Below are 55733 nucleotides of genomic sequence, written 5' to 3'. Positions count from 1 at the left end.
CCGGCTTTGCCGATGCCGGCCACCCGGCGGTCATCGGCCTCTGCGCCCAGGTCTGCCGCGATGCCGGCACGGCTCCGGTCTCGGTCTGCGGCGAAGCCGCTGGCGATCCGGCGACCGCCCGCCTCCTGGTCGCGGCCGGCATCCGCAAGCTCTCGATGGGCGCCGCCCGGCTGGGCACCCTCCGCGCGGCGTTTTTAGCCAGCGCATCCTGACACCCGCACACCCGGACCACGGCGCCGCCACTCGGCCCGCCTCTCACCCCGTTTTTTAGAGCATCACCCGATCAGATGGAGTCATCTGATCGGGTGATGCTCTATTTATCAATATTATAGAGCACTACATCCGATCCGGATGGATCGGAGAGTGCTCTAGTGTCCCGAATCTGAAATCCATCGGATTTCAGATTCAAAGTGGACACTGGAAAAAACAATAGTTTAGTGGCCTGCTTGTCCCTGAAATTCACCCACGAATTTCAGGGGCAGGACACTAGGTTCTGTACCTATTGCCATGACTACGGAGCGTCTGATTCAAGTCTGTTTGGAGGACTTGGAACATGGCGGAACTTTTCTGGCTGAACGACACGCAATGGGCTGCGATCGAACCATTGCTGCCGAAGCTTGGCGGCAAGCCTCGGGTTGATGACCGCCGGGTGCTGAGCGGCATCCTGCATCGCTTTCGCGAGGGCTTGCGATGGCGAGCGCTTCCTGAGGCCTATGGCCACGAACCACGGTGTTCAACCGGTTCAACCGCTGGAGCCAGCGTGGCCTCTGGCAGGAGATCTTTGCGGCCCTGGTCGCCTGCGCGTATCCGCCGCGCATCGCCATGGTGGACAGCACCTCGGTTCGGGCACATCGCGCGGCCGCGGGCGGTAAAGGGGGGCGCAAAGCCAGGCTATCGGCCGGTCGAGGGGTGGACGGACGACCAAGATCCACGCCGTCGCGGATGAGCAGGGACGCATCGCCGCACTCCTCCTGACGCCGGGACAGGCCTCCGACATCAGCGGCGCCAGGGCGCTTCTGCCCACAATACCGCCACCAGAAGAGCTGATCGCCGACAAAGCCTACGACGCCGATGACCTGCGCGCCTTCCTCACCCGCCAAGGCACCAGGCCCGTGATCTCGCCCATGCCCAACCGCCGCGCCATTCCGCCCTTCGACCCCGTCGCCTACAGAAAGCGCAATCTCATCGAACGCGCCTTCTGCAGGCTCAAGGACTGGCGCGCCATCGCCACACGCTACGACAAAACCGCACGAAATTTCCTCGCAGGTATCTGCCTCGTCCTCGCCGTCACATCTTGGATCAGTTGAGTCCAGAACCTAGGGCGAGGGGACGGGATGTGGTCAGGCCGTCAGCCTGGTCTCCTCCGCCCGCTGCATCACCGGATAGCGCAGACCGGCTTTCAGCGGCGTCACGGTCAGAACGCGGCTCTTGAGCAGGCTCGCCGGCACCACCGCCGCGCCATCGGTCCAGCGGCCATCGGCTTCCACGCCGTGCCACCCTTCGGCCAGTGCCGGGTGATCGAGCGCCACCGGTTCGTCGCCCGCCATCAAGGCGCCGATCTTGACGCCGAGCCGGCGGCGGTCGCGCGGATCGGGCGTCACCTCGGCGGGAACCGCGCTGCGCGACGTGATGATCGCCGCGCCATCGGCGCGGTACTCGACCCGAAGCTGCGCGTCTTCCGTCGTCTCGAGTCCTGCGCGCCTGAGGATCTGCATCCGGACCTGCTCAACGAACGCGCCATGCTCGGCGAAGGGGGCGCAGCTTGCCGCCTCGCGCAGCGGCTGCGCGAACTCTGGATGCAGGGCGATGGCGGCACCGCCATTTTCGAAGGCCTGGCGGTTGCCGGTATCGAGGTAGCTTTCCGCCGGCATGTTCTCGGCCAGCAGGATCGCGTGCGCCGGTAGTTCGACATGGTAATAGGTGACGCTGCGCCGCTCGACCTGCCGGATCGTCGTGCCGTTGACGAGCGCTTTCGCCGGGATGAGCGCGCCGTTGAAATAGAACGCATGATCCGGCGAAACGACGAGGTCGCGCGCCGGCACGTTATCCGCAATCGCATGGGCGCCGATCAGCACCGGCTGCACCGCGTCAGGCCTTGCATGGCGACCCGGTTCGATCGTGCGATGCCCGACCCACACCACGGGCGCCGTCCCGCCGCCATGCAGGAGGACGGCGTCGCCCTTCGCCAGTTCCTCCACCGGGACGTCACCGCGCGTCGTCGCAATCCGGGTGCCCGCGGCGAAACAGGCATTCGAACCAAGCGACGACAAAGACGGCGTCACGCCATCGAACGTAATTTCGCCAGTGCCCTGACCTTGTATGTCATAGAATACACCGTCCTACGAATAGAGATTTACGTAAACCTTTCTCCCACCGCGGGAAGTTGTGAATTCCAGTCCGTGCGTATCGAGTCCCTGCGTATTGCCATCATGTCCGTTGTAGCTGGCGCCGGACGTCGTGCCCGGGAAAATCGTGTTGTCGAAAAATACGCTGCGGCCCTACTGAACTTGCCCGCTGTTTCCGACCATCCCGGTGATTGTGCTGCCTTCCCAGGTTCCGCTGATCGACAACACGGGATACCCCTGGCCGCTAACGACACCGATGTTCAGGGGGTTGGTGATGGTGGCGATCGTTGTCGAGATCGTCACGTTGACCGTGTCTGTGTATGAACCGTCGGCAAAGGTATATGTAAAAATTTCCTGTCCGGACATGACGAAATGCCTCAAAAAAGATATTATATCTAAAGATGCATACAGTAAATCACCCAAGTTAACCTTTTCGTATCCATGGAATGTTGCCGGTGCAAACTTTTTATTGGTGCAGGCTCATTCACTCGGGTAACGCAGTCCCCCGGACCGTGCGATGCGTCGGGCCAGCCCGGCCCTGCCCATCGTCGTTAGAGTATCTTTATCCGATGAAATGTTTCCACATGACCGGACAAGGATGCTCTGACGGTCATTGGACTGGAGCACTGTATCCGATCCGGACGGATCGGAATCCGCTCAGTCCCCCGCCTGCGTCGCGAGCCGCCGCGCCGGCGCCGCGCGGCCGGGCTGGCGATGCCGATAGGCGATCGCCTCCGCGATATGCTCCCGCCGCACCACATCGATGCCCGCCAGGTCGGCGATGGTTCGGGCCATCCGCAGGATGCGCGTCAGCCCCCGCGCCGAGAGATGCAGCCGGTCCGCCGCCTGCTCCGCCAGCGCCCGCGCCCCGGCATCGAGCGCGATCGCGTCGCTGGCGATTTCGGCGTTCGTCACGCTCTCGCCCTGCCGTTCGCGCTGGATCATCCGGCATGCGGCCACCCGCGCGGCCACGGTCTCGCTCCGCTCGCCCGGCGGTGCCCGCATCAGTTCCGCCGGACTCGCCGGCGCGATCTCCACCACGAGATCGATGCGGTCGAGCAGCGGTCCGCTGATCCGCCCCTGATAGTCCTCCCCGCAGCGCGGCGCGCGGCCACAGGCGCGGGCGGCATCGAACAGGTGGCCGCAGCGGCAGGGATTCATCGCCGCAACCAGCTGGAACCGCGCCGGATAGGTGACATGCGCCGCCGCCCGCGCCACCGTGGTCCGCCCGGTCTCCAGCGGCTGGCGCAGCGCCTCGAGCGCCGCGCGCGGGAATTCCGGAAACTCGTCGAGGAACAGCACACCCCGATGCGCCAGCGAAATCTCGCCAGGCCGCGCCCGGTTGCCGCCGCCGGCGATCGCCGCCATGCTCGCCGAGTGGTGCGGTTCGCGGAAGGGTGGCCGCGTCACCAGCCGCCCTTCGTTCAGCAGCCCGGCAACGGAGTGAACCATGCTGACCTCCAGCGCCTCGCGCGGTGTCAGATCGGGGAGCAGACCCGGCAATCGCGCGGCCAGCATCGATTTCCCGCCTCCCGGCGGGCCGATCATCAGCAGGTTGTGCTGTCCCGCGGCGGCGATTTCGAGAGCGCGCCGCGCGCCCTCCATTCCCCGCACGTCGGCGAGGTCCGGCTGGCTGGACGGAGGCTGCAACCGCCCCCGTGCTGGCGGTTCAAGCAACGCGTCGCCGCGGAAATGGTTGATCAGCCCGAGCAGGTCGGCCGGCGCCAGCACGCCGATCTCGCCGGCCCAGCCCGCTTCCGGCCCCTGCGCCGCCGGGCAGATCAGGCCGAGATCGCGCGCCCCCGCGGCAATCGCCGCCGGCAGCACGCCGGCTACCGGCGCGAGCCGCCCGTCGAGCGACAGCTCGCCGATCGCGGCGAAGCCTGCCATCTCCTCCGCGGGCAGCACGTCCATCGCGGTCAGCACGCCGAGCGCGATCGGCAGGTCGAAATGGCTGCCCTCCTTCTGCAGGTCGGCCGGGGCGAGGTTCACGAGGATGCGCTTCGCCGGCAGGGCGAGGCCCATCGCGGTCAGCGCCGCGCGCACTCGCTCCCGCGATTCCGCCACCGCCTTGTCCGCCAGCCCGACGATGAGGAACACCGGCAGCCCGGCGGCGATCTGCACCTGCACCTCGACCGGCTGCGCCTCGATCCCGGCGAAGGCGAAGCTCTGGATGCGGGCGATGCTCACACAGCCGCCCCGGCAAGAAAACCCTCGCGCCGGAGGCTCAGCCAGCCGGCCTTGCCGATGATGACGTGGTCGTGCAGCGTCACGTCGAGCAGGGCGACGGCGCGTTGGATTTCCCGGGTCATCTCGATGTCGTCGCGCGAGGGGGATGGATCGCCGCTCGGATGGTTGTGGACGAGAATCAGCGCCGTTGCGCCCGTCTCGACCGTTCGCCGCACCACCTCGCGGACATAGACGGGCGTGTGGTTCACCGTGCCGCGCGAAGCGACCTCGTCGGCCACCAGCCGGTTGCGGTTGTCGAGATAGAGCACGCGGAACTGCTCGACCGTCTCGCGCGCCATGGCCATGGTGAGATAGTCGATCAAACGCTCCCAGTTGTTGAGCAGCGGTGCGCTGGCAAGCTCCGTCCGCGCCAGGCGGATGGCCGAAGCCTGCACCAGCTTGATCGCGGCGACGCTGTGCTGCCCGAGGCCCGGCGTTGCGAACAGCGCCTCCGGCGCGGCGGCGAGCACGCCGGCATAGGAGCCGAACCGGTTGATCAGCGCCTTGGCCAGCGGCTTGGTATCGCCTTTCTTGAAGGCAAGGAAAAGCAGCATTTCCAGCAGCTCGTAATCGGCCAGCGACTCGGCGCCGCGGCCGAGCAGCTTCTCGCGCATCCGGCCGCGATGGCCCTGCGGTCCGGTGCTGGAAAACGGGAGTTCTGCCGCCGGCGCCGGATCGAACGTGTCGCGCTCCGCCATCCCGCGTGGCCGCGGGGCGGCTTCAGGAAAAGGCCCGGCATCGTGCCGGCGGATCGCGCGGAACAGTCTTTCCAGCAAGTGGCGCGAAACCTTCCTCAAAAATACACGCGAAGGTTGAATATTACCGATCAACCGGGCGGCTTGTCCAGTCTTTCGCGGTACCCGATTTCATCCCGCCGCGCGGGCATGGCTTGCGCCGCTGCCGGCGGCGCAGATAGAAGAGCGCCACGGCCGCCACTCGCGGCCGCCACCAGCCCCGGAGACGTCCATGAGCCGCATCATTCGCACCGAAGCGAACGAAATCCTTTCCAAAGCCGTCGAGTATCATGGCTTCGTCTACACCCAGGGTGTGGTCGCGTCTGACCCCTCCGGCGACATCACGGCGCAGACCCGTGACGTTCTGGCCCAGATCGATGCGCTGCTGGAACAGCACGGCACCGACAACACGCGGCTGTTGCAGGCTCAGATTTGGCTGAAATCGATTGACGACCGCGCAGCGATGAACGCGGTTTGGTCGGCCTGGCTGCCGGAGGGCGGCGCGCCGGTCCGCGCCTGCGTCGAGGCTCGCCTTGCCGACCCGCGCCTGCTGGTCGAAATCATGGTGGTCGCCTGCCGCTGAGGCTTCTGCCCTCAAATTACCGAAAGTTGCGATTCCCGCCGGGTGAGTGCGAGATTTTCACCCGGCGTTAGCAATTTCGCGGTAAATTGATGTTTGTGACACGGGCGAAACATTAAATTCTCATCGTGTGTGACATTTTTGCTTGCCTGAAGGGTTGCATTTACCGCAGTCCCCCGTAACAGAAATGCAAGGTATGCGTGGCTTGAATTGACCGTCCGAGCGAGTCGTAGCGGCAATGCGCCTGTGACGACGATTTGGAATCATCTCGCAGATGCCTGTTTGGATTGTGGTTTTTTTGTGTTCGATTGCGTCACGGGGGTCGGGAAGGTGAACGGGGCATGAGAACGTGCGTGACAAACTTGAATGGAGTGTTGCGCATTGTCGGCGGCGTTTCGTCCGTCATGCTGTTCGCGCAGATCGCTCATGCCAAGGCGACCCGTGTTATTGACATTCCTGTAACAAAACATTCGACCGCTCCTGTCCGCAAGGTCGCAGCGCGTCGTCTCCCCACAAATCATGTCAGCGCGTCGGCCGAACATCCGGTCGAAATCCATCACGTCGTCGATCGCGTCACTTCGCCTCATCCCGCCGCCGTCCGCGCAGCGCAAATCCATCACACCGTCGTCCATCACACCGTCGTCCATCACACCGTTGCTCACGCCGCGCCGGTGCATCGCGCGGTCGTCCACGCGGCCATCCGCCATGTCGTCGAGCCGCGTCGGGTGGACGCGCATCCTGCCATTGTCCGCCGCGTCGTCGACCGCCATCCGGCGGAAGTGCATCATGCTGAAGTGCATCATGCCGTTGTGCGCCACGTTGTCGTCCACCGCCCGGTGGTTGCACATCCCGCTTCCATCCGCCACGTCGTGGAACGTCGTCCGGTCGAACCGCATCATGCTCCGGTTCGCCATGTCGTTGTCCGCCGCGCGGTTGAGCATCGCCCGGTGGTTCACCATGTCGTGCTGCACGAGGCCCGGCGCGATCACGTCCGCTATCCGCACCGCCTCGCCAGCAGCCATGGATATCGCTGGTGCGTGCCCTATGCCCGCGATGTTTCTCATATCGACATCAAGGGCGATGCGTTCCTCTGGTGGGCCGAGGCCGCCGGCCGCTATGCCCGCGGCCACCGGCCCGAACCGCGTGCGGTGCTCAACTTCCGCCCGACCGGCCGCATGCCGCTTGGTCATGTCGCCGTCGTCGCGAAGGTGATCAACAGCCGGGAGGTTCTGGTCAATCAGGCCAATTGGATCCCCGATACCGTCTCGCATGACGTACCGGTGATCGATGTGTCGCCGCACAATAACTGGACCGAAGTGAGGGTTGCGCTTGGCAATGGCCGTTTCGGCATGACCTACCCGACCTACGGCTTCATTTATGACCAGGCGCCGAGCAACATCGTCTACGCCAGCAATGGCGGCACCGAGGTTGCGGAAGCGCCGGTTGCCCACAAGATCCGCCTGACCGCGCCGAACCGCAAGCTGCGCTGATCGCGCCAGCCTCAGCCCGGCAAGTGTCGGGCCAGGGCGAGGAACTCCTCCGGCGTCAGCGTTTCCGCCCGGCGGGACGGGTCGATGCCGGCCGCTTCGGCCAGCGCCGCACCGCCGAGCGCCTTCAGCGAACCCCGCAGCATTTTCCGCCGCTGGCCGAACGCTGCCGCCGTGACCCTCTCCACCCTGGCCAGCAGCGCGGCCGGCAACTGTTCCTCGCGCGGCACCAGCCTGACGACGGCCGACTCCACCTTGGGCGGCGGTGAGAAAGCGCCCGGCGGCAGCGTCAGCACGATGGCGCCGCGAACCGTCAGCGCCGCCAGTACCGCGAGCCGCCCATAAGCCGCGCTGCCGGGGGCGCGACGATCCGCTCCGCGACCTCGCGCTGGAACATCAGCGTCATCGAGCGGAATTCCGCCGCCTGGTGCAGCCAGCGGAGCAGCATCGCCGTGCCGGCATTATAGGGCAGGTTGGCGACGATCGCCCGCGGTCCGGGCACCAGTGCGGCGAGGTCGATATCGAGCGCATCCCCTTCGATGATCCGCAGCCGTCCCGCATGCGTCGCCGCAAGTTCGGTCACCGCGGCCACCGCGCGCGGATCAAGCTCGATCGCCGTCACACTAGCCGCGTCGCTGGCCAGCAGTGCCCGCGTCAGCCCGCCCGGGCCAGGACCGACCTCGATCGCGTTGGCCCCCTCAAGCGGCCCGGCGAGGCGCACGATCCGCGCCAGCAGGTCGGGGTCGAGCAGGAAATGCTGGCCGAGCGACCGCTTCGCCGAAAGCCCGTGCCGCGCGATCACCTCGCGCAGCGGCGGCATCTCGCTCATGACGCGCTGTGGAAGGTCCGGATCACGGCGTTGCGATGCAGCGTATCCATCAGCCGCTGTGATTCCAGCGAGACCCGCCGGTTGATCAGCATCTCCGCGATCGTCTTGCTGTCCGGCAGGCCGATCTTCACTGTCTGCCGCTTGCAGACCATGACGATGGCGATCCCCTTGCTGGAGACCAGCGGCTGGCTGGCCTGGCCCAGCGGCAGGGTGGAGAGAAGCTGGCGGAATGCCGCCGGGCGAACCGTCGCGAGATCCACCGGACCGGGGTTCGATTTCTGCACGTTTCCCGCCGCCGCGTTCGCCGCCTCGACATCGGCGCAGCTATGCAGCGAACCGCGCACCGCATTTGCGTGCTGCAACACGCCGAGCTGCTGCGCGTTCGGCTGGCCACCGGCGAAGGGGGTGGCGAAGGGCAGGAATGCTTCGCGGATCGAAAGTTCGGTCTTGTCGCCCTCGCCGAATTTGCGGATTCCGAGCTGGTTGACGATTTCGAAGCCGCCCGCCACCCGCACCGGATCGCTGATTGCCCCCACCGGCATCTGCTCGACGATGCGCCGCACTGCCGGATCGAGCAAATCGGGCTCCACCCAGCCGCGGTCGCCGCCGGTCAGTGCGCTCTGCCCCTGGCTGAACTGGGCCGCGACCACCGGGAACGCCGCCCCGCCGCGCAGCTGGCGGATCACCACATCGGCGAAGCGCCGCGCCCCTGCCGTGTCCTGCGGGTTTTCCACCGGGATGAAGATTTCCGCGATATGATATTGCGTTGTGCCGATCTGCTTCTTCATCGCCGCCGCTTCCGCCGCGATGTCTTCCGGTGTGGGCCGCAGGTCGGCGCCGAGCTTCTTGCGCAGCACATCGGTCCAGCCGATCTGGGTGCGGAACTGGTTCACCAGCGTCGAGAGCGGCACGCCGGCGGCGGCCAGTTTCTTCTGCAGGGTGCCGGGCGGCAGATGGTTCGCCGTGTTCACCCGTTGCAGCGCGGTGGCGATCTTGTCTTCAGGCACCACCACCTTGTTCTGCTCGATGGCCTGCAATTGCAGGGCCTGGTCGATCAGCTCGCGGGTAATCTGCGGGCGGAGCCGCCGCAGCGTGTCCGATGCGGTGGGCAGGCCGGCGGAGAGGGCGAAGAGCCGTGTGCGCGCGGCGACATCGGCATTGGTGATCACGGTGCCATTCACCACGGCGGCGATGCTCGCAGTTTGCGCGCGCGCCGGCGCGCCGGGTCCGAGCAGGCCTGCGGCAAGGCCGATCAGGGCCGCGTAAGAGACGAACGATTTCATAGGGCGCTGAATCCGATATTCCCGAGTGTCTTGAGCGTGACGGTGATCAGCAGCGTCGTCGTGCCGTGATCATAGTTGTAGGAGGTGAAGTTGCGGTAGAAATTGAAGCTGACCGCGGTGCACTCGTTCTGCCAGACCGCGCCGATCGAGGCGTTGTCGAACCGGCCAGTGGCGAGGTTGCGCTGAACCCCGGCCGAGATCGACCAGTGCGGCACCAGCGTGGTTGAAACGCCGAGCGTCACTTCTCGCTGCGCCACGAAATACTGTGCCGGCGGCGTGGCGGACTGGGTGAACAGATAATAGGGGTTGGTCGTACTGTAGAAATACCCTGCCGAGGCGCGCAGGCTCGGCGGCCCGAAGGTCGCGTAGCTGTCGATCATCTGGGTGGAGAGGTCGCGGTGCGACAACCGGGTGCGGTAGGTCAGGCTGAGCCAGCGCGCCGGCGCGATCGTCGCGCGCCCCACCACGTCCGAATAGTGCCCGCCAAGCCCGCTCTCCGCCGGGTAAAGCTTCGAGGTTTCGAACGCGTAGGACTGGCCGATCATCCCCTCCGCCGAAGCGCCGCCCGGCAGAATCCAGTTTCCCTGCAGCGCATAGTCGACCCGCGTGCCGCCGGCGAAACGGTCGATGCCGCCGAAGCGCTGCAGGCTGAACAGGTTCGCGTCGGTAAACTGGAAGTCCAGACTGTCCTCGTTCGGAATCGTCGTCGTCTGCCCCAGCCCATAGACCGGCGCCGTCACCAGTTGCACCCGGGGTTCGATGATCTGCGTGCCCCAGCGCCCGGCGTCGCGCTCCAGCGGCCAGGCGAACGACACCGCGCCGATCGGGATCGCCCGCGCGGTCTGCGACGTGGTGAGCGGCGAGTAGTTCGGCTGCAGGTTCAGCTTGTCCGCCGAATACCCGGCGGCGATCAGCCGCAGCCGCGCGTCCACCAGCAGCCCGTCCGGCCCTTGCCGCGGCAGGTCGTAATTCGCGATCATCGCGACGCGCCGCGTCTGCGTGCCGACCTGGCGGAGAATGTTGAAGGCGTTGGCGGTGAGCGAGAACCGCCCGCCCCAGCTGTCGGCCTGCCCGTCATAGCTGTAGCGGGCATAGGGCAGCACGATCGGCAGCCGGTTCTGGCTGATCGAGGCGACCAGGCCCTGATAGGTCTCCGCCTCGATTCGCGCGTACGATCCGCGGCCGAATCCCTCCAGCCAGGCGTTCGACGCGAGGTAGGCGAGGTTGGGCAGATACCGGAAATCGTTGAGATACTGCGCGCTCGACGTACGGTTATAGCTGAAACCGGCTCGCCAGGAGCGGTTGAGGTCGAACGTGCCGTTGGCGAAGATCGAGTCGGAAATCCCACCGCGGTCGGCATAGCGGTCGTGCCCGCCGGAGACATTGATGCTGAGCTTGCCGTCGTTGAAGGCCCGGCGATATTTCAGGTCGAGCACCGGCCCCGCCTTGGTCGCGACGATCGGCACGATCGTCAGGTCCTGGCTCTTGCCGATGTCCCAGAAATACGGTGTGGCGATGAAACTGCCGACATGGGTCGAGCCGCCGAAGCTCGGGATCAGCAGCCCGCTCTGCCGCTTCACCGAAGGGTCGGGCTGGGAGAGATAGGGCAGCCAGAACACCGGCACGCCATAGATCTGGATCTGCGCGTCGTGATACTCGATCACCTTGTGCTGCAGGTCTTCCACCGCCTGGCGGGCGCGGATCTGCCACAGCGGCGGCGCGGTCGGATCGCTCTTGCACAGATTGCAGGTGGAATAGACGGGCTTCGAGAGTTCCTCGATCACCCCGCCATAGCGCCGCGCGCCGTTTGCCACCATGCGGCCGTTCTGCGCCAGGATCGACGCCACATCGTGCAGCACGGCGTTCTTCATGCCTTGCGACAAAGCGGCGTGGCGCGCGAACACCACCGCGCCGTCCGGCTCGATCATCACCACATGGCCGGACGCCACCGCCGTGTCGTGCCGACGGTCGATCTCGATGCGGTCCGCCTGCAGCACGTGGCCATCCTGCCACGCCTCGACATGGCCGGCGGCGACCACGATGCCGGTGCCGTGGTCATAGGAAACCCGGTCGGCCAGAAAGGTGACGGGGGCCGATTTGGAAACCGGCGTCTGCGGCCCGGCGACCAGCGCGCCCATCTGCGCGCGCGCGGCCGTGGCCGCCAGCATCGTGCCGGCAATCCCGATCCCGATGCGTCGGCGCAATCGCGCGCGGCGGCGTTGCTGGGCCTGGTTCATGGTTCAGCCATCCTCCAGATGGAGCAACAAGGCAAGCGCCAGCATCAGCCCGGCGGCGGCCGGCGCCCATGCCGCAAGGCCGACCGGCAGCGCCCCTGATTTGCCGAGCTGGGCCGCCACCTCCGAGAGCATGAACAGCAGGAACCCGCAGCCCACGCCCGCCCCGATCATCTGGATCGCCCCGCCCCGCCGCGATGGTCGCATCGAGAATCCGGCCGCCACGAGCACCATCGTCGCGCAGAGCAGCGGCAGCGCCAGCAGCTGCTGGAACGCGAGTTCATGCGGCGTCGCCGGAAAGCCGGAGCGCCGCAGCAGCCGGATGAAGCCCGGCAGCGCCCAGAACGAGAGAGCGCTCGGGCTGGCGAAGCTCTCCTGCACCCGGCTGGCCGTCAGCGTCGTCGGAATCCGAAGGGCCGGCACCGATCGTGGCGCGCGTTCCGGGGTCAGAATCCGGGCCGCCTCGAACTGCCAGTAGCCGGGCTCGAGCCGCCCGCCCGCCGCCTCGATCCGCTGACGCAGCGTCGTCTGCGCCGAGATCTGCAGCACCGTGACATGGCCGGTGACCAGTACCTTGCCGTGCAGATGCACGCCGCTCGCATGCAGGATCGCGATACCCCCCTTGCCTGCGGCCGGATCGGCCTGGCGCAGCCACAATTGCCCGCCCTGCAGCGAGAGCGGCCCGCCGCCGATCCCGAGATATGATGAATAAAGCGCCTCGGCGCGGGCAAACATCACCGCCGAAATCGGGCTGACCGCCGTGGTGCCGAGCGCGCCGATCAGCGCCGCGGCGGCCACCGGCAGGGCAAGGAACTGCCAGGCCGAGGTGCCGGTCGCCCGCGCGACAACCAGCTCCGAGCTGCGCGTCAGCCGCCAGAAGGCGAAAATTCCGCCGAGCAGCACGGCGAAGGGCAGGATTTTCATGCCGAGCCAGGGCACCCGCAGCACCTCCAGCGCCAGCATCCGCCAGAACGTCGCCTGCGGCTTGTCGGCCGACTGGCGCAGCAGGTCGAGAAAATCGAACAGCGCGCCTACCGCCGTCAGCCCCGCCTGCATCGCGATCACGGCAGCGACGAAGCGCCGGCCGATATAGAGCGAGAGCGTGAGCGGCGGCAGCCAGTTCCGCAGGCGGATCATGCGGCCACCTCGCGCAGCCGCCGCAAGCCCCGCAGCAGCAGCCCGAGCCCGGCCAGCGCCGGCCCAGCGTGACGACGAAAATCAGCGGGATCAGCGCATTCTGCCGCGCCGCGAGCGTTTCGACGCCGAGTTCGACCGCGACCAGCCCCATCACCCCGAACACCGCCGCCACCAGCGCCGCCACCCCGCCCTGCCGGCGGAACGGGCTGCGCAGCACCGCCAGCAGCGCCAGCACCGCGTAGGACAGCACGGCGAAGGGGGCGGCGATCCGCCGCCAGGCTTCTTCCCGCCAGCGCCGCCGCACCTCCGGGGCGATCCGCGCCGCCTCCGGATGGAACAGCTGCGCCATCGTCGCTTCCGAGGTCTTCGGCGCCAGATGCTCGGTGCCGCCGCGCGGCTTGGCGAGGCTGATCAGGTTGCGGTGGAAGCTGAGGATGTTGAGCTGCCCGGTCTTGGGGTCGAGCTGCTCGCGCGAGCCGTCGCGCAGCAGCACCGCCGGGCCGTCCGCGCTTTCGATCAGCCGGCCGCTGCGGGCGAGGATCGTCGCCGGCTCCCCCTTCTGCCGCGCGTCCTGGATGATGATGCCATGCAGTACCTGGTCGGGGTCGCGCCGCTGCACATAAACCGTGACATGTCCCGGAACCGCGGTGAACACGCCGGGTTCCAGCAGGAAGGCGGCGACCTGGTTGCGGATCACCGATTCGAAGCCGGTGAACTGCGCGAGGGTCGAGGGCACCAGCCACAAATTGAGCGCCCAGCAGGCGAGCATGGTCAGCGTTGCCAGCGCCAGCGCCGGCCGCGCGATCGCGGCGTCCGACATGCCGCTCGCGCGCATCACCGTCAGCTCGCGGTCGGCGGCGAGCCGCGCATAGACGAACAGGATCACGATGAAACACGTGATCGGCAGGATCACCGCGACGAAGCTCGGCACCAGCAGCCCGGTCAGATGCAGGAAGACGAACGGCGAAAGCCCGTGCTGGATGATCATCTGGATGAAGCGCAGCGACTGGGTCAGCCACACCAGCGCGACCAGCCCAAGCGTCGAGACCGCCAGCCCGATGAGGAGCTGGCGGAACACGTAGCGGTCCAGCCGGGTCGGGGTCAGCAAGGAGAGCATCGCCGGTCTTTTGGCGGCGCGCCGGGTCAATGGCAAGTTAACGCTGCGTACGCCGTCGCGCCGCGTCCATGATCGCGCGCATCCGGCGGATTGCCTCGGCGAGGCCGACAAATACCGCCTCGCCGACGATGAAATGGCCGATATTCAGCTCCCGTACTTCCGGTAACGCCGCGACCGGCGCGACATTGTCATAGTTCAGCCCGTGCCCGGCATGCACTTCCAGCCCGAGTGCTGCCGCCCGTGCCGCCGCGGCGCGCAGCCGGTCCAGCTCGCCCGGCCGTCCCTCGGCATAGGCGCCGGTATGCAGTTCGACCACCGGCGCGCCCAGCCGCGCCGCCGCTTCCAGCTGCACCGGATCGGGATCGACGAAGAGCGAGACGCGGATGCCCGCCTCGCGCAGCGCCACGATGCGCGGCGCCAGCGACGCGGCCATTCCCGCCACGTCCAGCCCGCCCTCGGTCGTCACCTCCTGGCGCCGTTCCGGCACCAGGCAGCTTGCATGCGGCTTCAGCCCGCAGGCGATGCCGACCATCTCCTCGGTTGCCGCCATCTCCATGTTGAGCGGCACCGAAAGCGCCCGCACGGCGCGCAGATCGGCGTCGCGGATATGCCGCCGGTCCTCGCGCAGATGCAGCGTGATCCCGTCTGCCCCCGCCTCGATGGCGAGGTGCGCGGCGCGGAGCGGGTCGGGTGTGGCGATGCCGCGGGCATTCCGCAATGTGGCCACATGGTCGAGATTGACGCCGAGGCGCAGCGCGCTCATCGCCGCCCCGCCATTTCGCCGGCCAGACGCAGCGCCGCGACCAGGCTCTCTGGCCGCGCCTTTCCGGTCCCCGCGATGTCGAAGGCGGTGCCGTGGTCCGGCGAGGTGCGGATGATGGGCAGGCCGAGGGTGACGTTCACGCCGTTCTCCATGTCGATCGTCTTGAGCGGGATCAGGGCCTGGTCATGATACATGCAAAGCGCCGCGTCGTAACCCGCCCGCGCCGCCGGGGTGAACATCGTGTCCGGCGGCAGCGGCCCGAACGCGTCGATGCCGGATTGCTTCAGCGCGGCGATCGCCGGCGCGATGATGGTCCGCTCCTCGTCGCCCATCGCCCCCGCCTCGCCGGCGTGGGGGTTGAGACCGGCCACCGCGATGCGCGGCGCCGCCACCCCGAAATCCCGCGTCAGCGCCGCCGCCAGCGTCCGCCCGGCGGCGACGATGGCGCCGGTCTCCAGCGTCTCGATCGCCCGCCGCAGCGCCACATGCACCGTCACCGGCACCACCCGCAGGCCGGGGCAGGCCAGCATCATCACCGGCGCCGCGACACCGGTCAGCGCGCCGAGGAACTCGGTATGGCCGGGATGCGGAAATCCCGCCTGATACAGCACCGACTTGGCGATCGGGCAGGTCACCACCGCCGCCGCCTCGCCGGCCAGCGCCAGCCGCGTCGCGGTCTCGATCGCCCCGGTCACCGCCGACGCGTTGCGCGGATCGGGCTGCCCCGGAATCGCCGGCACCGCGAGCTTCACGTCGAGCACCGGCAGCGCTGCGCCGAACCGCGCGGCGGCCTCGCCGATCCGCCCGATCCGCGCCACCTGCACGCCCAACCCCGCCGCCCAGTCGGCATCGCCGATGAGCGCGAACGGTCGCAATCGATCCCGCGCGTCGCGCCACGCGGCGGCGGCGATTTCCCCGCCGATCCCGGCCGGATCGCCCATGGTCAGCGCGATCGGGGCGTCGGTGTTGGCCACAGGCTCAGCCGGTCGGCCAGTCCCCGACCGCGATGCGCGGCATGTCGAACCGCTCCGTGGTCCGGGCATACCAGCCGCCGCCGTGCAGCCGGCCGATCAGATCGAGCTTCGGCGTGTCGATATGGCAGCGCTCCGGGTTCAGCACGGCGTCGTCGCGCACATGCATCGCCTGCACCTGGCCGATCACCAGCGCGCGGTCCGGCCCGAACTCGATCATCGAATGCAGCGTGCACTCCATCGCCACCGGGCTTTCGGCGATGCGCGGCGGGCGGATCTTTTCCGAGGGCAGGGTGGTCAGCCGCGCCTCGGCCAGTTCGTCCACCTCGGGGCCGAATTCGATCGCCGTCACGTTCATCGCCTCGGCATTCTCGTGCGCGACGAGATTGACCACGAACTCCCCGGTCAGCCGGATGTTCTCGCCGGTATCCTTGGGGTCGCCCGGCCGCCGCGCGCCGATGCCAAGGCACAGGATCGGCGGCCCGGCGCCGAACACGTTGAAGAATGAAAAGGGCGCGGCGTTCAGCCGGCCTTCGGGGCTCAGTGTCACCACCCAGGCGATGGGCCGGGGCACCACGGTCGAGGCCAGCAGCTTGTACTGATCCTCGGGTTTCAGCTTGGTCAGGTCGAACAGCATGGACCGATCATCGCTGCTTCCGCCGCCCCTGTCCATGCGGCGGGAGCGCCGCGGATGAAAAACCCCGCGCCTTGCGGCGCGGGGCAGTCGCAGCGTTTCGGGGTCAGGCGGCGACCTTCTCCTGCCCGATCGCCGGTGCGGCGGCCGGGGCGCTGGTGCCGATGGCGATCTTGCGGGGCTTCAGCGCCTCGGGAATCACCCGCTTCAGCGCCACGTGCAGCAGCCCGTTCTCCAGCGCAGCGCCATCGACCACCATGTGATCGGCCAGCACGAAGCGCCGCTCGAAGGCCCGCGAGGCGATGCCGCGATAGAGCATCTCGCCCCGACCGGCGCCTTCGGCGATCCGTCCGGTGATGATGAGGGTATTGTCCTTCACCGTCATGTCGAGATCCTCGGCGCGGAAACCGGCCACCGCCATCGTCAGGCGATAATCCTCGGCGCCGAGCTTCTCGATATTGTAGGGCGGGTAGGCGTTGGCGTTGCCGTCCGGCACGCTGTCGAGCAGTTGCTGCAGCCGGTCGAACCCGATGGCGGTGCGGAACAGCGGCGAAAAATCGAGAGTCATGAGTAACCTCCTCGGTCAAGCAAGGTTCATTGAACCGGGCTGTCCGACGGACCAGCCCGCGATGTCGGAAGAACCCCGAAGGCATCCTTCCTGACTGAGGATAAAGGTATTCGACGTTGCAGCTTCAAGACCCGCGCGCACGCGAAAACGCGCCCGGCCGAAAGCGGCGGGGCGCGTTGCAGGTCTTCCGCGGCGGAAACGCTTACTTCTTGCGGGCGCCGATCCCGGCGAAGCGCTTGTTGAACTTCGCCACCTGGCCCCCGGTGTCGAGCACGCGCTGCTGGCCGGTCCAGGCCGGGTGCGATTTCGGGTCGATATCGAGCCGCAGCGTGTCGCCGGGCTTGCCGTAGCACGAGCGGGTCTTGAACTCGGTGCCATCGGTCATGATGATGTTGATCTCGTGATAATCCGGGTGGATATCGGCTTTCATCGAAACTCTCCTGATTCTGGCCGATGCCGACCGGCCGCGTGACGCGCCCGCTTAGCGGTTTGCGCCGCCGGTGGCAAGTTCAACCCGCCTCTTCCGAAGGACTCCACACCCCATGACCGAACCGACCCGCGAACAGAAATGGGAATCCCGCTACGCCGCCGCCGATGGCTACATCTTCGGCACCGCGCCGAACGCCTTTCTCGCCGCCAATGCCGGGCTGATCGCGCCGGGGCGAAGGTGCTTTCGGTGGCCGACGGCGAAGGCCGCAACAGCGTCTTCCTTGCCGGCAACGGCGCCGATGTCCACGCCGTCGAGGTCTCGCCCACCGCCATTGCCCGCGCGCGCGAACTCGCCGCCCGGCGCGGTGTCCATGTGGCGTTCGAACAGGCCGACCTGCTGCGCTGGGCCTGGCCGGAAGGTGCCTATGACGCGGTGGTGGCGATTTTCGTGCAGTTCGTGACGCCTGAAGAGCGCCCCGCGTTTTTCGGTCGGCTGGTGCGCGCCCTGCGCCCCGGCGGCTTGCTGCTGCTCGCGGGCTACCGGCCCGAGCAGGTCGCCAACCGCACCGGCGGCCCGTCCGATCCGGCGCATTGTTACACCGAGGCTCTGCTTCGTGAATCCTTCGCCGGTCTCGAAATCGAACGGCTCGACAGCTACGATGCGGTGCTCGACGAGGGCCCCGGCCATTCCGGCCCCTCCGCGCTGATCGACCTCGTGGCCAGGGTCAGGCCGGCGGCGTGATCTTCTTCGCCCGGTCGGCGGCCCGCCAGAGATACCAGGCCGCCGTGCTGCGATACGGCGCATAGACCTCGCCGATCGCGGCGAAGGCGCGCGGCTTCGGCTGCGCATCGAGCCCGTGGATCAGCCGGTAGCCCTCGCGCACGCCGAAATCGTCCACCGGAAACACGTCCGGCCGGCCGAGCGTGAAGATCAGCAGCATCTCCACCGTCCAGCGGCCGATCCCGCGCAGGGTGCAGAGCCGCTCGATCAGCGCCGCATCGCTCATCCGCGCCGCGGCCCGCCTCGTCGGCACCGTGCCATCCAGCGTCCGCCGCGCGATGTCGCGCAGTGCCGCCGCCTTCGCGGCCGAGAACCCGCAGCCCCGCAGCGCCTCGTCCGACAGCGACAGCAGGTGCCCCGGCGCCGGCACCGGCGCCGCGGTCAGCGCGCGCAGCCGCCCCAGCATCGCCTCGGCGGCGCGGGCGTGCAGCTGCTGGTGCGCCACCGCCGAGATCAGCGCCTCATAGGGCTCGCGCGCCCGCTCCGGCTTCAGCGTGCAGCGCCCGACCTCGCGGATTAGCGCGCCGAGCACCGGATCGGCGGCGGCAAGATGGGCGCGGGCAAGGCGGCTCATCCGGCGGTCGTCATCGGCGGGCCTGCCCCGCCATCCGCGCCAGGCGCCAGCGCCAGGCGGAAAACCGCCGCGCCAGCCGGCGATTGCCCGCCCGTGCCAGCGCGCCGCGCAGTGCGCGCCGCAGCCGCAGCCGCACGGGCTCGGTCCGCATCAGCACCCAGGCCTTCGCCGCGAACACCGCGTGATGGGCCTGCGCGAACCACCGCACCGACAGCAGGCTCTGCTCGCAGGCCTGATAGATCCAGATCGCCAGCAGCAGCGCGAATCCCTTGACGAACACGGCAACCATTGTCGCGCCCAGCCAGTTGCCCTTCACCAGCAGCACCGTCGCCCAGAACCCGCTCAGATGATCGATCGCCTCGGGGATCAGGAACAGGAACAGCACCACCACCGGCGGCAGGCCCTGAAGGACGCGCCGCAGCCGGGCAATCGGCGGTGCCCGCGAGATCAGGTCGAGCAGCGCCTTCGTGCCGTCCCACACCACCCGTTCGAGAAACTCGACCAGCAAGGCGAGCGGCAGCAGCAGCACGTCCTCGGCCATCCGCCACCGCCGCCGGTGGCGCGCGATCCGGGCGACCCTGTCGTCGATCCTGCTGGACATGACCGAACCCTATCACAACCGCCCCCCGCCCGATAGCGGAACATGGCGGCGCAGCGCCCGGAGCGGTGCCGTCATAACGTTACAATTTTGGCATCAATTGGCCCCATCGCCGCCATACCATCCGTCACAATATCCACCCGACGACATGGGGAAAGACGATGACACCCAGTTTGCGCAGACTCCTTCTGGCGGCCTTCGCGGCGGGCGCGGCCCTGACCCTTGGCGGCTGCGTCTACTATCCGTCGAGCTACGGTTATGGCTATGGCTATTATGCGCCGCCGCCGGTGGTTTATGGCGGAGTCACGATCGGCGGGTGGTGGCATGGCGACGATGATGGCTGGCATCGGGGCTGGCATCACTGATCGCCCTTGCCAAGCCGCCGGGCGGACGCCTATATCCCGTGGTGACGAACAGCGCTCGTAGATGCGGCCCCTGGCCGCCGGCCCTGTTCACCGGCCGGCCGCGCTCTGCGCCGCCACCGCCGGCAGGCGCGTTCCATTCGGGGCGCGCACCCTCTGGGCGGCTCGTCTACGAAGCTTCCTGCCACCCTTGTGCCGCTCCTTCATCCTGAAGGGGCCGCGACGAAAGCGCTGTCTTGACCGATTTTACCACACTCGGCCTTGCCGAGCCCCTGCTGCGCGCCATCCGCGAGCAGTCCTATGAAACCCCCACCCCGATCCAGGCCCGTTCGATCCCGGTGATGCTCGAAGGCCACGATCTGGTCGGCATCGCCCAGACCGGCACCGGCAAGACGGCTGCCTTCGTGCTGCCGATCCTGCACCGGATCGCGGCCAACCGCGCCCGCCCGGCGCCGCGCGCCTGCCGCGCGCTGGTTCTCGCCCCCACCCGCGAGCTTGCCACCCAGATCGCCGATGCCGCCCGCACCTATGGGGCGTTTACCCGCCCGTCGGTCGCCGTCGTCATCGGCGGGGCCAAACCCGGCCCGCAGGCTCGCCGTATGGAAGCGGGTGTCGACCTGCTGGTCGCCACTCCCGGCCGCCTGCTCGACCATGTCGCCGCCGGCGCCATCCGCCTCGACGGGGTTGAAACCGTGGTGCTCGACGAGGCGGATCAGATGCTCGATCTCGGCTTCATCCCGGCGATCCGCCAGATCATGGCGAAGCTGCCCCGCCAGCGCCAGGCGGTGATGTTTTCGGCTACCATGCCGAAGCCGATCCGTGCCCTGGCCGGCGAATTCCTGCGCGACCCGCGCGAGGTCGCCGTCAGCGTCGAATCGAAGCCGGTCGACCGGATCGACCAGCAGGTTCTCCTCCTCGCCCCCGAGGAAAAGAAGGACAAGCTCGCCTGGCTGCTGGCCGATGTCGCGGTCGAGCGCGCCATCGTCTTCACCCGCACCAAGCACGGCGCCGACAAGGTCACCCGCCATCTCGAGGATGCCGGCATCGGCGCCGCCGCGATCCACGGCAACAAGAGCCAGGGCCAGCGCGAGCGCGCGCTCGATCTGTTCCGCTCCGGCCGCATCCGTGTGCTCGTCGCGACCGATATCGCCGCGCGCGGCATCGATGTCGACAATGTCTCGCATGTGGTGAATTTCGAGCTGCCGAACGTGCCGGAATCCTACGTCCACCGCATCGGCCGCACCGCCCGCGCCGGCGCCGAGGGGGTGGCGATCTCGCTGGTCGAGCCGTCCGAACTGCCCTATCTGCGCGATATCGAAACGCTGATCGGCCGCCATCTCGTCCCCGGCGGCGCCCAGCCGGTGCGCGGCCTCGCCCCGCCGCATCTCCTGCGCGCCCGCAACCAGGTTGCCCGCCAGGGGCAGATGCCCAAGCGCCATGCGCCGCCAAAGGCAGCGCATGGCGGCCATGGGCATGGTCATGGCGGCAGTCACGGCAGCGGCCAGGGTCATGGCGGCGGCCATCACGGCAAGCCGGCCCATGCGAATGCCGCCGGAAAGCCGCAGGGGCGCGGCCGCTCAGCCGGCGGCGGCCGGGGGCGTTCGTCCAATCGCGCGGTAAATCGTGTTGCGTGACACCCCGAGCGCGCGCGCCGCGCGGCTGACATTGCCGCCGGCCGCGCGCAGCGCCGCCTCGATCCGCTGCGCCTGAACGTCGCGCAGCACCGAGCGCCCGCCGCCCGAGGCCGCCGTGCCGCCATCCTCGGCCGGCAGCAGGGCGGCGATCGCCGCCTCGCCGATCACCTTGTCACCGCCCAGTGCCGCGCGCGCCAGAAGGTTGCGCAACTCGCGGATATTGCCCGGAAACTCGTGCCGCGCGAGGCGCGCCGCCGCCGCCGTATCCAGCCGTGATCCGGGCGCTATCTGCTCCAGCAGGTGCGCCGCCAGCGGGCGGACGTCGTTGCGGTCCTTCAGCGCCGGCAGGGTGATCTCGGCAATCGCCAGGCGATAGTAGAGATCGGCGCGGAATCGCCCGGCCGCCACCGCGGCGGCCAGATCCACATTGGTCGCCGTCAGCAGCAGCACATCGACCAGCCGCGGCGCCCCGCCGCCCACCGCCCGCACCGAGAAATCGTCGAGAAAGCGCAGCAGCGCCGCCTGCAAGGGCAGCGGCAGGTCGCCGATTTCATCGAGAAACAGCGTCCCGCCATCCGCCTCCACCGCCAGCCCGTTCGCCCCGCCGCGCCGCGCGCCGGTGAACGCGCCCTCGACATGGCCGAACAACTCGGCGGCGATCAGATCCGGCGGGATCGCTGCGCAGTTCACCGCGACGAACCGGCCGTTCCGCCCCGAGGCGCGGTGGGCGTAGCGCGCGGCCACTTCCTTGCCCGTGCCGGTCGCCCCGCGGATCAGCACCGGCATGCCGCGCACCGCCGCCCGTGCCGCCATGTCGAGCGCCGCCCGCGCCGCCGGGTCGTCCGCGACGACCGCATCCATCGCCGATGCTTCCGGTGCCCGGGCGAGCGCGCGCGGCCGCGCCGCCGCCTCCGGCTGGTCGAGCCGCGCGTGCAGCAGCCGCCCGGAGCGGTCGGTCAGCGTGCCGAGCGTCCCCGGCCGGAGTTCGCCGGGTGCGAACAGCGCGCCGAACGCGGCCCCCACGGGTTCGGCCAGCCCGGCCAGGATGAACCGCGCCTGGTCGTTCGCCGCCACCACGCGGTCCGCGGCGTCGAGCGCCAGAAGCCCGGCATAGGCGGTGTCGATGAACTCGGCCCGGCCGTGGAACGCCAGCAGCCGCTTGCCGGCCAGCCGCGCGCGGAACAGCCGCGCCTCGATCTCGGCCGCGGCCAGCGCCACGATGGCCCGGGCGTTGGGCGCGTAGGATTCGCTGAAGCAGGTTGCATCCAGCACCCCTGCCAGCGTCCGGTCCGGCAGGAAGATGGGGGCTGCGATGCAGGTCAGCCGCTGGTGATGGGTGAAGAAGTGCTCGGCGCCGCGCACCACCATGCGCTGGCGGGCCTCGCTCGCGGTGCCGAGCGCGTTGGTGCCCGCCATCGCCTCCTGCCACACGGTTCCGGGAACGATGCCGAAGGCCTCGATATCGGTGCGCCGCCCCTCGCTCGCCAGCGCGTCGAGCAGTACGCCCTCCGGATCGGCGAAGGCAAGCATGAAACTGTCGCGCCCGAGCTGGCGCTGGAGGGTCTGCATTTCCGCCCGGGCCAGCCGCCGCACGGTCTCGTGCGCGGCGCGGTGGCGTTCCAGCATATGCCGTTCGATCCGCTCGACCGGCGGTGGATGGTGCGGCTCGAGCCCTGCATCGAGGCAGCGCCGCCAGCTCGCGGCGATGGGTGCGGCCAGCAGCCCGGCCGGGATCGCCCGGCCGAGTTCCAGCAACGAGCGCGCCTGGGCAAGGCGAGAGTCGGTGGCACGATGCGCCAGCATGTTTCCTCCGAACGCTTTTTGTCCCTCTGCCGGGCTGGCCATTTCCGCCGCTCCGGCGAAGTCTTTTATCTTTGTTCAACTTATACGCAGGCGGGCCGCAACGGAACACATGTTTTGTATCGCTGTTGCGGAATGGAGCAGCCGCACCGGGCCCGAAGCCCTCTCCGGCCGCCAAAACCAGCCAATCCCGCGGCTGGCACGATCGATGCAGCACTCGTCTCACCAGAACAGGGGGACCCCGCGCCATGAAAGCCGCCGTGCTGCACGGATATGACGAAAAGCTCACCGCACCCGACTTCGTCACCTACGAGGACGTGCCCGAACCGCAGATCCGCAACCCGACCGACGTGATCGTGCGTATCGGCGGCGCCGGCGTCTGCCGGACCGACCTGCACATCATCGAGGGCGTCTGGCGCTCGAAGGTCGATCTCCAGTTTCCGCACATCATGGGCCACGAGAACGCCGGCTGGATCGAGGAGGTCGGCGCCGCCGTCACTCACCTGAAAAAGGGCGACCCGGTGATCTGCCATCCGCTGATCACCTCCGGCCATTGCCTCGCCTGCCGCCGCGGCGACGACATGCACGCCGAGGAAAGTGAATTCCCCGGCATCAACTGCAATGGCGGCTATGCCGAGCTGCTGCGCACCGGCGTGCGCTCCATCATCAAGCTGCCGAAATCGCTCTCGCCGAAGGACGTCGCTCCGCATACCGATGCCGGGCTGACCGCCTATCGCGCCGCGAAGAAGGCCTCGCGCCACCTGCTGCCCGGCCAGTTCGCGGTGGTGATCGGCGCTGGTGGCCTCGGCCATATCGGCATCCAGGTGCTGCGCGCGATGTGCGCCGCCCAGATCATCATCGTCGACCGCGCCGACATGGCGCTGCATCTCGCCCAGGAATGCGGCGCCGATTTTGCGGTGAAGGCGGACGGCTCCGAGCTCGACGAGGTGATGCGCCTGACCCGCGGCAAGGGGGCGGAAGCGGTGATCGACTTCGTCGGCGAGGGCGACGCCGTGGCGAAAGGCCTCGCGATGACCCGCGACGGCGGCTACTATTACATCGTCGGCTATGGCGGGAAGATCGACATTCCCACCATCGACATGATCACCTCGGAAAAGACCATCGTCGGCAACCTCGTCGGCACCTATCCCGAGCTGATCGAGCTGATGGCGCTCGCCGACCAGGGCAAGGTCACCCTCGCCACCCGCGAATACCGGCTCGACGAGGCGAACACCGCCCTGCACGACCTGCATCACGGCAAGGTCCGCGGCCGCGCCGTGCTGATTCCCTGAACGAAGCGAAAAAACCGCGCTCGAACGTCCAACGTCAAGGAAGGAAACGAACCCAGTGTATACTACCAAAGACGGCGAAGAGATCTTCATCATCGACGGCCACGTCCATCTCTGGGATGCCAGCCCCGAGAACATCAAGAACATTCACGGCAAGCAATTCATCGACTGCTTTTATGGGTATCACGCCTCGCTCTCCCCGCCGGAGCAGCTCTGGACGCCGGAGAAATTCGCCAAATACGGCGCCGAGCAGATGGTGCAGGACCTGTTCATCGACGGGCCGGACGACATGGCGATCTTCCAGCCCACCTATCTCAAGGATTTCTACAAGACCGGCTTCAACACGCTCGAACAGAACGCGGTGCTGAAAACCCGCTACCCCGACCGCTTCATCCTCAACGGCGCCTTCGATCCGCGCGACGGCGAGGGCGGGCTTGAAGCCCTCGAAGCCATGGCCGAGATCCACAAGATCAAGGGGGTGAAGCTCTACACCGCTGAATGGAAGGGTGACAGCCGCGGCTACAAGCTCTCCGATCCCGCCGCCTACAAGTATTTTGAACGCTGCGAGAAGCTCGGGATCAAGAATATCCACGTCCACAAGGGCCCGACCATCATCCCGCTCGACCGCGATGCCTTCGACGTCGCCGATATCGACCATTGCGCCACCGACTTCCCCAACCTCAACTTCATCGTCGAGCATTGCGGCCTGCCGCGCCTCGATGATTTCTGCTGGATCGCGGTGCAGGAAAGCAACGTCTATGGCGGCCTCGCCGTGGTGCTGCCCTTCATCCACTCGCGCCCCGGCTATTTCGCCAAGGTGATGTCCGAACTGCTGTTCTGGCTCGGCGAGGACCGCATCCTGTTCGGCTCCGATTACGGAATCTGGACGCCGCGCTGGCTGGTCGAGCGCTTCATGAGCTTCGAGATCCCCGACGAGCTGGCGAAGGAGACCGGCAAGCAGCTCACGCTCGAGGGCAAGAAGAAGATCCTCGGCGAAAACGCCGCCCGGATCTACGGTGTCGACATCGCCGCCCAGAAGGCCAAGCTCGGCCGGATGGCGCCGGTGGCCGCGTGATGTCAAGGCTGGAGGCGCGCACCGCGGAGGTGCGCGCCGCTCTCGATCAGGTGACCGACCCGGAACTTGACGAGAGCGTGGTCGAGCTCGGCTTCGTCACCGGTATCGACATCGCGGAAGACGGCGCCGTCAGCGTCGGCTTCCGCCTGCCGACCTACTGGTGCGCCGCCAATTTCTCCTATCTCATGGCCGCCGACATGCGCGATGCCGTCGCCGCCCTGCCCTGGGTCACGCACGCCGATGTCCGGCTCGACGAGCACATGTTCATCGACGAGATCAACAACGGCGTCGCCGCCGGTAAGGATTTCGCCGATGCCTTCCCGCAGGAGGCGGGCGAGAACCTCGCCGGCATCCGCCGGCATTTCGGCCTGAAATCCTTCGAGCGCCGGCAGGAGGCGCTGCTCCGCCACCTGCTCGCCGCCGGCCACGATGCGCAAGCCTTCCTCGATCTCACGGTAGAGGGCCTTGAACGCCTGGCGCTGGACGGGGAGGGGGCCGCCCTGCGCGCCCGCTACCTCGCCCGCCGCCTGCTCGCCGGTGGCGGGGATCTCGCTTTCGTCACCAGCGCCGGCGAGCGGATCATGCACGAAACGCTGAGCGTCTATCTGCGCCACATCCGCCGCGTCGGGCTCAACGCCGAATTCAACGGCGCGCTCTGCCGCGGCCTGCTCGCCGCCCGCTATGGCGAGGCGCCGTCAACCCTGCCGGAAGACCCGGGCCTGGCCGACTTCATCCGCCAGAGCGTCGCCGGCGGCGATCAGACCGCCCGGCCGTAATAGATGGCCGAAACGTGCGTCGCCTCGGCGAAGAACAGCCAGCGCTCGGCGAACAGGCCGATGCCGGCGAGGAGCGCGGCCAGTGGCGCCGCCACCGCCGGCATCGCCCCCGCCAGCGCGAGAGCGGCCAGCACCGCGGGTGCGGCGAAGGCGAGAACCAGAACGATCCGCCGCAGCCGCGCGGCGTGCCGCCGGGCGATCTGGTAGCCCATCTCCCGCAGCACGTAGTTCTCGGTGAAATGCGGCCGGTCGAGCGCCCGCACCGTGCCGAACTCGGCGAGCCCGGTGGCCGAGGCGAGGGTCGCGAGCGGCCCCTGAGCGTCGATGAAGCGCCAGTAGGCCGCCTTCGCCACGCCCGCGCCGATCGCGAACACCACGACCAGCGCCGAGGCCGCCGCCGCTGCCCCGGTCCACACCCCGAGCAGGGCCGCCAGCAGCAGCGCGCCGGAGAACGCGGCGAACATCAGATACAGCGGTGCGGTGAAGCGGTTGTGCCACTGGCGGATCGGCTTCAGGCAGGCATAGATCATCGCGGTGCAGAACACCGTCCCCAGCGCCATCGCCGCCGCCACCAGCCCGAGGGCGATGGTCAGCCTCGCGCCCGCGCCCAGCGCCGCCCATGACGCCGCGAAGCCCAGCGCCGGCAGGTTGGTCGCCACCGCCGTCACCCCCTCGCGCGACAGCCACGACGACCGCCACTGGCTGAACGCCCGCCAGGCGCGTTCCTTCCGCCCGAGATGCAGCGTCGAGGCGACCAGCCCAGCGCCGGCGAAGCCGAGCGCGATCACCACCGCCACCGGCCCGAACCACGGGCTCTCCGGCAGCGCCCCGGCGGCGCAGAAAATCCCGAGCCAGGCCAGCAGCCCGTAGCCGAAGCCGGTGAGGGTGGTCAGCAGCAGGACCGAACTTGCCGGGGTCATCGCGAAAGCACCTTGTCCACGAGGGCGAGCAGCGCGCCGCCCAGCCCGCCCGGCGCCGATGCCGGCATCTCCACCGGCCGCGTCTCGATGCGGGTCTGCCGCGGCGGCAGATATTTGTTGGTCGGCCGGTAGCCCAGCTCCGCCAGCAGATCGACGCCGCCGCGCTCCGCCACCAGTTTCGACACCCGGCTCTCGGGGTCGGCCAGATCGCCGAAATGCCGCGCCCGCGACGGGCAGGTCGCCACACAGGCCGGCTCGCGCTCCGCCTCGGGCAGCGACTCGTTATAGATCCGGTCGATGCAGAGGGTGCATTTCTTCATCACCCCGTCATGCTCGTCGAATTCCCGCGCGCCATAGGGGCAGGCCCAGGAACACAGCTTGCAGCCGATGCAGATATCCGTGTTCACCAGCACGATGCCGTCCTCGGCCCGCTTGTAGGAGGCGCCGGTCGGGCAGACGGTGACGCAGAGCGGATTTTCGCAATGCAGGCACGAGCGCGGGAAATTCACCGTCTTGCCGCACCCCCCGCTGCCCGTTGCCTCGTAGGAATGGATGCGGTTGAACCACACCCCGTCCGGGTCCGCGCCATGCGGATCGTAATCCGGCAGCGGCGCGTGGTGCCCCCCGGTGTTCCATTCCTTGCAGTTCACCGCGCAGGCATGGCAGCCGACACAGGTATCGAGATCGATCACGAGGCCGAGCCGCCTCGCACCCGGCTCACTCTGCGGCAGCGATGTCATCGCCCGGCTCCCTTCGTCGTCAACGCCACCGGGGCCATCCGCGGCTGGGTTTCCGCGATCGTCTCCGGCTCGCATTTCTCAAGCCTCACGGTAAGGTCGAACCACGCCGCCTGTCCGGTCACCGGGTCGGAATTCGACAGCCGCGCCCCGTCATCCCCCGCCGGCAGATATTCCGAGATCACGTGGTTGAGCAGGAAGCCGCGCACCGCCTCCGGCGCGTCCTGCGCCAGCGCCACCGCCCCGCTGCGCCGGCCGATCGCGTTCCACGTCCACACCGTGTGCGGGTTCACCCCGTCCATGATGCGGATCTGGCATTTCAGCCGCCCGGTGCGCGAGACCACCTCGACCCAGTCGTCATCCTCCAGCCCCTGTGCGGCGGCGAGGTCGCGATGCACGTAGAGCCGGTTTTCCGAATGGATCTGCCGCAGCCACGCATTGTGCGATCCCCATGAATGATACATCGACATCGGCCGCTGCGTGATCGCGTGGATCGGAAACCGTTTCATATCCGTCATGGTCTGCTCGATCGGTTCGTACCAGATCGGCAGCGGGTCCATGAACCGGGCGATGCGCGCGCGCAGCCGCTCCGGCGGCCGCACCGCCCCGTGCCCCTCGGCGGCGAGGCGGAATTTCTGCAGGTGCTCGCTGTAGAGATTGAGAACGATCTGGCTGTCGTCGTCGATCAGCCCCATGTCCTTCGCGCCGGTGAGATAGGCCCGGTTCGCGTGCTTGTAATAAAGCTGCTCCAGCGGCAGGTCGTAACGCGCGAACCCCTTGTTGGCGATGTAGCGGGAAATCTGCTCGGGGTTCGGCTCGCCCCGGCCGAACGCGGTCCCGTCCGCCCCGCGGAATCCGGCCAGCGGCCCCACCCCCGGCTTGCGCTGGTGGCGCACCATGTAATCGGCATAGGAATTGTAGAGCGTCTTGCCCGGCGCCTCGGCGAAATCCGGCAGGCCGAGCCGCCCGGCAAGGTCGATCAGCACGTCCTGGAACGGCCGCACGTCGCGGTCCGGCTTGAGCACCGGCACGCGGATCGCATCCGCCGGCCCGTGCGCCGAGCCGATCGGCCGGTCGAGCAGCGAAATGCAGTCATAGCGTTCGAGATAGGTCGTGTCCGGCAGCACCAGGTCGGCATAGGCGACCGTTTCGGATTCGAACGCATCGGCGACGATCACGAACGGAATCCGATACTCGCCGTCCTCGTCGCGGTCCGTCAGCATCCGCGTCGTCTCGCCGGGGTTCATCGCCGAGTTCCACGCCATGTTCGCCATGTAGAGGAACAGCGTGTCCACCCGCGCCCGCCCGGCCGCATGCGCCTCGGCGATCGCCATGTGCATCATGCCGTGAATGCCGAGCGGCGCCTCCCACGAGAACGCCCGGTCGAGCCGCAGCGGCTCGCCCGCGTCATCCACCAGCAGGTCGTCCGGCGAGGTCGGAAAGCCGAGCACGTTGCCGGTCAGCGCACCGCGCCCGTCATGCGCCCGCCCCGCCGGGCCCGGTCCGGGCGGAATCGGCTTCGGGTGCGGCGACTTGTAGCGCCACGACCCCGGCGTATCGACGGCGCCGATCAGCATCTGCAGCACATGCAGCGCCCGGCAGGTGTGGAACCCGTTGGAATGCGCCGAAATCCCGCGCATCGCGTGCATCGCCACCGGCCGCCCGGTCATCGTCTCGTGCCTGCGCCCGTCGGTGTCGGTCCAGGCCTGCTCGATCGTCACCGGCTGGCGGAACGCGATCTCGGCAATCTCGGCGGCCAGCCGACGGATCGTCGTCGCAGCCACGCCGCAGCGTGCTTCCACCGCCTCCGGCGCGTACTCCGCCGCCGTATAACGCTCCGCCAGAATGGCGAATGACGGCCGCGCGCTCCGCCCGTCGGGGAGCGTGAACGTCCCGAGCAGCGCGGGGTCGGTGCCGGTCGCATCCGCCCGCGCCAGCGCGCCCGCCTTGCGGTCGAAGGCCAGCGCCGCGCCGTCCGAGCCGCGCGCGAACAGCCCGTGATCGGCCGCGCCCGGCGCGTCGATCACCAGGTGATGCGCGTTGGTGTAACGGACCAGGAACGCGGTATCGACCGCCCCCTCCGCCAGCAGACAGTGGATCAGCGCCATGATGAACAGCCCGTCGGTCCCCGGCGTGATGCCGACGAACTCGTCGGCGATCGCCGAATACCCGGTCCGCACGGGGTTAACCGAAACGATCTTCGCGCCCCGCTCTTTCAGCTTGGCGAGGCCGAGCTTGATCGGGTTGGAATCGTGGTCCTCCGCCACGCCGAACAGCAGGAACAGCTTCGCATGGTTCCAGTCCGGCTCGCCGAATTCCCAGAATGCGCCGCCCACCGAATAGAGTCCGGCGGCCGCCATGTTGACCGAGCAGAACCCGCCATGGGCGGCGAAGTTCATCGTCCCGAACATCCGCGCGAAATGCCCGGTCAGCGATTGCGACTGGTCGCGCCCGGTAAAGAAGGCGAGGCGGTGCGGATCGCTGGCGCGGATGCCCGCGAGCCGCGCCGTCACGATCGCCATCGCCTCGTCCCAGCCGATTTCCTCGAACTCGCCCGCCCCGCGCGGGCCCACCCGCTTCAGCGGTGCGCGCAGCCGCGCCGGCGAGGTGGCCGACATGATCCCCGCCGACCCCTTGGCGCAGAGCACGCCGCGATTGATCGGATGGTCGCGGTTGCCCTCGATGTAGCGCAGCTTCCCGTCCCTGAGATGGACCTTGATGCCGCAGCGGCAGGCGCACATGTAGCAGGTGGTGTGGGCCACCTCGTCGCCGACCGGCGCGTGATAGGCAATCCTGTCTTCGGGCATGGCAATTCTCCGCCCGAATTTATGATCCCCCGCGCCGATTCAGGCCATCGTCCCTGACCGATCCGTTTGATCGGTTCAGCCGATCGGTTCACGCCGCCGTGCGTCGCCCGCGGCGGTCACCGCCGCCGCCAGCCCGTCGATATCGGCCGCCGTCGTGCGGTGATTGACGATCGCCGCCCGCAGCGCCCGCACCCCGTCGATCATCGTGGTCGAGATCACGTAGCGCCCGCTCTCCTGGATGTCGGCGGCGATCGCGGCGTTCAGCGCGTCCAGCCCGTCGCCGCCATCATCGTAGCGGAAACACACGATGTTGAGCGGCACCGGCGCGAGGCGCGCAAGCCGCGGCGCCGTATCCACCGCGGCCGCGAGCCGCGCCGCCAGCGCGCAGCAATCATCGACGATGCCGCCCAGCGCCGCGGTGCCATAGGCCTCGATCGTCATCCACACCTTCAGTGCCCGGAACCCGCGCGAGAGATCCGGCCCCATGTCGCACGGCCAGGGCGCGCCGCCCGAAAGCCCCCGCGCCGTCGTCGTCAGATACGAGGCATCCTGCGCGAACGTATCCAGCATCAGCTGCCGGTCGCGCACCAGGATGCAACCGGAATCGTATTGCACCTGCGCCCATTTGTGAAAATCGAACGCCACCGAATCCGCCTCGCCGATCCCCGCGACCAGCTCCCGCCTCGCCGGCGAGGCCGCCGCCAGCGCGCCGAACGCGGCATCGACATGAAACCACATCCCCTCCCGCCGGGCGATCGCCGCGAGGGCGGCCAGATCGTCGATCGCCCCGACATCGACCGACCCCACGGTGCCGACGATCATGAACGGCTCCGCCCCTGCCGCCCGGTCGGCGGCGATCGCCGCCTCCAGCGCCGCGAGGTCGATCCGCCGGTCGGTGCCGAGCGCCACCCGCCGCAGCGCCGCACCGCCAAGCCCGGCCATGTCGAACGCGCCCGGCACGCAGCGATGCACCCCCGCCTGCGCGTAGCCGGTAAGGCGCCGCCCGCCGAGCCCGTCCCGCCGCACCGCCGCGCCGCAATGCGCCCGCCGCGCGCAGAGCAGGGCGATGAAATTCGCGATCGACGATCCGGTCACCATCAGCCCGCCGGTCGCCGCCGGCAGGCCGAGCAGCTCCGCCGCCCAGGCCACCACCTGCCGCTCCACCTCGAGCCCGACATGGTCCCGCCCGCCGCAATTCTCGTTGAGCCCGCCGGCCAGCAGCTCCGCCAGCATCCCCACCGCGTTGCCGCCGCCCTGCACCCAGCCCATGAAGCGCGGATTCGCATTGCCCGAGGCATAGGGCGCGATCCGCGTGGCGAACGCGTCATAGGCGCGGGCGGCGCCGCTCCCCTCGCGCGGCACCGGGGCGCGGAACCCCGCGCGCACCGCGTCCGGCATCGGTTGCCAGACCGGCGCCGCGCCGAGCCCTTCCAGCCGGTCGAACATGTCGTCGATCATCCGGTGCCCCAGCGCGCGGAGTTCGGACCAGTCCTCGGGATCAAGCGTTGCCATGGACGCTGCTTATGCGCGCAGGCGCGGGCGGTAAAGCCCGCCAAATTTAACCCGGTAAAGCCCGCCAAATTTAACCCGGTAAAGCCCGCCCGCGCCGCCTAATCGTTCCCGGTGATGGCGATCTGCTGCTGCCGCTCGCGCGCCCGGCGCGAGACGCGCATCCGCAGCGTCTCGAACATCACGTACAGCAGCGGGATCACGAAAATCCCGATGCCGCTGGCGAAGATCATCCCGGCAAAGATCGGCGTGCCGAGCGAGCGCCTGGTGATCTGCGCCGCCCCGGTCGCCACCACCAGCGGCACCAGCCCGAAGATGAAGGCGATCGAGGTCATCATCACCGCGCGGAACCGCATCCGTGCCCCCAGCACCGCCGCCTCGCGGATGCCCATGCCCTCCTCGCGCCGCTCCTTGGCGAACTCGACGATGAGGATGCCGTTCTTCGCCGCCAGCGCGATCAGCACGACGAGCCCGATCTCGGCATAGAGGTCGATCGTCAGCCCGGCGAGGACGATGCCGAGCATCGCCCCGAACACGCCGACCACGACCGACAGCAGCACCGGCACCGGAATGATCCAGCTCTCATAGAGTGCGACGAGGAACAGATAGGCGAAGATCAGCGACAGGATGAACACATAGGCGGCCTGGCCCTTGGCCTGCTCCTGCAGATAGGCGGTGCTGGTCCAGTCATAGGAAAATCCGGCAGGCAGCACGCGGGACGAGATTGCCGCCATCTCGGCCAGCGCGGCACCCGATGAGATGCCCGGCGCCGGCGCGCCGAAGATCGGGGCGGCCAGCGAGTCGTTGTAACGGCTGACGATCTGCGGGCCGAGCCTCGTATGCGCCGTCGCCAACGAGCGTAGCGAGACCATCTGGCCCGAATTGCTGCGCACATAGATCCGCCAGATCGCCGCCCTGGTGTTGCGGTCGGCCGAGGCGGCCTGGATGTTGACCTGCCAGACCTGGCCGAACATGTTGAACTGGTTGACGTAGAACCCGCCGAGCGAAGCCTGCAACGCCTGGAAGATCGAGGCGACCGGCACGCCCAGCGCCTGTGCCTTGGCGCGGTCGATATCGAGATAGACCGAGGGGTTGTTCGCCGCATAGGTGCTGAACACATGCACGAGCTTCGGGTCCGAATTCGCCGCGACGATCAGCCCCTTGAGCACGGAATCGAATTTCTGCTGGCTGGCGCCGGCCACGTTCTCAAGCTCGTAGGTGAAGCCGCCATTGGTCGACAGCCCGATGATCGGCGGCAGGTTGAAGGCGACGATGTTCGCCCCCTGCACCTGCGAGCCCATCGCGAAGATCTTGCGGATCACCGCCTGCACCGAATTCTTCGGCCCCGGCCGCTGCGCGAACGGCTTCAGGTGCGCGACCATGAACAGCGCGTTCGGCTCGGTCGCCGAGTCGAGGATCGAGTAACCGTTGATGGCGATCACGTCCTGCACCTGCGGCAGGGTGTGGATCATCTTCGCCAGCTTCTGCCCCATCGCGTCGGTCCGCTGCAGCGAGGCGCCGGGCGGCAGCGTCGCCTGGATGAACAGCGCGCCCTGGTCCTCGTCCGGCAGGAACCCGCCCGGCGTGATCCGCGCGAGCAGGAACGCCGCCGCCCCGAAGGCGACGATCACCATCAGCCCCAGCACCGAGCGCGCGACCAGCCGGCCGATCAGCCGGCTGTAGCCCGCCCGCGTGCGCTCGATGAAATCGAGGATGCGCGCCATGATGCCGTGCCCGTGCTCGCCCCGGCGCAGCAGGATGGCGCAGAGCGCCGGCGACAGTGTGAGCGCGTTCAGCGCCGAGATCAGCATCGCCGTGCTGATCGCCACCGCGAACTGTGTGAACAGCAGGCCCGACAGGCCGGGGATGAACGCCGTCGGCACGAACACCGAGAGCAGCACCAGCATGATCGCGATGATCGGCGCCTGGATCTGCGCCATCGCCACTTTCGACGCCTCGCGCGGCGACAGTTCCGGCCGCTCCGCCATCACCCGCTCGATGTTCTCGACGACGACGATGGCGTCATCCACCACCAGCCCGGTCGCCACCACCAGCGCCAGCAGCGTGATCGTGTTCGCCGAATAGCCGAGCGCGAGCATGAAGGCGAAGCTGCCGAGCAGCGCGATCGGCACGACAATCGAGGGCACCAGCGCCGCCCGCCACGAGCCGAGGAAGAAGAACACCACCAGCACGACGAGGCCGAACGCCTCGGCCAGCGTCTTGATCACCTCGCTGATCGTGTCCGAGACGAAGCTGCTGGAATTATAGACAGTCTTGCTCGAGAGACTGGCCGGAAACCGCTTCGAGAGCTGGGCGATCTCGGCCGAAACCCGCTTCGACGTCGCCACCGCGTTCGCCCCCGGCGAGAGGAACACGCCGATGGCGACACCGGGATGCCCGTTGATCCGGTCGAGCTGGTTCTCGCTCTGCGGCCCGAGCTTGATGGTCGCCACGTCCTTCAGCCGCAGCAGCGAGCCATCCTTGTTGCCGCGGATGACGATGTCGCCGAACTGCCGGGGCGATTTCAGCCGCCCCTCGGTTTGCACCGAGAGCTGATATTGTTGCTTGCCGCCGATCGGCATTAGCCCGATCGTGCCGACCGGCGCCTGGGTGTTCTGGTCCTCGATCGCGCTGATCAGGTCGGCCGGCGTCAGCCCGAGCTGGGCGAGGCGGGCGGTGCTGAAGATCACCCGCATCGCGTAATCCTGCTCGCCGAACATGAAGGCCTGTCCCACCCCCGGCACGCGGCCGAGCGGGTTGAGCACGTTGATCTTCACGTAGTTCGAGATCTGCAGCGGTGTCAGCTTGTTGTCCGGGCTGTAGAAGAACATGAACTCCAGCACCGAGGCCGAGCGCTTGCGCACCGTCAGCCCTTCCTTCTGCACCTCGGCCGGAAGCTGGGTCAGCGCCTGCTGCACCGCGTTGGTGACATTGACGGTGTCGATGTCCGGGTTGCTGCCAAGCTTGAAGGTGACGGTGAGGTTGTAGGAGCCGTCATTCGCCGTGGTCGAGGCGTAATAGATCTCGTCGCTCAGCCCGTTGATCTTCTGCTCGATCGGCTCGGCCACGGTGTCGTTCACCACCTGCGCCGAGGCGCCGGGATAGGTCGCCGTCACCTGCACTGCCGGCGGCACGATCGAGGGGAACTGCGCCACCGGAATCCGCGTCATCGCGATGATGCCGGCGATCGTCAGCACGATCGCGATCACCATCGCGAAGCGTGGGCGGTCGATGAAGAAGGAGGGGATCATCGGCTCAGCCCGGTGTGGCCGGCGAGGGTATCACCTTCGCGTTCGCCTTGACCCCGGGATGCACCTTCTCGATCCCGTCGACGATCACCTTCGCGCCGATGGCAAGCCCGCGCGCGATCGTCGCGGTCGCCGGCGTGGTCGAGGCGAGCTTCACATCGGTCCGCGCCACCTTGCCGTCCTTGCCGACGGTCAGCACATAGTCGCCCACCTGGTCGGCCAGCACCGCGTCGCGCGGCAGCACGATCTTCTGCTCCGGCGTGCGGCTGCGCACGATGACGGTGACGAACTCGCCGCTTGTCAGCATCCGGTCGCTGGTGCGCGCTTTGCCGAGCCCCTTGATCACCGGGTTCGGAATCGTCCCCTGCATCGCGAGGCTGTCAGTCGATGCGCTGATCTGGTTGCCGGTGAAGTCGAGCGTGCCTTTCTGCGGGTCCAATCGCCCGTCCGGCAGCTTCACCCGCAGCACCACGCCGGCGAGCCCGCCCTGTTTGGCCAGCTGGTCGCCAAGGCGGATGGCGTCGCGCGTCGGCATCGAGAACACGATATTCATCGGGTCCTGGCTCACCACGGTCGCGAGCGTGCCGGTATTCGGTCCGACGACATTGCCGACATTCACCGCACTCGCGCCGATCCGCCCGTCGAGCGGCGCGCGGATCTCGGTATAGGCGAGGTTGATCGCCGCCGTCTCGCGCGCCGCCTCGGCGGCTTGCAGCTTGGCCGCGGCACTTTCCGCCGCCGCCCTGTCGTCGTCGTAGGTCGATTGCCGGCCCGCCGGTGTATGCAGAAGCTTGGCCGCGCGCTCCAGCGTCAGTTTCGCGTTGTCGAGCGTTGCCTGCGCGTCGGCGACATTCGCCTTCGCCTGGTCGAACGCCGCCTGGTATGGCCCCGGCTCGATTACGTAGAGCAGCTGTCCCTTCCTTACCTCCGCCCCCTGGCGGAACTGGCGCTGTTCCAGATAGCCGGTCACCCGCGGGACGAGATTGACGATGTGCGCCGCCTGAATGCGCCCGATGAAACTGTCCTGCTGGTAAACCTTTCGCGGTTTGACGATCACGACGCTGACCACCGGCGGCGGCGGTGCCGCGGCGCTGGCCGCTTCGCCGCCCAAGCCGAGACCGAAGACAAGGGCGATAGCGGCGGCGCGGCAGGCCGTGGCGTGAAACGGTCGTCGCATGCGGTTCCTCTTGGTCGTGTGCTGATCGGGTCGTGCGTGGGCGACAGGAGAGAGATCGGCGTGGCCGGCGGCACGGCAAGGCCCGGACGCGCAAAAACGGCAAGTCTGCTGTCCTGCCTCCTGATAATTGAAACGGGGCCGCGCGGTCAATCGCGCGGCCCCGTCCGCCAGCCGGTTATGCGGGAGCCTCCGGCATCGTTTATGCGGTTTGCTCGTTGGTGATGCAGCCTGGGTCAGAACGAAATCTGCGTCGCCTGCATCACCTGCGGCAGCGCGCGGATCGCGGCGAGTGCCGCCTCCGGCAGGGTCTCGTCGATCGAGATCAGGCACACCGCATCGCCGCCCTTCTCGGTCCGGCCGAGATGGAAGGTCGCGATGTTGATGCCCTTCTCGGCGAGAATGGCGCTGCACTGGGCGATGAATCCCGGCTTGTCGCGGTTGGTCACATAGAGCATGTGCCGGCCGAAATCGGCCTCGACCTTGATGCCCTTCACCTCGACCAGCCGCGGCTTGGCCCCGCCGAACAGCGTGCCCGACACGGTGCGCGTCTGCTCGTCGGTCGTCACCGAAACGCGGATCAGCGTCTGGTATTCGCAGTCGCGGTCGAACACCGTCTCAGCCAGCTCGATCCCGTGATCCCGCGCGAAGACCGGCGCGTTGACCATGTTCACGCCCTCCATCATCGGCGCGAGCAGCCCGGCGAACAGCGCGGCCGAGAGCGGGCGCTGGTTCACATGCGCGGCCGCACCTTCATATTCGATGCCGACCTTGCGGATCACGCCCTGCCGCGCCTCGGTCAGCTGCCCCGCGAAACTGCCGAGCAGCTGGCACAGCTCCATGTAGGGCTTCAGCCGTGGCGCGTCCTCGGCCGAGACCGAGGCCATGTTGATCGCGTTCGTCACCGCCCCGGTCAGCAGGAAATCGCTGATCTGCTCGGCCACCTGCAAGGCCACGTTCTCCTGCGCCTCGGTCGTCGCCGCCCCCAGATGCGGGGTGCAGACCACGTTCGGCAGCTCGAAGAGCGGGCTGTCCTTCGCCGGCTCGACCTCGAACACGTCGAGCGCCGCCCCCGCCACATGGCCCGATTTCAGCGCGTCGTACAGCGCCGCCTCGTCGATCAGCCCGCCGCGCGCGCAGTTGATGATCCGCACGCCCGCTTTCGTCTTCGTAAGGCTTTCGCGCGAGAGGATGTTGCGCGTCTGCTCGGTCAGCGGCGTGTGCAGGGTGATGAAATCCGCCCGCGCCAGCACCGTGTCCAGATCCGCCTTCTCGACGCCGAGCGTCGTTGCCCGCGCCTCGGTCAGATAGGGGTCATAGGCCAGCACGCGCATCTTCAGCCCGAGCGCGCGGTCGGCGACGATCGAGCCGATATTGCCGGCGCCGATCAGCCCGAGCGTCTTGCCGGTCAGCTCGACGCCCATAAACCGGTTCTTCTCCCACTTCCCCGCCTTGGTCGAGGCCGAGGCCTCCGGCAGGTCGCGGGCCAGCGCGAACATCATGCCGATCGCGTGCTCGGCGGTGGTGATGGCGTTGCCATAGGGCGTGTTCATCACCACCACGCCGCGCGCGGTGGCCGATTTCACGTCCACATTGTCGACGCCGATGCCGGCACGGCCGATCACCTTGAGGTTGGTCGCCGCATCCAGCAGCTCGCGCGTCACCTTGGTCGCGGAGCGGATGGCGAGCCCGTCGAACGCGTCGATGATCTCGCGCAGTTCCGCCGGGGCGAGCCCGGTCTTCACCGTCACGTCGATGCCGCGCCGCTTGAAGATGTCGATGGCGGCGGGGGAAAGCTTGTCGCTGATCAGAACCTTGGGCATGTCTCAGGCCTTCGCGGAAATGTCGGAATGAACGGTGTCGATCGCCCAGTCGATCCAGGGCAGCAGCGCCTCGATGTCGGCGGTCTCGACCGTCGCACCGCCCCAGATCCGCAGCCCCGGCGGCGCGTCGCGATAGGCGCCGATGTCATGGGCGACGCCCTCGGCCTCCAGCAGCGCGGCCACCCGCTTCGCCGCCTTCGCCTGCGCCTCGGCATCGAGGGCGGCGAACCACGGCGCGGCGATGACGAGGCAGATCGACGTGCAGGAGCGGATCGCCGGGTCGGCGGCAAGGAACGCCACCCGCTCATTGCCCTCGGCCCAGCGCGCGATCGCCGCGAGATTCCGTTCCGAACGCGCAATCATGGCCTTGAGCCCGCCGATGCCCTCGGCCCAGCGCAGCCCGTCCAGCGCGTCCTCCACCGCCAGCATCGACGGGGTGTTGATCGTCTCGCCGGCGAAAATCCCCTCGATCAGCTTGCCGCCCGAGGTCAGGCGGAAAATCTTCGGCAGCGGCCGCTCCGGCTTGAACGTCAGCAACCGTTCGACCGCGCGCGGCGACAGCGCCAGCATCCCGTGCGCCGCCTCGCCGCCCAGCGCCTTCTGCCACGACCAGGTCACCACATCGAGCTTGTCGAACGGCAACTCCATCGCGAACGCGGCCGAGGTCGCATCCGCGATCACCAGCCCTTCGCGATCCGCCGGAATCCAGTCGCCGTTCGGAATCCGCGCGCCCGAGGTCGTGCCGTTCCAGGCCAGCACCACGTCATGGCTGAAATCGACGGCGGCGAGATCGGGAAGTTGTCCGTAGGGCGCCTTCAGCACCCGCGCATCGGCGAGCTTGAGCTGCTTGAGCACATCGGTCGCCCAGGCCTCGGAGAAACTCTCGAACGCCAGCACGTCGACCGGCCGCGCGCCCAGCATCGACCACAGCGCCATCTCGACGGCGCCGGTATCCGAGGCGGGAACGATGCCGAGCCGCCAGTCGGCCGGCAGGCCGAGAATGTCGCGCGAGCGGGTAATCACCTCGGCGAGCTTCGCCTTCGGCTCCTTGGCGCGGTGGCTGCGGCCGAGCATCGCGCCGGAAAGCGCCGCAAGGGTGAAGCCGGGCCGCTTGGCGCAGGGGCCGGAGGAAAAATTCGGATTATGGGGGCGAGTATGCGGCTTCGCGTGCGCGGCCGCGGCGGCGTCTGCCATCAGATGGTCTCCCTTGCAGAAGATAAGCGCCCCGGTGGGGGGGCGTGACCCGCCGCGGGATGTATCCGGCTTTTCGCGCCGCCGCAAGCAAAACCGTGCGCCGCCTCAGCGCGCGTCCCTCATGGCTGCAATCAGGAATTCGCGATTGCCATCCCCGCCCTCGATCGGGCTGGGGATGATGCCGAGCCCCCGCCAGCCGGGAAGCTGCGCGAACCAGTCGCCGATCTCGCCGCACACACGTTCATGCACGGCGGCATCGCGCACGATCCCGCCCTTGCCGACCGCCTCCGGCCCCGCCTCGAATTGCGGCTTGATCAGCGCCACCGCAAAGGCGTCCTTCCCGCACAGGGCGAGCCCCGCCGGCAGCACCTTGCGCAGTCCGATGAAACTCACGTCGCACACCACAGCACCCAGCCCGTCCGGAATCCCCGTGGCCGAAAGGTCGCGCGCGTTCACGCCCTCATGCAGACGCACCCGCGCATCTTCGCGCAGGGCAGGGGCCATCTGCCCGTGGCCGACATCCACCGCATGCACCAGTGCCGCGCCGCGCGCGAGCAGCACCTCGGTGAACCCGCCGGTCGAGGCGCCGATATCGAGGCAGATCCGGTTTTCCGGTGACAATCCGAAATGATCGAGGGCCGCGATCAGCTTCAGCGCCCCGCGAGACACCCACGCGGCGCCGGCATCGGCCACGCTCAGCGCCTCGTCGTCGCCCACCATCTCGCCGGGTTTGCCGATCGTCCGCCCGCCGGCGCTCACCAGGCCGCGCCGGATCGCCTCCTGCGCCCGCGCCCGGCTCGCGAAATGCCCGCGCGCGACGAGGGCGAGATCGGCCCGGCCGCGCGCCACGCCGGTCTCAGCCGCGGGCGAGCCGCTTCGCGGTGCGCAGCAGGATCTGCCGGTCCTCCGCGGCACAGGCGCGGTAAAGCCGCATCAGCGCCAGTTCGTCGCCTTGCAGCGAGCCGGTCTCCCCGGAGACGAGATAGGCAATCGAGGTGCCGAGAACCTTGGCGATCCGTTCAAGATTCTCCCGAACCTGCCCGGCCCGGTCGGTTTCCCATTGCGCAATCGCCGAGCGCGACACGCCAAGCTGGGACGCGAATTCGTCCTGGGTGAGATTGTTCGCCAGCCGGAGAGCACGGATCCTCTGCCCGACCGATTCCGGTGGTGCCTGTTTCTTCGTTGCCATGCGCTCACCATAACGGCAAGGTTACGTCAACGCCAGTTCCACCATGCGATTTACGCCAAAAAAATGTTAAGAAATATAGTTTTTAGCGTCAGTGTGCGTGATATTCACGTTATTCTATGTCATTTGTGTCAAAAAATTAAAATTGAGATCTTCCGTGCTGTTTTCACGTGCGGCAAATGTCCCAATGCCCGCCATCCGATACGCTTGGCCACCCTGTTAACGCGACCGGCGCCGCCGCCCGACCCTCGCCGATGCCACGCCGACAGCCGGCCTGACAGTCAGCGCCGCAGCCGCGCGATGAAAAACCCGTCCATCCCACCGCGGTCGGCCCACATGCCGGGATGGGTGGCGACATCGCCCTCCGCCGTCACCGCCGCCTCCAGCCCGGGCACCTCCGCAGGGAAGATGGGCGCCCGCCGCAGCCCGAGCCGCGCCATGGCGGCTTCAATTCGCGCGGCACCCTCCTCCGGTTGCAGCGAGCACACGGCGTAGACCAGCGTTCCCCCCGGCGCGAGCATCGCCACGGCGGCATCGAGCAGTTGGTCCTGCATGGCCGCGCAAGCCTCGATGTCGCGGGGCCGCCGCAGATGCACGATTTCCGGATGCCGGCGGATCGTGCCCGTCGCCGAACACGGCGCATCCAGCAGGATCGCGTCGAAGGGCGCCGCCGGCCGCCAGTTCAGCGCGTCCGCCGCGATCGTCTCCGCCGCGAACCCGAGTCGCCCGAGATTTTCCCGCAGCCGGCCCAGCCGGCGCGCATCGCGGTCCAGCGCCGTCACCCGTGCGCCCGAAGCGGCGAGCTGCGCCGTCTTTCCGCCCGGGGCTGCGCAGAGATCGAGCACGCGCCGCCCGGCGACATCGCCGAGCAGCCGCGCCGGCAGCGCCGCCGCCGCGTCCTGCACCCAGAGCGTGCCCGCGGCGTAGCCGTAAAGCTGGGTCACGTCGGTTCCCGCCGGCAGCCGCACCGATCCGCTCGGCAGCCGCTCGCCGCCCTCAGGCATCGCGACGCCGTCCTTCAGCGTCAGGTCGAGCGGCGCCTCGGCCTGATGCGCGGTGGCGATCGCCCGCGCCGCCGCCCCCCACGAGGCCCAGAGCCAGGCCGGCGTGTCCAGCCGCGGCGAATCGAGCGCCTCCAGCGCCGCCGCCCCCTCGGCGCTCACCTTGCGCAGCACCGCGTTCACCAGCCCGGCGAACTTGCCGAGCCCGCGCGCATGCGCGAGCCCCACCGCGGTACTCACCGCCGCGTGCGCCGGCGCGCCGAGCAGCACGAGCTGTGCGGCGCCGATCCGCAGCATATGCCGCACCGCCGGAGGCGGCGCCCGCCTCAGATGGGTTTCAAGAACAGCATCGAGGCTGCCGAGCCGCCGCAGCACGGCGGCCGCGATCCGGTGCGCCGCCGCACGATCGCGTGGGGCGATGTCCGGCAGTCCGGCGAGTGCGACGTCCAGCGGCACGCGCCGGTCCAGAACGGCGGACAGCAATACGAACGCCGCATCGCGGGTCGGGTCGGCCCCTGTCTTGCTCATGCGCACCATGCAACTTTGGGGAAAAACGGGATGGTGGAGCTGAGGGGAATCGAACCCCTGACCTCCTCATTGCGAACGAGGCGCTCTCCCAACTGAGCTACAGCCCCATCCCTGTTGCGGCCAATCGCGCACCCTGAGCCGGAAGTCAAGCCATCAAAGCCGCCTTGTCACGTTGCGCGAAACGCCATGCTTCGCTAACCCGGCAGCGAACCCCCAGGAGGTGACGATGCTCGGATCGGTATTCTGGCTCCTCGACGAGGCGATCCAGATCTATGTCTACATCATGATCGCAGCGGCGATCTTCAGCTGGCTGATGGCGTTCGGCGTGCTCGATACCCGCAACCACATCGTCTACCGGATCGAGGAATTCCTCCTCCGCGCGACCGAACCCTTCCTCGCGCCGTTCCGTCGCTTCATCCCGGCGATCGGCGGGATCGACATTTCCTTCATCGTCGGGTTCCTGCTGCTGCGCGCATTGCAGATCTTCCTCGCCGGGCTTTATGCCCATCTCGCCGTGATGGGCTACCGGTGAGCGGCGCGGTGTCCGCCCGCATCATCGACGGCAAGGCCGTCGCCGCATCCCTGCGCGCCGAGGTCGCCGCCCGCGCCGCCGCGCTGCCCTACACGCCCGGCCTCGTCGTCGTGCTCGTCGGCGAAGACCCGGCGAGCCAAGTCTACGTGCGCAACAAGGAGCGCGCGGCAACGGCGGCCGGCATCGCCGGCGAAACCATCCGCCTGCCCGCGACCACAAGCCAGGCCGAGCTTCTCGCCGTGATCGACCGCCTCAACCGCGATGCGGCTGTGGATGGCATCCTCGTCCAGCTCCCCCTGCCGGCCGGGCTCGATGCCGGGGCGGTCATCCGCGCGATCGACCCGGCCAAGGATGTCGACGGCTTCCACCCCGACAATGTCGCCGCCCTCGCGCTCGGCGCGCCCTTTCTCGTGCCCTGCACTCCGCGCGGCGTGATGAAGCTGCTCGATGCCGCCGGCATCGCCCCGCGCGGCGCCCGCGCCGTGGTGCTCGGCCGTTCCAACATCGTCGGTCGGCCGATGGCCGCGCTGCTGCTCGCCGCCGATGCCACCGTCACCATCGCGCATTCCCGCACCCGCGATCTGCCGGCCGAATGCCGCCGCGCCGATATCCTCGTCGCCGCGGTCGGCCGCGCCGAAATGGTCAAGGGCGACTGGATCGCCCCTGGCGCGACAGTCATCGATGTTGGCATCAACCGCACGGCGGCGGGCGGGCTGGTCGGCGATGTCGCTTACGCGGAAGCCGCCGCGGTTGCTGGCGCGATCACGCCGGTTCCCGGCGGCGTCGGCCCGATGACCATTGCCTGCCTGCTGGAAAACACCCTGATCGCCGCCGCTTCCCGCCGCTTCTGACCCCGAGTCGGAGGGGCGTGGCTCAGGCCTTGCGCGTCACGGCGCGCCCGGCGCGACCAGCGCGCAGCCGGTCGGCCCGCCGCGCAGCGCGTGGCAGGCATTCACCGCCGTGTCATGCGGCAGGTCAACGAACCGGGCGCGATAGAACCGCCCGTGCGCCGTCGCCACCGGTTCGACCACCGGCTGCGCCCTGATCAGCATCGCCACCGCGGCCAGCTCGGCGATGCCGAGCGCCGCCTTGGCGTGGGCCGGCGTGTCGTAGGCGCCGACCTGTATGCTCCAGCGCCCGCCGCCCAGCGTCCGCGTCGTCGCCGCCGCGTGAGCCGCCGCCAGCCGCATCGTCGCATGCGCCGATGCCGGCACCACGGGCGGTGTCGGCCGTGGCGCCGGCATGCGCTGCGCCGGGGCGGGCGCCGTCACCGGTGGCCCATCCAGTACCGGGGTCGCCGCCTCGGCCGAGGGGATCAGCGAAAACCCGCCAAAAACATCATGCCGTCGCGCCGGTGGCCGCCCGCGCGCGGCGATGGGCGCGGGCGCTGGTGCTGGCGAGCGGTTTTGCCGCATCGCGAGCTGCGCCTCGTTCAGCCGCGAGGTCGCCGCCTCGTCGGCGCCCGGCCGCATGCCAGCCGGAATCCGCGCCGGAAGCTGGTTCATCGCCACGGCCTCCGCCCCGGAGGTTCCTGCCGGGTACACGCCGGCGATCCGCGGGGCGATCATCGCGACATAGTGCCGCGTCTCCGCCGGCAGGGGCTGGCGATAGTCGAGATAGTCGTCGAGCCGCCCCGGTCCCGCGTTGTAGGCGGCCAGGAAGCCGGGCGAGCCGTAGATCTCGTACATCTGATGGATGTACGCAGTCCCGGCCATGATGTTGTCGCGCGGGTTGAACGGGTCCGGCCCCAGCCCGTAGCGGGCCGCCATTTCCTGGTAGGTCTGCGGTTCGAGCTGCATCAGCCCCATCGCCCCGGCGCTGGAGACGGTGAGATGCCCGTTCATGTATTCATGACCGCCGGATTCGACGCGCATCACCTCGCGGATCCATTTCGCCGGCACGTCGAACCGGGTCGAGGCCTGCACGATATAGGGACCCCACGGGTCGCCCGGCGGCCCCGGCGGCCGGTAATCGGCCGGCGCGTTGGCGGCGTAGCGCGCGGCGAGCTGGCTCGGGCTCAGGCTGGCCTGGTGCGACGAACACGCGGCGAGGAGCGCGAGCGCCGAGAGCCCGGCAAGCTGGCCGAGCCGGCGGCGCCACTGGCGGGGCATGACCGGCGCGCGCGGGGCGGGGGTGAACGCAGTGGTCAACGCATGTCTCCCATCGCAGAAGCGGGGCGGCGCGCGGCGGCGGCCTGAGTTGCCCCTTGCGCCGGAAGCCTCGACCGGCACATGAAATTCATCCCATAAGCGCTTAACTTATAGCCGATTTCAAGGCAACATGATTCTGCGCGCCGTGGTGTCGGTCCGCGCCCGGAGGCCAGTTCATGAGATTTGTCCCGCCGCCCGTCCTGCTGCCCCTCCTTGTTCTCTGCCTTGCCGGTTGCGCCACGAATGTCCAGCCGCCGCCCCGCGCCGCCGGCCTCGCCGGCGAGGTGGTGGCGGTTCGCCCCGTCGCCCCTGGGGCGCGCCGCCTCGTGCTCGGCGCGCTCGGGGTCGACACCACACCCTCCGCCGCGCCGGCCAGCGAATATATCGTCCGTCTCGGCGATGGCAGTGTCGTCTCCGTGGTCGAGCCGGGGATGCCCACCTTGCGCCGCGGCGCCGCGGTACGCCTGATCGAGACCGATCCGCCGCGATTGCTGCCCGCTTCGCCCTGACCCCGGCGCCTTGCCGTGCAGTCACCGCTTGCCAAGCGGTGGCGCGCTTCCCAATTCCCGTTCCTGACACACCGCATCGGCCGCAACTCCGGGGAGGGGCGATGAACGAACGCAGGCTGGGCAGATCGCTGGTCGTCTCCGCGCTGGGCTTCGGCTGCATGGCCCTGGCCGGACCTGATGCCGCCGCCGAGGCGCTGGTTCGCCGCGCCGTCGAGCGCGGTGTCAGCTTCTTCGATACCGCCGATGTCTATGGTCTCGGCGCCAGCGAAAGCCTGCTCGGGCGCTGCCTCGCGCCGGTCCGCGATCAGGTCGTGCTGGCCACCAAATCCGGCATCCGCCGCGCGCCTGACGGCGCCTTTCTCGGCATCGACGGCTCGCCCGCCCATCTGCGCGCCAGTTGCGAGGCCAGCCTGCGCCGCCTTGGCACCGGCACGATCGACCTGCTGATCCTCCACCGTATCGATCCCGCCATTCCGGTCGAGGAATCGGTGGGCGAGATGTCCCGCCTTGTCGCCGAAGGCAAGGTGCGGTTCCTCGGCCTGTCCGAGGCGGCGCCGGACACCATCCGCCGTGCCCATGCCACTCATCGCCTCGCCGCGGTCGAGAGCGAATACTCGCTCTTGACCCGCGACCCCGAGGGCGAAACGCTGGCCTGCCTGCGCGCGCTGAATATCGGCTTCATCGCCGCCTCGCCACTTGCCCGCGGCCTGCTCACAGGCACGCTGCACCGGCCTGAAGACCTGCCCGAGGCCGATGCGAGGCGCGCCCAGCCGCGCTTCTTCGCCGAGAATTTCGCCCGCAACGTCGCCCTCGTTCGCATCGTCGAGGATATGGCGCACCGCCTGCGCTGCACCCCGGCACAGCTGGCGCTCGCCTTCCTTCTCGCTCAGGGCAGCGACGTGGTGCCGATTCCCGGACCGTGCTCGGAGGCGGAATTCGATGAAAACATTGGCGCGCTCGAGGTTCCGCTCTCGGCCGAGGATCTCGGCCGTCTCGTCCGGGCGGTGCCGCCAGGCGCTGCCGCAGGCGCCCGCCAGGTGCCCGAGCAGATGGCGACGCTCGGGCGCTGAGGCGACCGGCCTGCGCGCGTCCCGGTGCCGCCAGCTACGGCGTCGCGCGCGCCTCTCCTTGCGCGGTCAGGTCTCGAAGCCGGTGCAGCGCCGTCCCTGGATCATCGCGAGAAATTCCCGCCGCGTCGAGGCGTCGTCGCGGAACGCGCCGAGCATCCGGCTCGTCACCATCGAAACGCCGGGCTTGTGCACCCCGCGGGTCGACATGCACTCGTGCCCCGCCTCGATCACCACGGCGACGCCGCGCGGCTGCAACACCTCGTTGATCGTGTTGGCGATCTGCGCCGTCAGCTTCTCCTGGATCTGCAGTCGCCGCGCATAGGCATCCACCACGCGGGCGAGCTTGCTGATCCCCACCACCCGCCGGTTCGGCAGATAGGCGACATGCGCCACCCCGATGATCGGCACCATGTGATGCTCGCAATGCGACTCGACGCGGATGTCGCGCAGCAACACCATCTCGTCATAGCCCTCGGTTTCTTCGAAGGTGCGCGAGAGAATCGCCTCCGGATCTTCGCGATAGCCGCGGAAGAAATCCTCATAGGCGCGGGCCACGCGGGCGGGCGTGTCGATCACGCCTTCGCGGGTCGCGTCGTCTCCGGCCCAGCGGATCAGGGTGCGGATGGCTGCCTCGGCCTCCTCGCGGCTGGGGCGGTCGTCATGGACGGTGTTGTCGAGCTGGTGCGGCGGCGTGCGGATATCCACGGGTTTGTCTCCCTTATTGTCGGGCACGGCCGTCATCCAGCCGCTGAATGAGACCGGATATGGTCGGGGATTCCATCCCTGCAACCCGCGCGCGCATCATCGTGTGCCGTCATCGCGCCATTGGGCGGGCGCGAGGCGCATCCGCCGCCTCAGTGCAGCCGGTGGTCGGCGTGCGGGCTGTCGAGGCTGAAGCCCGGCGTCGGCACGTCGAACTCCTCGCCGCTATCCACCGCGACCATGTGAAAAATCCCCGACATGAAGCCCGAGGGCGTTTCCAGCGGTGTGCCCGAAGTGTATTCGAACGTGTCGCCGGGGTCGAGCACCGGCTGCTCGCCCACCACACCCGGTCCGTGAACGTGCTGGACATGGCCGGTGGCATCGGTGATCGTCCAGGTCCGGCGCAAGAGCTGTGCCGTCACCTGCCCGACATTCTCGATCCGCACCTGATAGGCCCAGACGAAATGACGGTCGTCCGGGCGCGACTGATCTTCAAGGAAGATGGCCCGGATGCTGACCTTGATCCTGGCATCTTCGTTGACGAACAGGTCGCCGGTCTGGTGAACGCGTCGGGTCGTCATGGCGTCGCCGCTATCGTCTCCTATGGCCGCTTCCCGACCTTCATCAATTTGTAAACCCCGCCACGGCGGAGGACAAGCCGTGCCCCCATTCCCCCGGGCGTGACCGCGCGGCGGATCGGGAGTAGGTAGGCGCCATGCACAGGCTTTCGGTCGCGGCGCTGCGCCGCGCGCTCACCCGCCGCGGCGCCGCCGCCCTTGCCTTCTGTCTTGCCGCCGGCGCGGCCGTCCCCGGCGCGTGTGCCGCTTCGCCGGACCTGCCGGCGCTGCGCGCGCCCTATGGCGCCTACATGGCCGGCGCCTATGCCGCCCAGACCGGCGACAACGAGGCCGCGGCGCATTATTTCGGCGCCGCCCTCGCGCGCGACCCCGGCAATGCCGCCCTTGCCAGCCAGTCCTTTCTCAGCGCCCTGCTGGCTGGCCGGCCTGACGCGGCGCGGCTTGCCGTCCGCCTGCCGGGCGACCCGCTCGCCGCCATGACCCTGGCCGATGCCGCGGTTCGCCGGGGCGACTGGAAAGCCGCCGCCGCCCATTTCGCCAGCCTCCCCGCCGAAGGGCTGACCGGACTGGTCCGGCCGCTGCTGCTCGCCTGGTGCGAGGCGGGCGACGCCGACTACGGCGCCGCCATCGCGCGTCTCGGCCGCGCCGCGCAGGCCGGCGCCTTCGCCCCGATCGACCACCTGAACGCGGCCCTCATCGCCGACATGGCAGGGCGTGAGGCGCAGGCGGCCCGGCTCTATGCCGTTACCGCCGCCACCAGCGCCGGGCCGCCCAGCCTGCGGCTTGCCCAGGCGCTGGCCAGCTTCGCCGCACGCGGCGGCCATCCCGCCCAGGCCCGCGCCATTCTCGCCGCGCTCGTCGCCGCCCATCCCGATCTCGGCATTGCCCTGTCCGCGCTCGAACGCGCCGCCGCCACCCCGGTCATCGGTTCCGCCGGTGACGGCATCGCCGAGGCCTATCTGACCCTCGCCGGCACGATAAACCGCCGGCAGGACCCGCTGCTTCGCCGCCTCCTGCTCCGCTTCGCGCTGCGCCTGCGCCCGAACCTTGCCGCCGCCCGCATGCTCGCCGCCGATGACGATGTGCAGGACAAGCACCCCCACGCCGCCGCGGCGCTGCTCGCCGCCATCCCTCCAGATGATCCGCTCTACGCGCCCGCCCTGCTTCAGCGCGCCAACATCCTGATCGGCCTCGGCCAGGGGCGTCCGCTGCTGTCGGCGCTGGCGGCGCTGGCCAAAGCCCATCCGCGCGCCACCGAACCGCTCGCCCTCGCCGCGGATATCGAACGCGCCGCCGGCGACAACGCCGCCGCCATCCGCCTGTCCACCGCCGCGATCGCCCGCGCCGGCCAGCCGCTGCCGGCCCGCGCCTGGTCGCTGTTCTACGCCCGCGCCATCGCCGAGGATCATGCCGGCCAGTGGAAACCCGCCGAGGCCGATCTGCACGAGGCGCTCGCCCTGTCGCCCGGCCAGCCTTTCGTGCTCAACTATCTGGCCTATTCCTGGGCCCTGCGCGGCGAGCGCCTGGCCGAGGCCGAGCGGATGCTGCGCCAGGCCCTCGCCGTCGATCCGCGCGAGGGCGCGATCATCGACAGTCTCGGCTATGTCCTGCTGCGCGAGGGCAAGCTCGCCGAAGCGACGACGACGCAGATCCACGCCGTCCACCTCGCCCCGGACGATCCCGAGGTGAACGCCCACCTCGCCGACATCTATGCCGCCGCCGGTCACCGTCTCGCCGCCGAGCACCAGTGGGAGCGCGCGCTCTCCCTGCATCCCGACGCGAAGCTGCGCGCCCGCATCGAGGCCCGGCTCAAGGCCGCCGCCGCAAGCTGAGAGACCCCGACATGACCGACGCTGCCCCCGGCTTCGCCTGCGCGAAGGTGAACCTCCATCTCCATGTCACCGGCCGGCGGGCCGATGGCTACCACCTGCTCGACAGTCTCGTGGTCTTTCCGCCGGTCGGCGACGAACTGGCGATCGCGCCCGCCGCCGGCCTGTCGCTTGCGGTCGATGGCCCCTTCGCTGCGGCGCTGTCCGGCGAGGATGACAATCTCGTCCTCCGTGCCGCGTCCCGCTTCGCCGTGCATGCCGGCCGCGCGCCGGAGGCCGCCTTCCGCCTGACCAAGTCGCTGCCCGTCGCCTCGGGCATCGGCGGCGGCTCGGCCGATGCCGCGGCGGCGCTGCGCCTGCTCGCGGCGCGCTGGAACGTGCCCATCCCGCCCGATCTCGCTCTCGGCCTCGGCGCCGATGTTCCGGTCTGCCTCGCCCGGCGCCCGGCGCGGATGTCCGGCATCGGCGAGATCCTCGCCCCCGCGCCCGCGCTGCCGCCCTTCGGCCTGCTGCTGGTCAATCCCGGTATCGCGGTCTCGACCCCGGCCATTTTCCGCGCCCGCGCCGGCGGGTTTTCGCCCCCGGCGGTGCTGCCCGCGCGCTGGCCGACCGCCGCGCGCATGGCGACCGACCTCGCCCGCCTCGGCAACGACCTGCAATCCGCCGCCATCACCCTCGCGCCCGTCATCGCTGAGGTGCTCGCCGCCATCGCGGTCTCCGACTCCTGCCTGCTGGCGCGGATGAGCGGCTCGGGGGCGACCTGTTTCGGCGTGTTTCCCGATGCCGAGGCCGCCCGCCGCGCCGCCGTCCGCCTCAACCGCGCGGATTGGTGGTGCTGGGGCGGCGAGGGGCAGATGGCGCCGGCGCAGGGCTGAACCCGCACGCCCCCGGTTGCATCCCCCGCCCGGGACGGGCAAGACGCGGCAAGACGGAGCACGAACCATGCGCGCAGGCATCATCCTCTTCCCCGGCATCAACCGCGAACGCGACATCGCCATCGCCCTCGAGGCGAGCCTAGGCGCCAGGCCGCGCCTCGTCTGGCACCGCGAGACCGACCTCGCCGGGCTCGACCTCGTGGTGATCCCCGGCGGCTTCTCCTATGGCGATTACCTGCGCTGCGGCGCGATGGCGGCGCAGTCCCCGGTGATGCGCGCCGTGGTCGAGCACGCGAAGCGCGGCGGCTACGTGCTCGGCGTCTGCAACGGCTTCCAGATCCTCACCGAGGCGCAGCTTCTCCCCGGCGCGCTGCTGCGCAATGCCGGGCTGCGTTTCCTCTCGATGGACTGCCGCCTCCGCGTCGAGCGCAACGACACGGTCTTCGCCGGCCGGTATGACAAGGGCGCTGTCTTCCGCGCCCCGATGGCGCATGGCGACGGCAACTACATCGCCGATTCCGAAACGCTCGACCGTCTGGAAGGCGAGGGGCTGGTTGCCTTCCGCTATGTCGATGCGACCGGTGCCGCGACGGAAGCCGCCAATCTCAACGGCTCCGCCCGCAACATCGCCGGCATCTACGCCCCCGGCCTGCGCATTCTCGGCCTGATGCCGCACCCGGAAAACCTGGTCGACCCGGCTACCGGCGGCATCGACGGCAAACCCCTGTTCGACAGTCTCAACGCCATCGGGAGGGCGGCATGAACCCCACGGTGATCGACGCCGCGCTGGCCCGCTCCTTTGGTCTGGCCGCCGAGGAATACGACCGCGTCCTCGCCATCATGGGCCGGGTGCCGACGCTCACCGAGCTCGGCATCTTCTCGGTCATGTGGTCCGAGCACTGCTCCTACAAATCCTCCCGCATCTGGCTGAAAACGCTGCCGACCACCGCCCCCTGGGTCATCCACGGCCCCGGCGAGAATGCCGGCGTGGTCGATATCGGCGAGGGCAGGGCGGCGATCTTCAAGATGGAGAGCCACAACCACCCGAGCTTCATCGAGCCCTACCAGGGGGCCGCGACCGGCGTCGGCGGCATCCTGCGCGACGTCTTCACCATGGGGGCCCGCCCGGTCGCCAACCTCAACGCCCTGCGCTTCGGCGACCCGTCGCTGCCGGTGACGAAGCGCGTGGTCGATGGCGTGGTCCGCGGCATCGGCGGCTACGGCAACTGCGTCGGCGTGCCCACCGTCGGCGGCGAGACCAATTTCCACCCCTCCTACAACGGCAATCCGCTGGTCAACGCGATGACCGTCGGCATCGCCGATCAAGACCGCATCTTCCTCTCCGCCGCCGCCGGAATCGGCAACCCGGTCGTCTATGTCGGCTCGAAGACGGGGCGCGACGGCATCCACGGCGCCACTATGGCCTCCGCCGAATTCGGCGCCGACGCCGAGGAAAAGCGCCCCACCGTGCAGGTCGGCGACCCCTTCATCGAGAAGCTGCTGATCGAGGCCTGCCTCGAACTGATGGCGACCGACGCCATCGTCGCGATTCAGGACATGGGCGCCGCCGGCCTCACCTCCTCCTCGGTCGAGATGGCGGGGAAGGGCGGCGTCGGCATCGAGCTTGAGCTTGATGCCGTCCCCCAGCGCGAGACCGGCATGTCCGCCTACGAGATGATGCTCTCCGAAAGCCAGGAGCGCATGCTGATCGTCCTCCAGCCCGGCCGCGAGGCCATGGCCCGCGCCATCTTCGAGAAATGGGAGCTGGACTTCGCCGTCATCGGCCGCATCACCGATACCGGCCGCATCGTGGTGCGCCATCAGGGCCGCACCGAGGCGGATATCGAGCTTGCCCCGCTGGCCGATCAGGCGCCGCTCTACGAGCGCCCCTGGGTGGAACCCGCGAAACCCGCCCCGCTTGGCCCGGTCGAAAGCCCGGTCGCGCCCGGCGCCGCCCTGCTCGCCCTCATCGGCTGCCCCGACCTCGCCTCCCGCGCCTGGATCTGGAACCAGTATGACGGCACCGTCGGCGGGCAGACGCTGCGCCGCCCCGGCCAGGCCGACGCCGCCATCGTCCGCATCGAGGGTAGCCGCCGCGCCCTCGCACTCACCACCGATTGCACGCCGCGCTACTGCGTCGCCGACCCCGAGACCGGCGGCGCGCAGGCCGTCGTCGAATCCTGGCGCAACATCACCGCGACCGGCGCCACCCCCCTCGCGGTGACCGACAACCTGAATTTCGGCAACCCAGAAAAACCCGCGATCATGGGCCAGATCGTCGCCGCCATCCGCGGCATGGGCGAAGCCTGCCGCGCGCTCGACTACCCGATCGTCTCCGGCAACGTCTCCCTCTACAACGAGACCGAAGGCACCGCGATCCTGCCCACCCCGGCGATCGGCGGCCTCGGCGTCATCGAGGATGGCGCCGCCGCCACCGGCATCGCCCTCGCCCCCGGCCTCGACCTCGTGCTGATTGGCGAGACAGGCGGCGAGCTTGGCGCCTCGCTCTTCCTTCGCGAAATCCTCCACCGCGAGGACGGCGCGCCGCCCGCGCTCGACCTCGCGGCCGAGAAGCGCAATGGCGATTTCGTCCGCAGCCAGATCCGCGCCGGCGCCATCGCCGCCTGCCACGACGTGTCGGATGGCGGCCTGCTCGTCGCCCTCGCCGAAATGGCGCTCGCCGGCGACACCGGCATCGCCCTGGCCGCGATCCCCGAAACCCTCGCCCCGCACGCATTCTGGTTCGGCGAGGATCAGGCCCGCTACGTCGCGGCGACGGAAGATGGCCCCGCCCTGCTCGCCGCGGCCGCTGCCGCCGGCATTCCCGCCCGCGCCCTCGGCCGCAGCGGCGGCGATCATTTGACAGGCCCGGACGGCATCGCCATATCAATATCGGAAATCCGTGCCGCGCACGAAGCCTTCTTCGCGCGCTGGTTCGCCTGAACGACGAGGACAATCCCATGGCCATGTCGGCCGCCGAAATCGAGGACATGATCAAGTCCGCCCTGCCGGACGCGCGGATTACCGTGGAAGACCTCGCCGGCGATGGCGAGCACTATGCCGCCACCGTCGTCAGCGAGCAGTTCCGCGGCCTCTCGCGGGTGCGCCAGCATCAGCTCGTCTATGCCGCCCTGCAAGGGCGGATGGGCGGCGTGCTGCACGCCCTCGCGTTGCAGACCTCGGCGCCCGAGTAACGCCGGCGCCCTTTTTCCCCAGGAGATACCCCATGAGCCAGGCCACCGAAAATCAGGCCTTCGCCAGCATCAAGACCGCCGTCGACGAAAACCCCGTCATGCTCTTCATGAAGGGCACGGCGATGTTCCCGCAATGCGGCTTCTCCGCCCGTGTGGTGCAGATCCTCACCCACATGGGCGTCCCCTTCAAGACCGCGAACGTGCTCGAAGACCCCGAGCTGCGCGATGGAATCAAGCAGTTCTCCAACTGGCCGACCATTCCGCAGCTCTACGTCAAGGGTGAGTTCGTCGGCGGCTGCGACATCGTGACCGAAATGTTCCAGTCGGGCGAATTGCAGACCCTGTTCGACCAGAACGGGATCGCCAAGACCGGCGCCTGAGCGTCCCGGCGGGTCCGGTTCCGCGGTGCCGACAGCGCACCCCGTTGCCATGCCACGCGATGGCCTGACCCGCCGTTTCTGCTTCGTCACCGATGAATGGCCGCGCCCAGGCGCTGCCGGTCATCTCGCTTATAATCACGCCCTCATCACCCATCTGCGCGCGGCCGGCCACACGGTCGATCTCTACCTGACCCGTCCGCGCCTGCCCGCGCCGGTAATGCGCCTCGCCCCGGGCGCTGTGCCCGTCGCCGGGCCGGCGTCTTTTCCGTGTCGGTCGCTTCCTTGTCGCCGCCGAGCCGCGCGCCGCCGCCGCCGCCCTGTTGCGCCGCGTCGTCCCCGGCCTGCTGCCGCGCCGCGGCAGTACCGACGTCGTGCTCGGTGCCAGCATTGCGGCGCCCGATTCCGGCTGGATCGCCGGGCGCATCGCCGAGAGCCGGCCCGATGCGATCCTGATCGACACCATCTTCCGTGCCCCGCTGCTCGATGAGCCGTCTTTGACCGGCATCCCGGCGGTGCTGCTCACGCATGATGTGTTTCACCGCCGCCATGCCGCGCTGCGCCTCGCCGGCTACCGCGTCGCCCCCGCCGAGCTCGACCGCGCGCAGGAGGCCGCCCTGCTCGCCCGCGCCGGCACCCTCGTCGCCATCCAGCCCGAGGAGGCCGCGCTGCTGCGGGGCATGTGCCCATCCCGGCGCGTCCTCACCGTGCCGATGCCGGCCATTCCGCTGCCGCGCCCGCCGGGCGCTGCCCGCAATCCGGACCGGCTGGTCTTCGTCGGCTCCGACAACCTGCCGAATCTCGACGGGCTGCGCTGGTTCCTGCGCGAGATCTGGCCCGGCCTGCGCCGCGCCCGGCCGCTGCTGCGGCTCGATCTCGCCGGCGATTGCGGCGCAGCACTCGGCCGCCTGCCGGCCGGGGTGCACCGGCTGGGCCGCATCGCCGATCTCGCGCCGCTGCTGCATTCCGCCAGCCTCGCCATCGCGCCGCTGCGCGCCGGTTCCGGCCTCAAGGTGAAGCTGCTCGATTATGCCCGCCACGGCCTCTGGACGGTCGCCACCCCCGATGCGCGGGCCGGTCTCGCGCCGGATGGCTGCATGCCGGTCTACACGGCGGACAGCGCGTCCAGCTTCGGCGCCACCATCCTCGCCGCCCTTGCCCATGGCGGGGGCGAGGCCGAGGCGCTCGCCTATATCCGCCGCCACTACGCGCCGACAACCATCTTCGCCACGCTGGACGAGGCGCTGCAGCGCGCCTGAGCACCTTCCGATCCGTCCGGATCGGGGATGAAGGCTCTACCCGATCTCGACCAGCAGGTCCTTCGCGTCCACCGCATCGCCCGGCTTCACGTGCAGCGCCTTCACCCGCCCGTCGCGGGGTGCCGCAATCCGCGTCTGCATCTTCATCGCCTCGATCGCGACCAGCGCCTCGCCCTGCGTCACCGCCTGGCCCTCGGCCACCAGCACGCTGGCGATCACGCCGGGCATCGGCGCGCCGATCTCGCCCTCGGCCTGGTCCTGCGCCTTGCGCCGGTGCGCGCGGCTCGGCGTCGCCGCCCGAT

General features: G+C 69.0%; 51 protein-coding genes, 1 tRNA gene and 3 pseudogenes (2 of these 55 only partly in view). 21 read left to right on the top strand and 34 right to left on the bottom strand.

From position 1 onward, the window contains the following. Both ACIDOCELLA78_RS000000101830 and ACIDOCELLA78_RS000000101825 read left to right on the top strand, forming a co-directional pair. Positions 1-212: the final stretch of a putative PEP-binding protein gene (locus ACIDOCELLA78_RS000000101830; RefSeq protein WP_249675357.1), read on the top strand. Its footprint begins 1282 nt before the window's first position; the window shows 212 of its 1494 coding nt (coding positions 1283-1494); its start codon lies beyond the left edge, outside the window; its stop codon occupies positions 210-212. 341 nt (positions 213-553) lie between these two features. Next, positions 554-1307, top strand: a pseudogene (locus tag ACIDOCELLA78_RS000000101825) (IS5 family transposase). A gap of 33 nt (positions 1308-1340) precedes the next feature. On the opposite strand, the gene ACIDOCELLA78_RS000000101820 reads toward ACIDOCELLA78_RS000000101825, so the two are convergent. The 4 genes from ACIDOCELLA78_RS000000101820 to radC form a co-directional block, all read right to left on the bottom strand. Then, positions 1341-2282, bottom strand: a complete 942-nt coding sequence (locus tag ACIDOCELLA78_RS000000101820; RefSeq protein ID WP_249675340.1) for a Hint domain-containing protein — start codon at positions 2280-2282, stop codon at positions 1341-1343. 216 nt (positions 2283-2498) lie between these two features. After that, positions 2499-2711: a hypothetical protein gene (locus ACIDOCELLA78_RS000000101815; RefSeq protein ID WP_249675337.1), complete on the bottom strand. Its 213-nt coding sequence runs from the start codon at positions 2709-2711 to the stop codon at positions 2499-2501. 291 nt (positions 2712-3002) lie between these two features. After that, a complete protein-coding gene (locus ACIDOCELLA78_RS000000101810) occupies positions 3003-4535 on the bottom strand; it encodes a YifB family Mg chelatase-like AAA ATPase (RefSeq protein ID WP_201728137.1) in 1533 nt (510 codons plus the stop codon). Then, positions 4532-5350, bottom strand: coding sequence for a DNA repair protein RadC (radC, locus tag ACIDOCELLA78_RS000000101805; RefSeq protein WP_249675334.1), 819 nt, complete (start codon positions 5348-5350; stop codon positions 4532-4534). Before radC ends, ACIDOCELLA78_RS000000101810 begins: the two co-directional genes overlap by 4 nt. Positions 5351-5540: 190 nt before the next feature. On the opposite strand from radC, the gene ACIDOCELLA78_RS000000101800 reads away from it, so the two are divergent. Then, on the top strand, positions 5541-5891 hold the full coding sequence (locus ACIDOCELLA78_RS000000101800) for a RidA family protein (RefSeq protein ID WP_201728136.1): 351 nt from the start codon (positions 5541-5543) through the stop codon (positions 5889-5891). Between the two features lie 260 nt (positions 5892-6151). On the opposite strand, the gene ACIDOCELLA78_RS000000101795 is transcribed toward ACIDOCELLA78_RS000000101800, so the two are convergent. Next, a complete protein-coding gene (locus tag ACIDOCELLA78_RS000000101795; RefSeq protein WP_249675331.1) occupies positions 6152-6877 on the bottom strand; it encodes a hypothetical protein in 726 nt (241 codons plus the stop codon). Here ACIDOCELLA78_RS000000101795 and ACIDOCELLA78_RS000000101790 point away from each other — a divergent pair. Continuing rightward, positions 6836-7378, top strand: a complete 543-nt coding sequence (locus ACIDOCELLA78_RS000000101790) for a CHAP domain-containing protein (protein WP_249675328.1) — start codon at positions 6836-6838, stop codon at positions 7376-7378. The two genes, ACIDOCELLA78_RS000000101795 and ACIDOCELLA78_RS000000101790, sit on opposite strands and share 42 nt — an antisense overlap. Positions 7379-7389: 11 nt before the next feature. Here ACIDOCELLA78_RS000000101790 and rsmA read toward each other — a convergent pair. The 10 genes and pseudogenes from rsmA to rpmE all read right to left on the bottom strand — a co-directional run bounded on the left by rsmA (position 7390) and on the right by rpmE (position 17341). Then, positions 7390-8204, bottom strand: a pseudogene (gene rsmA, locus ACIDOCELLA78_RS000000101785) (16S rRNA (adenine(1518)-N(6)/adenine(1519)-N(6))-dimethyltransferase RsmA). Next, on the bottom strand, positions 8201-9487 hold the full coding sequence (locus ACIDOCELLA78_RS000000101780) for a peptidylprolyl isomerase (RefSeq protein WP_201728134.1): 1287 nt from the start codon (positions 9485-9487) through the stop codon (positions 8201-8203). The pseudogene rsmA and the gene ACIDOCELLA78_RS000000101780 overlap by 4 nt, the downstream one beginning before the upstream one ends. Further along, the gene (locus ACIDOCELLA78_RS000000101775) at positions 9484-11724 is read right to left on the bottom strand and encodes an LPS-assembly protein LptD (protein ID WP_201728133.1); all 2241 of its coding nucleotides are present in this window, start codon (positions 11722-11724) and stop codon (positions 9484-9486) included. The genes ACIDOCELLA78_RS000000101780 and ACIDOCELLA78_RS000000101775 overlap by 4 nt, the downstream gene beginning before the upstream one ends. Positions 11725-11727: 3 nt before the next feature. After that, positions 11728-12858 carry an LPS export ABC transporter permease LptG gene (gene lptG, locus ACIDOCELLA78_RS000000101770; RefSeq protein WP_201728132.1) on the bottom strand — a complete coding sequence of 377 codons (1131 nt, stop codon included), beginning with the start codon at positions 12856-12858 and terminating at the stop codon, positions 11728-11730. A 124-nt stretch (positions 12859-12982) separates the two neighbouring features. Continuing rightward, a pseudogene (gene lptF / locus ACIDOCELLA78_RS000000101765) lies at positions 12983-13975 on the bottom strand (LPS export ABC transporter permease LptF); the annotation flags it as partial. Positions 13976-14012: 37 nt separating this feature from the next. Then, positions 14013-14738: a pyridoxine 5'-phosphate synthase gene (locus tag ACIDOCELLA78_RS000000101760; RefSeq protein WP_201728131.1), complete on the bottom strand. Its 726-nt coding sequence runs from the start codon at positions 14736-14738 to the stop codon at positions 14013-14015. Further along, positions 14735-15712, bottom strand: a complete 978-nt coding sequence (gene pdxA, locus ACIDOCELLA78_RS000000101755) for a 4-hydroxythreonine-4-phosphate dehydrogenase PdxA (protein ID WP_201728130.1) — start codon at positions 15710-15712, stop codon at positions 14735-14737. The genes ACIDOCELLA78_RS000000101760 and pdxA overlap by 4 nt, the downstream gene beginning before the upstream one ends. A 4-nt stretch (positions 15713-15716) precedes the next feature. After that, positions 15717-16346, bottom strand: coding sequence for a flavin reductase family protein (locus tag ACIDOCELLA78_RS000000101750; RefSeq protein ID WP_201728129.1), 630 nt, complete (start codon positions 16344-16346; stop codon positions 15717-15719). A gap of 103 nt (positions 16347-16449) precedes the next feature. Continuing rightward, positions 16450-16911, bottom strand: coding sequence for an Hsp20 family protein (locus tag ACIDOCELLA78_RS000000101745; protein WP_201728128.1), 462 nt, complete (start codon positions 16909-16911; stop codon positions 16450-16452). 202 nt (positions 16912-17113) lie between these two features. After that, on the bottom strand, positions 17114-17341 hold the full coding sequence (rpmE, locus tag ACIDOCELLA78_RS000000101740; protein ID WP_201728127.1) for a 50S ribosomal protein L31: 228 nt from the start codon (positions 17339-17341) through the stop codon (positions 17114-17116). Positions 17342-17479: 138 nt separating this feature from the next. On the opposite strand from rpmE, the gene ACIDOCELLA78_RS000000101735 reads away from it, so the two are divergent. Continuing rightward, entirely contained in the window at positions 17480-18082 is a 603-nt protein-coding gene (locus tag ACIDOCELLA78_RS000000101735) for a bifunctional 2-polyprenyl-6-hydroxyphenol methylase/3-demethylubiquinol 3-O-methyltransferase UbiG (protein WP_249675325.1), read from the top strand. On the opposite strand, the gene ACIDOCELLA78_RS000000101730 is transcribed toward ACIDOCELLA78_RS000000101735, so the two are convergent. Both ACIDOCELLA78_RS000000101730 and ACIDOCELLA78_RS000000101725 read right to left on the bottom strand, forming a co-directional pair. Further along, the gene (locus tag ACIDOCELLA78_RS000000101730) at positions 18066-18695 is read right to left on the bottom strand and encodes a DNA-3-methyladenine glycosylase (protein ID WP_201728126.1); all 630 of its coding nucleotides are present in this window, start codon (positions 18693-18695) and stop codon (positions 18066-18068) included. The two genes, ACIDOCELLA78_RS000000101735 and ACIDOCELLA78_RS000000101730, sit on opposite strands and share 17 nt — an antisense overlap. Before the next feature lie 10 nt (positions 18696-18705). Then, complete coding sequence (locus ACIDOCELLA78_RS000000101725) at positions 18706-19296, bottom strand: hypothetical protein (RefSeq protein ID WP_201728125.1); 591 nt, start codon at positions 19294-19296, stop codon at positions 18706-18708. 158 nt (positions 19297-19454) lie between these two features. On the opposite strand from ACIDOCELLA78_RS000000101725, the gene ACIDOCELLA78_RS000000101720 reads away from it, so the two are divergent. Both ACIDOCELLA78_RS000000101720 and ACIDOCELLA78_RS000000101715 read left to right on the top strand, forming a co-directional pair. Next, entirely contained in the window at positions 19455-19658 is a 204-nt protein-coding gene (locus ACIDOCELLA78_RS000000101720; protein ID WP_201728124.1) for a hypothetical protein, read from the top strand. A 233-nt stretch (positions 19659-19891) separates the two neighbouring features. After that, a complete protein-coding gene (locus tag ACIDOCELLA78_RS000000101715) occupies positions 19892-21289 on the top strand; it encodes a DEAD/DEAH box helicase (RefSeq protein ID WP_201728123.1) in 1398 nt (465 codons plus the stop codon). Here the strand turns inward: ACIDOCELLA78_RS000000101715 and ACIDOCELLA78_RS000000101710 are convergent. Further along, complete coding sequence (locus tag ACIDOCELLA78_RS000000101710; protein ID WP_201728122.1) at positions 21233-23092, bottom strand: sigma-54-dependent Fis family transcriptional regulator; 1860 nt, start codon at positions 23090-23092, stop codon at positions 21233-21235. The genes ACIDOCELLA78_RS000000101715 and ACIDOCELLA78_RS000000101710 overlap by 57 nt on opposite strands. A 245-nt stretch (positions 23093-23337) precedes the next feature. On the opposite strand from ACIDOCELLA78_RS000000101710, the gene ACIDOCELLA78_RS000000101705 reads away from it, so the two are divergent. Genes ACIDOCELLA78_RS000000101705 through ACIDOCELLA78_RS000000101695 form a run of 3 tightly spaced genes read left to right on the top strand, consistent with a single transcriptional unit; the run spans position 23338 to position 26229 of the window. Beyond that, positions 23338-24381: an NAD(P)-dependent alcohol dehydrogenase gene (locus tag ACIDOCELLA78_RS000000101705; protein ID WP_201728121.1), complete on the top strand. Its 1044-nt coding sequence runs from the start codon at positions 23338-23340 to the stop codon at positions 24379-24381. Between the two features lie 55 nt (positions 24382-24436). Beyond that, a complete protein-coding gene (locus ACIDOCELLA78_RS000000101700) occupies positions 24437-25453 on the top strand; it encodes an amidohydrolase family protein (protein WP_201728120.1) in 1017 nt (338 codons plus the stop codon). Next, positions 25453-26229 carry a metal-sulfur cluster assembly factor gene (locus ACIDOCELLA78_RS000000101695; RefSeq protein WP_201728144.1) on the top strand — a complete coding sequence of 259 codons (777 nt, stop codon included), beginning with the start codon at positions 25453-25455 and terminating at the stop codon, positions 26227-26229. Before ACIDOCELLA78_RS000000101700 ends, ACIDOCELLA78_RS000000101695 begins: the two co-directional genes overlap by 1 nt. Here the strand turns inward: ACIDOCELLA78_RS000000101695 and ACIDOCELLA78_RS000000101690 are convergent. From ACIDOCELLA78_RS000000101690 to ACIDOCELLA78_RS000000101635, 12 genes are all read right to left on the bottom strand, one after another. Then, positions 26211-27149 (bottom strand): DmsC/YnfH family molybdoenzyme membrane anchor subunit, encoded by a 939-nt coding sequence (locus tag ACIDOCELLA78_RS000000101690; protein WP_201728119.1) that lies wholly within the window; start codon positions 27147-27149, stop codon positions 26211-26213. The genes ACIDOCELLA78_RS000000101695 and ACIDOCELLA78_RS000000101690 overlap by 19 nt on opposite strands. Next, complete coding sequence (locus tag ACIDOCELLA78_RS000000101685; protein WP_201728118.1) at positions 27146-27889, bottom strand: 4Fe-4S dicluster domain-containing protein; 744 nt, start codon at positions 27887-27889, stop codon at positions 27146-27148. The genes ACIDOCELLA78_RS000000101690 and ACIDOCELLA78_RS000000101685 overlap by 4 nt, the downstream gene beginning before the upstream one ends. Then, positions 27886-30693: a molybdopterin oxidoreductase family protein gene (locus ACIDOCELLA78_RS000000101680; protein WP_201728117.1), complete on the bottom strand. Its 2808-nt coding sequence runs from the start codon at positions 30691-30693 to the stop codon at positions 27886-27888. The genes ACIDOCELLA78_RS000000101685 and ACIDOCELLA78_RS000000101680 overlap by 4 nt, the downstream gene beginning before the upstream one ends. 75 nt (positions 30694-30768) lie before the next feature. Beyond that, on the bottom strand, positions 30769-32205 hold the full coding sequence (locus ACIDOCELLA78_RS000000101675; RefSeq protein WP_201728116.1) for a pyridoxal-dependent decarboxylase: 1437 nt from the start codon (positions 32203-32205) through the stop codon (positions 30769-30771). Between the two features lie 98 nt (positions 32206-32303). Further along, a complete protein-coding gene (locus ACIDOCELLA78_RS000000101670; protein ID WP_201728115.1) occupies positions 32304-35453 on the bottom strand; it encodes an efflux RND transporter permease subunit in 3150 nt (1049 codons plus the stop codon). A gap of 4 nt (positions 35454-35457) precedes the next feature. Beyond that, complete coding sequence (locus tag ACIDOCELLA78_RS000000101665; RefSeq protein WP_201728114.1) at positions 35458-36627, bottom strand: efflux RND transporter periplasmic adaptor subunit; 1170 nt, start codon at positions 36625-36627, stop codon at positions 35458-35460. 233 nt (positions 36628-36860) lie between these two features. Continuing rightward, positions 36861-38447, bottom strand: coding sequence for a phosphoglycerate dehydrogenase (gene serA, locus ACIDOCELLA78_RS000000101660; RefSeq protein WP_201728113.1), 1587 nt, complete (start codon positions 38445-38447; stop codon positions 36861-36863). Positions 38448-38450: 3 nt separating this feature from the next. Continuing rightward, complete coding sequence (locus ACIDOCELLA78_RS000000101655) at positions 38451-39641, bottom strand: phosphoserine transaminase (protein WP_201728112.1); 1191 nt, start codon at positions 39639-39641, stop codon at positions 38451-38453. Between the two features lie 105 nt (positions 39642-39746). Then, the gene (locus ACIDOCELLA78_RS000000101650; RefSeq protein WP_201728111.1) at positions 39747-40490 is read right to left on the bottom strand and encodes a TlyA family RNA methyltransferase; all 744 of its coding nucleotides are present in this window, start codon (positions 40488-40490) and stop codon (positions 39747-39749) included. 7 nt (positions 40491-40497) lie between these two features. Beyond that, the gene (locus ACIDOCELLA78_RS000000101645) at positions 40498-40830 is read right to left on the bottom strand and encodes a helix-turn-helix domain-containing protein (protein ID WP_201728110.1); all 333 of its coding nucleotides are present in this window, start codon (positions 40828-40830) and stop codon (positions 40498-40500) included. A gap of 278 nt (positions 40831-41108) precedes the next feature. Continuing rightward, complete coding sequence (locus tag ACIDOCELLA78_RS000000101640; protein ID WP_249675322.1) at positions 41109-42356, bottom strand: transcription antitermination factor NusB; 1248 nt, start codon at positions 42354-42356, stop codon at positions 41109-41111. 31 nt (positions 42357-42387) lie between these two features. Then, positions 42388-42463, bottom strand: a tRNA-Ala gene (locus ACIDOCELLA78_RS000000101635). A gap of 119 nt (positions 42464-42582) precedes the next feature. Here ACIDOCELLA78_RS000000101635 and ACIDOCELLA78_RS000000101630 point away from each other — a divergent pair. Both ACIDOCELLA78_RS000000101630 and folD read left to right on the top strand, forming a co-directional pair. Then, positions 42583-42888 carry a YggT family protein gene (locus ACIDOCELLA78_RS000000101630; protein ID WP_201728108.1) on the top strand — a complete coding sequence of 102 codons (306 nt, stop codon included), beginning with the start codon at positions 42583-42585 and terminating at the stop codon, positions 42886-42888. A gap of 8 nt (positions 42889-42896) precedes the next feature. Then, the gene (gene folD / locus ACIDOCELLA78_RS000000101625; RefSeq protein ID WP_201728143.1) at positions 42897-43739 is read left to right on the top strand and encodes a bifunctional methylenetetrahydrofolate dehydrogenase/methenyltetrahydrofolate cyclohydrolase FolD; all 843 of its coding nucleotides are present in this window, start codon (positions 42897-42899) and stop codon (positions 43737-43739) included. 36 nt (positions 43740-43775) lie between these two features. On the opposite strand, the gene ACIDOCELLA78_RS000000101620 is transcribed toward folD, so the two are convergent. Beyond that, positions 43776-45038, bottom strand: coding sequence for a lytic transglycosylase domain-containing protein (locus tag ACIDOCELLA78_RS000000101620; protein WP_249675319.1), 1263 nt, complete (start codon positions 45036-45038; stop codon positions 43776-43778). Positions 45039-45214: 176 nt separating this feature from the next. On the opposite strand from ACIDOCELLA78_RS000000101620, the gene ACIDOCELLA78_RS000000101615 reads away from it, so the two are divergent. Further along, entirely contained in the window at positions 45215-45547 is a 333-nt protein-coding gene (locus tag ACIDOCELLA78_RS000000101615; RefSeq protein WP_249675314.1) for a hypothetical protein, read from the top strand. A gap of 101 nt (positions 45548-45648) precedes the next feature. Continuing rightward, positions 45649-46617 (top strand): aldo/keto reductase, encoded by a 969-nt coding sequence (locus ACIDOCELLA78_RS000000101610; RefSeq protein ID WP_201728107.1) that lies wholly within the window; start codon positions 45649-45651, stop codon positions 46615-46617. Between the two features lie 66 nt (positions 46618-46683). Here ACIDOCELLA78_RS000000101610 and folE read toward each other — a convergent pair whose 3' ends face one another. Together folE and apaG are read right to left on the bottom strand one after the other, a co-directional pair. Continuing rightward, positions 46684-47322, bottom strand: a complete 639-nt coding sequence (gene folE / locus ACIDOCELLA78_RS000000101605) for a GTP cyclohydrolase I FolE (RefSeq protein WP_201728106.1) — start codon at positions 47320-47322, stop codon at positions 46684-46686. A 149-nt stretch (positions 47323-47471) separates the two neighbouring features. After that, the gene (apaG, locus tag ACIDOCELLA78_RS000000101600; RefSeq protein ID WP_201728105.1) at positions 47472-47900 is read right to left on the bottom strand and encodes a Co2+/Mg2+ efflux protein ApaG; all 429 of its coding nucleotides are present in this window, start codon (positions 47898-47900) and stop codon (positions 47472-47474) included. Between the two features lie 134 nt (positions 47901-48034). On the opposite strand from apaG, the gene ACIDOCELLA78_RS000000101595 reads away from it, so the two are divergent. The 7 genes from ACIDOCELLA78_RS000000101595 (at position 48035) to ACIDOCELLA78_RS000000101565 (ending at position 55431) form a co-directional block, all read left to right on the top strand. After that, complete coding sequence (locus tag ACIDOCELLA78_RS000000101595; RefSeq protein ID WP_201728104.1) at positions 48035-49729, top strand: hypothetical protein; 1695 nt, start codon at positions 48035-48037, stop codon at positions 49727-49729. An 11-nt stretch (positions 49730-49740) separates the two neighbouring features. Continuing rightward, positions 49741-50601, top strand: a complete 861-nt coding sequence (locus tag ACIDOCELLA78_RS000000101590; RefSeq protein WP_201728103.1) for a 4-(cytidine 5'-diphospho)-2-C-methyl-D-erythritol kinase — start codon at positions 49741-49743, stop codon at positions 50599-50601. A gap of 67 nt (positions 50602-50668) precedes the next feature. Beyond that, positions 50669-51364, top strand: coding sequence for a phosphoribosylformylglycinamidine synthase subunit PurQ (gene purQ / locus ACIDOCELLA78_RS000000101585; RefSeq protein WP_201728102.1), 696 nt, complete (start codon positions 50669-50671; stop codon positions 51362-51364). Beyond that, positions 51361-53544 carry a phosphoribosylformylglycinamidine synthase subunit PurL gene (gene purL, locus ACIDOCELLA78_RS000000101580; protein ID WP_201728101.1) on the top strand — a complete coding sequence of 728 codons (2184 nt, stop codon included), beginning with the start codon at positions 51361-51363 and terminating at the stop codon, positions 53542-53544. The genes purQ and purL overlap by 4 nt, the downstream gene beginning before the upstream one ends. A gap of 17 nt (positions 53545-53561) precedes the next feature. Continuing rightward, on the top strand, positions 53562-53795 hold the full coding sequence (locus ACIDOCELLA78_RS000000101575; RefSeq protein ID WP_007423628.1) for a BolA family protein: 234 nt from the start codon (positions 53562-53564) through the stop codon (positions 53793-53795). Between the two features lie 32 nt (positions 53796-53827). Then, complete coding sequence (gene grxD, locus ACIDOCELLA78_RS000000101570; protein ID WP_201728100.1) at positions 53828-54175, top strand: Grx4 family monothiol glutaredoxin; 348 nt, start codon at positions 53828-53830, stop codon at positions 54173-54175. 320 nt (positions 54176-54495) lie between these two features. Next, on the top strand, positions 54496-55431 hold the full coding sequence (locus ACIDOCELLA78_RS000000101565) for a glycosyltransferase family 4 protein (protein WP_249675311.1): 936 nt from the start codon (positions 54496-54498) through the stop codon (positions 55429-55431). A 36-nt stretch (positions 55432-55467) separates the two neighbouring features. Here ACIDOCELLA78_RS000000101565 and pyc read toward each other — a convergent pair whose 3' ends face one another. Then, positions 55468-55733, bottom strand: the end of a protein-coding gene (pyc, locus tag ACIDOCELLA78_RS000000101560; RefSeq protein ID WP_201728099.1) for a pyruvate carboxylase. Its footprint extends 3178 nt past the window's final position; the window shows 266 of its 3444 coding nt (coding positions 3179-3444); the start codon falls outside the window, past its right edge; the stop codon is at positions 55468-55470.

It is taken from the genome of Acidocella sp. C78 (assembly GCF_907164655.1).
This window is presented reverse-complemented; position numbering and strand designations above follow the sequence as displayed.

What these genes read in the sequence shown, in the direction of transcription:
- ACIDOCELLA78_RS000000101815 (WP_249675337.1), bottom strand. Translation starts at nt 2,711, where the DNA reads ATGTCCGGACAGGAAATTTTTACATATACCTTTGCCGACGGTTCATAC.
- ACIDOCELLA78_RS000000101800 (WP_201728136.1), top strand. Translation starts at nt 5,541, where the DNA reads ATGAGCCGCATCATTCGCACCGAAGCGAACGAAATCCTTTCCAAAGCC.
- ACIDOCELLA78_RS000000101780 (WP_201728134.1), bottom strand. Translation starts at nt 9,487, where the DNA reads ATGAAATCGTTCGTCTCTTACGCGGCCCTGATCGGCCTTGCCGCAGGC.
- ACIDOCELLA78_RS000000101775 (WP_201728133.1), bottom strand. Translation starts at nt 11,724, where the DNA reads ATGAACCAGGCCCAGCAACGCCGCCGCGCGCGATTGCGCCGACGCATC.
- lptG (WP_201728132.1), bottom strand. Translation starts at nt 12,858, where the DNA reads ATGATCCGCCTGCGGAACTGGCTGCCGCCGCTCACGCTCTCGCTCTAT.
- ACIDOCELLA78_RS000000101760 (WP_201728131.1), bottom strand. Translation starts at nt 14,738, where the DNA reads ATGAGCGCGCTGCGCCTCGGCGTCAATCTCGACCATGTGGCCACATTG.
- ACIDOCELLA78_RS000000101750 (WP_201728129.1), bottom strand. Translation starts at nt 16,346, where the DNA reads ATGCTGTTCGACCTGACCAAGCTGAAACCCGAGGATCAGTACAAGCTG.
- ACIDOCELLA78_RS000000101745 (WP_201728128.1), bottom strand. Translation starts at nt 16,911, where the DNA reads ATGACTCTCGATTTTTCGCCGCTGTTCCGCACCGCCATCGGGTTCGAC.
- rpmE (WP_201728127.1), bottom strand. Translation starts at nt 17,341, where the DNA reads ATGAAAGCCGATATCCACCCGGATTATCACGAGATCAACATCATCATG.
- ACIDOCELLA78_RS000000101735 (WP_249675325.1), top strand. Translation starts at nt 17,480, where the DNA reads ATGGGAATCCCGCTACGCCGCCGCCGATGGCTACATCTTCGGCACCGC.
- ACIDOCELLA78_RS000000101730 (WP_201728126.1), bottom strand. Translation starts at nt 18,695, where the DNA reads ATGAGCCGCCTTGCCCGCGCCCATCTTGCCGCCGCCGATCCGGTGCTC.
- ACIDOCELLA78_RS000000101725 (WP_201728125.1), bottom strand. Translation starts at nt 19,296, where the DNA reads ATGTCCAGCAGGATCGACGACAGGGTCGCCCGGATCGCGCGCCACCGG.
- ACIDOCELLA78_RS000000101720 (WP_201728124.1), top strand. Translation starts at nt 19,455, where the DNA reads ATGACACCCAGTTTGCGCAGACTCCTTCTGGCGGCCTTCGCGGCGGGC.
- ACIDOCELLA78_RS000000101710 (WP_201728122.1), bottom strand. Translation starts at nt 23,092, where the DNA reads ATGCTGGCGCATCGTGCCACCGACTCTCGCCTTGCCCAGGCGCGCTCG.
- ACIDOCELLA78_RS000000101705 (WP_201728121.1), top strand. Translation starts at nt 23,338, where the DNA reads ATGAAAGCCGCCGTGCTGCACGGATATGACGAAAAGCTCACCGCACCC.
- ACIDOCELLA78_RS000000101695 (WP_201728144.1), top strand. Translation starts at nt 25,453, where the DNA reads ATGTCAAGGCTGGAGGCGCGCACCGCGGAGGTGCGCGCCGCTCTCGAT.
- ACIDOCELLA78_RS000000101690 (WP_201728119.1), bottom strand. Translation starts at nt 27,149, where the DNA reads ATGACCCCGGCAAGTTCGGTCCTGCTGCTGACCACCCTCACCGGCTTC.
- ACIDOCELLA78_RS000000101685 (WP_201728118.1), bottom strand. Translation starts at nt 27,889, where the DNA reads ATGACATCGCTGCCGCAGAGTGAGCCGGGTGCGAGGCGGCTCGGCCTC.
- ACIDOCELLA78_RS000000101680 (WP_201728117.1), bottom strand. Translation starts at nt 30,693, where the DNA reads ATGCCCGAAGACAGGATTGCCTATCACGCGCCGGTCGGCGACGAGGTG.
- ACIDOCELLA78_RS000000101675 (WP_201728116.1), bottom strand. Translation starts at nt 32,205, where the DNA reads ATGGCAACGCTTGATCCCGAGGACTGGTCCGAACTCCGCGCGCTGGGG.
- ACIDOCELLA78_RS000000101670 (WP_201728115.1), bottom strand. Translation starts at nt 35,453, where the DNA reads ATGATCCCCTCCTTCTTCATCGACCGCCCACGCTTCGCGATGGTGATC.
- ACIDOCELLA78_RS000000101665 (WP_201728114.1), bottom strand. Translation starts at nt 36,627, where the DNA reads ATGCGACGACCGTTTCACGCCACGGCCTGCCGCGCCGCCGCTATCGCC.
- serA (WP_201728113.1), bottom strand. Translation starts at nt 38,447, where the DNA reads ATGCCCAAGGTTCTGATCAGCGACAAGCTTTCCCCCGCCGCCATCGAC.
- ACIDOCELLA78_RS000000101655 (WP_201728112.1), bottom strand. Translation starts at nt 39,641, where the DNA reads ATGGCAGACGCCGCCGCGGCCGCGCACGCGAAGCCGCATACTCGCCCC.
- ACIDOCELLA78_RS000000101645 (WP_201728110.1), bottom strand. Translation starts at nt 40,830, where the DNA reads ATGGCAACGAAGAAACAGGCACCACCGGAATCGGTCGGGCAGAGGATC.
- ACIDOCELLA78_RS000000101640 (WP_249675322.1), bottom strand. Translation starts at nt 42,356, where the DNA reads ATGAGCAAGACAGGGGCCGACCCGACCCGCGATGCGGCGTTCGTATTG.
- ACIDOCELLA78_RS000000101630 (WP_201728108.1), top strand. Translation starts at nt 42,583, where the DNA reads ATGCTCGGATCGGTATTCTGGCTCCTCGACGAGGCGATCCAGATCTAT.
- ACIDOCELLA78_RS000000101615 (WP_249675314.1), top strand. Translation starts at nt 45,215, where the DNA reads ATGAGATTTGTCCCGCCGCCCGTCCTGCTGCCCCTCCTTGTTCTCTGC.
- ACIDOCELLA78_RS000000101610 (WP_201728107.1), top strand. Translation starts at nt 45,649, where the DNA reads ATGAACGAACGCAGGCTGGGCAGATCGCTGGTCGTCTCCGCGCTGGGC.
- apaG (WP_201728105.1), bottom strand. Translation starts at nt 47,900, where the DNA reads ATGACGACCCGACGCGTTCACCAGACCGGCGACCTGTTCGTCAACGAA.
- ACIDOCELLA78_RS000000101595 (WP_201728104.1), top strand. Translation starts at nt 48,035, where the DNA reads ATGCACAGGCTTTCGGTCGCGGCGCTGCGCCGCGCGCTCACCCGCCGC.
- ACIDOCELLA78_RS000000101590 (WP_201728103.1), top strand. Translation starts at nt 49,741, where the DNA reads ATGACCGACGCTGCCCCCGGCTTCGCCTGCGCGAAGGTGAACCTCCAT.
- purQ (WP_201728102.1), top strand. Translation starts at nt 50,669, where the DNA reads ATGCGCGCAGGCATCATCCTCTTCCCCGGCATCAACCGCGAACGCGAC.
- purL (WP_201728101.1), top strand. Translation starts at nt 51,361, where the DNA reads ATGAACCCCACGGTGATCGACGCCGCGCTGGCCCGCTCCTTTGGTCTG.
- ACIDOCELLA78_RS000000101575 (WP_007423628.1), top strand. Translation starts at nt 53,562, where the DNA reads ATGGCCATGTCGGCCGCCGAAATCGAGGACATGATCAAGTCCGCCCTG.
- grxD (WP_201728100.1), top strand. Translation starts at nt 53,828, where the DNA reads ATGAGCCAGGCCACCGAAAATCAGGCCTTCGCCAGCATCAAGACCGCC.